Annotated in this window: 45 protein-coding genes; 27 read left to right on the top strand and 18 right to left on the bottom strand. The window is 58.0% G+C overall.

Annotation, left to right across the window (positions count from 1 at the left end):
* The 4 genes from VLM75_05495 to VLM75_05480 all read left to right on the top strand — a co-directional run.
* A partial coding sequence (locus tag VLM75_05495; GenBank protein ID HSV96375.1) for an L-fucose isomerase occupies positions 1-1,617 on the top strand: 1,617 nt, incomplete at its 5' end.
* A gap of 107 nt (positions 1,618-1,724) precedes the next feature.
* Entirely contained in the window at positions 1,725-2,579 is an 855-nt protein-coding gene (locus tag VLM75_05490) for an SDR family oxidoreductase (GenBank protein HSV96374.1), read from the top strand.
* Between the two features lie 20 nt (positions 2,580-2,599).
* Complete coding sequence (locus VLM75_05485) at positions 2,600-3,655, top strand: mannonate dehydratase (protein ID HSV96373.1); 1,056 nt, start codon at positions 2,600-2,602, stop codon at positions 3,653-3,655.
* Positions 3,656-3,700: 45 nt separating this feature from the next.
* Positions 3,701-4,702, top strand: coding sequence for a LacI family DNA-binding transcriptional regulator (locus VLM75_05480; GenBank protein HSV96372.1), 1,002 nt, complete (start codon positions 3,701-3,703; stop codon positions 4,700-4,702).
* Between the two features lies 1 nt (position 4,703).
* Here VLM75_05480 and VLM75_05475 read toward each other — a convergent pair whose 3' ends face one another.
* Positions 4,704-5,123: a hypothetical protein gene (locus VLM75_05475; protein ID HSV96371.1), complete on the bottom strand. Its 420-nt coding sequence runs from the start codon at positions 5,121-5,123 to the stop codon at positions 4,704-4,706.
* A 218-nt stretch (positions 5,124-5,341) separates the two neighbouring features.
* Here VLM75_05475 and VLM75_05470 point away from each other — a divergent pair, with 218 nt between their 5' ends.
* Complete coding sequence (locus VLM75_05470; protein HSV96370.1) at positions 5,342-7,177, top strand: histone-lysine N-methyltransferase; 1,836 nt, start codon at positions 5,342-5,344, stop codon at positions 7,175-7,177.
* Between the two features lie 143 nt (positions 7,178-7,320).
* Here the strand turns inward: VLM75_05470 and VLM75_05465 are convergent, their stop codons facing one another.
* The 4 genes from VLM75_05465 to VLM75_05450 all read right to left on the bottom strand — a co-directional run bounded on the left by VLM75_05465 (position 7,321) and on the right by VLM75_05450 (position 11,491).
* Positions 7,321-8,094: an alpha/beta fold hydrolase gene (locus VLM75_05465; GenBank protein HSV96369.1), complete on the bottom strand. Its 774-nt coding sequence runs from the start codon at positions 8,092-8,094 to the stop codon at positions 7,321-7,323.
* 79 nt (positions 8,095-8,173) lie between these two features.
* The gene (locus VLM75_05460) at positions 8,174-8,635 is read right to left on the bottom strand and encodes a hypothetical protein (protein HSV96368.1); all 462 of its coding nucleotides are present in this window, start codon (positions 8,633-8,635) and stop codon (positions 8,174-8,176) included.
* Between the two features lie 69 nt (positions 8,636-8,704).
* Complete coding sequence (locus VLM75_05455; GenBank protein HSV96367.1) at positions 8,705-10,957, bottom strand: alpha-hydroxy-acid oxidizing protein; 2,253 nt, start codon at positions 10,955-10,957, stop codon at positions 8,705-8,707.
* A gap of 372 nt (positions 10,958-11,329) precedes the next feature.
* A complete protein-coding gene (locus VLM75_05450) occupies positions 11,330-11,491 on the bottom strand; it encodes a hypothetical protein (protein ID HSV96366.1) in 162 nt (53 codons plus the stop codon).
* Positions 11,492-11,601: 110 nt separating this feature from the next.
* On the opposite strand from VLM75_05450, the gene VLM75_05445 reads away from it, so the two are divergent.
* Together VLM75_05445 and VLM75_05440 are read left to right on the top strand one after the other, a co-directional pair.
* Positions 11,602-12,549 (top strand): aspartate carbamoyltransferase catalytic subunit, encoded by a 948-nt coding sequence (locus tag VLM75_05445; protein HSV96365.1) that lies wholly within the window; start codon positions 11,602-11,604, stop codon positions 12,547-12,549.
* A gap of 2 nt (positions 12,550-12,551) precedes the next feature.
* The gene (locus VLM75_05440; protein HSV96364.1) at positions 12,552-13,832 is read left to right on the top strand and encodes a dihydroorotase; all 1,281 of its coding nucleotides are present in this window, start codon (positions 12,552-12,554) and stop codon (positions 13,830-13,832) included.
* 72 nt (positions 13,833-13,904) lie between these two features.
* Here the strand turns inward: VLM75_05440 and VLM75_05435 are convergent, their stop codons facing one another.
* Positions 13,905-16,427: a GAF domain-containing protein gene (locus VLM75_05435; GenBank protein HSV96363.1), complete on the bottom strand. Its 2,523-nt coding sequence runs from the start codon at positions 16,425-16,427 to the stop codon at positions 13,905-13,907.
* 392 nt (positions 16,428-16,819) lie between these two features.
* Here VLM75_05435 and VLM75_05430 point away from each other — a divergent pair, with 392 nt between their 5' ends.
* Positions 16,820-19,888 carry a PAS domain S-box protein gene (locus VLM75_05430; protein HSV96362.1) on the top strand — a complete coding sequence of 1,023 codons (3,069 nt, stop codon included), beginning with the start codon at positions 16,820-16,822 and terminating at the stop codon, positions 19,886-19,888.
* A gap of 4 nt (positions 19,889-19,892) precedes the next feature.
* Here the strand turns inward: VLM75_05430 and VLM75_05425 are convergent, their stop codons facing one another.
* Both VLM75_05425 and VLM75_05420 read right to left on the bottom strand, forming a co-directional pair.
* Positions 19,893-20,642: a response regulator gene (locus tag VLM75_05425; GenBank protein ID HSV96361.1), complete on the bottom strand. Its 750-nt coding sequence runs from the start codon at positions 20,640-20,642 to the stop codon at positions 19,893-19,895.
* Positions 20,643-20,738: 96 nt separating this feature from the next.
* Positions 20,739-21,917 carry a class I SAM-dependent rRNA methyltransferase gene (locus VLM75_05420; protein HSV96360.1) on the bottom strand — a complete coding sequence of 393 codons (1,179 nt, stop codon included), beginning with the start codon at positions 21,915-21,917 and terminating at the stop codon, positions 20,739-20,741.
* Positions 21,918-22,372: 455 nt separating this feature from the next.
* On the opposite strand from VLM75_05420, the gene VLM75_05415 reads away from it, so the two are divergent.
* Genes VLM75_05415 through VLM75_05395 form a run of 5 tightly spaced genes read left to right on the top strand, consistent with a single transcriptional unit; the run spans position 22,373 to position 25,716 of the window.
* Positions 22,373-22,744, top strand: coding sequence for a hypothetical protein (locus VLM75_05415; GenBank protein HSV96359.1), 372 nt, complete (start codon positions 22,373-22,375; stop codon positions 22,742-22,744).
* A gap of 29 nt (positions 22,745-22,773) precedes the next feature.
* Positions 22,774-23,694, top strand: coding sequence for an alpha/beta fold hydrolase (locus tag VLM75_05410; GenBank protein ID HSV96358.1), 921 nt, complete (start codon positions 22,774-22,776; stop codon positions 23,692-23,694).
* Positions 23,695-23,727: 33 nt separating this feature from the next.
* The gene (xseA, locus tag VLM75_05405) at positions 23,728-25,038 is read left to right on the top strand and encodes an exodeoxyribonuclease VII large subunit (protein HSV96357.1); all 1,311 of its coding nucleotides are present in this window, start codon (positions 23,728-23,730) and stop codon (positions 25,036-25,038) included.
* Positions 25,004-25,300, top strand: a complete 297-nt coding sequence (xseB, locus tag VLM75_05400) for an exodeoxyribonuclease VII small subunit (protein ID HSV96356.1) — start codon at positions 25,004-25,006, stop codon at positions 25,298-25,300. Before xseA ends, xseB begins: the two co-directional genes overlap by 35 nt.
* Before the next feature lie 35 nt (positions 25,301-25,335).
* Positions 25,336-25,716, top strand: a complete 381-nt coding sequence (locus tag VLM75_05395; GenBank protein HSV96355.1) for a hypothetical protein — start codon at positions 25,336-25,338, stop codon at positions 25,714-25,716.
* Here the strand turns inward: VLM75_05395 and lspA are convergent.
* From lspA to VLM75_05345, 10 genes are all read right to left on the bottom strand, one after another.
* Entirely contained in the window at positions 25,713-26,204 is a 492-nt protein-coding gene (lspA, locus tag VLM75_05390; GenBank protein HSV96354.1) for a signal peptidase II, read from the bottom strand. The genes VLM75_05395 and lspA overlap by 4 nt on opposite strands.
* Positions 26,205-26,233: 29 nt before the next feature.
* Positions 26,234-28,996: an isoleucine--tRNA ligase gene (ileS, locus tag VLM75_05385; protein ID HSV96353.1), complete on the bottom strand. Its 2,763-nt coding sequence runs from the start codon at positions 28,994-28,996 to the stop codon at positions 26,234-26,236.
* A 251-nt stretch (positions 28,997-29,247) separates the two neighbouring features.
* On the bottom strand, positions 29,248-29,400 hold the full coding sequence (locus VLM75_05380; GenBank protein ID HSV96352.1) for a thioredoxin domain-containing protein: 153 nt from the start codon (positions 29,398-29,400) through the stop codon (positions 29,248-29,250).
* On the bottom strand, positions 29,387-29,563 hold the full coding sequence (locus VLM75_05375) for a thioredoxin domain-containing protein (protein HSV96351.1): 177 nt from the start codon (positions 29,561-29,563) through the stop codon (positions 29,387-29,389). Before VLM75_05375 ends, VLM75_05380 begins: the two co-directional genes overlap by 14 nt.
* A gap of 152 nt (positions 29,564-29,715) precedes the next feature.
* On the bottom strand, positions 29,716-30,183 hold the full coding sequence (locus VLM75_05370) for an arsenate reductase ArsC (GenBank protein HSV96350.1): 468 nt from the start codon (positions 30,181-30,183) through the stop codon (positions 29,716-29,718).
* A gap of 54 nt (positions 30,184-30,237) precedes the next feature.
* A complete protein-coding gene (arsB, locus tag VLM75_05365) occupies positions 30,238-31,287 on the bottom strand; it encodes an ACR3 family arsenite efflux transporter (GenBank protein ID HSV96349.1) in 1,050 nt (349 codons plus the stop codon).
* Positions 31,284-31,406, bottom strand: a complete 123-nt coding sequence (locus VLM75_05360) for a thioredoxin family protein (protein HSV96348.1) — start codon at positions 31,404-31,406, stop codon at positions 31,284-31,286. Before VLM75_05360 ends, arsB begins: the two co-directional genes overlap by 4 nt.
* Positions 31,403-32,683, bottom strand: coding sequence for a vitamin K epoxide reductase family protein (locus VLM75_05355; protein HSV96347.1), 1,281 nt, complete (start codon positions 32,681-32,683; stop codon positions 31,403-31,405). Before VLM75_05355 ends, VLM75_05360 begins: the two co-directional genes overlap by 4 nt.
* 402 nt (positions 32,684-33,085) lie before the next feature.
* Positions 33,086-33,457: a metalloregulator ArsR/SmtB family transcription factor gene (locus VLM75_05350; GenBank protein ID HSV96346.1), complete on the bottom strand. Its 372-nt coding sequence runs from the start codon at positions 33,455-33,457 to the stop codon at positions 33,086-33,088.
* Positions 33,458-33,695: 238 nt separating this feature from the next.
* Complete coding sequence (locus VLM75_05345) at positions 33,696-34,706, bottom strand: ATP-grasp domain-containing protein (protein HSV96345.1); 1,011 nt, start codon at positions 34,704-34,706, stop codon at positions 33,696-33,698.
* A 234-nt stretch (positions 34,707-34,940) separates the two neighbouring features.
* Here VLM75_05345 and VLM75_05340 point away from each other — a divergent pair, with 234 nt between their 5' ends.
* From VLM75_05340 to VLM75_05275, 14 genes are all read left to right on the top strand, one after another.
* Positions 34,941-37,283: a glucosamine-6-phosphate deaminase gene (locus tag VLM75_05340; protein HSV96344.1), complete on the top strand. Its 2,343-nt coding sequence runs from the start codon at positions 34,941-34,943 to the stop codon at positions 37,281-37,283.
* Between the two features lie 6 nt (positions 37,284-37,289).
* On the top strand, positions 37,290-38,633 hold the full coding sequence (locus VLM75_05335) for a Gfo/Idh/MocA family oxidoreductase (GenBank protein ID HSV96343.1): 1,344 nt from the start codon (positions 37,290-37,292) through the stop codon (positions 38,631-38,633).
* A gap of 363 nt (positions 38,634-38,996) precedes the next feature.
* Positions 38,997-40,589, top strand: coding sequence for a class I adenylate-forming enzyme family protein (locus VLM75_05330; GenBank protein HSV96342.1), 1,593 nt, complete (start codon positions 38,997-38,999; stop codon positions 40,587-40,589).
* A 66-nt stretch (positions 40,590-40,655) separates the two neighbouring features.
* Positions 40,656-41,531, top strand: a complete 876-nt coding sequence (locus VLM75_05325) for a MaoC family dehydratase N-terminal domain-containing protein (GenBank protein ID HSV96341.1) — start codon at positions 40,656-40,658, stop codon at positions 41,529-41,531.
* A gap of 72 nt (positions 41,532-41,603) precedes the next feature.
* Positions 41,604-42,239 carry a TetR/AcrR family transcriptional regulator gene (locus tag VLM75_05320; GenBank protein ID HSV96340.1) on the top strand — a complete coding sequence of 212 codons (636 nt, stop codon included), beginning with the start codon at positions 41,604-41,606 and terminating at the stop codon, positions 42,237-42,239.
* Between the two features lie 23 nt (positions 42,240-42,262).
* The gene (locus tag VLM75_05315) at positions 42,263-42,496 is read left to right on the top strand and encodes a hypothetical protein (protein ID HSV96339.1); all 234 of its coding nucleotides are present in this window, start codon (positions 42,263-42,265) and stop codon (positions 42,494-42,496) included.
* A gap of 160 nt (positions 42,497-42,656) precedes the next feature.
* The gene (gene hisI / locus VLM75_05310) at positions 42,657-43,040 is read left to right on the top strand and encodes a phosphoribosyl-AMP cyclohydrolase (GenBank protein HSV96338.1); all 384 of its coding nucleotides are present in this window, start codon (positions 42,657-42,659) and stop codon (positions 43,038-43,040) included.
* Positions 43,037-43,936 (top strand): ATP phosphoribosyltransferase, encoded by a 900-nt coding sequence (hisG, locus tag VLM75_05305; protein HSV96337.1) that lies wholly within the window; start codon positions 43,037-43,039, stop codon positions 43,934-43,936. Before hisI ends, hisG begins: the two co-directional genes overlap by 4 nt.
* A 79-nt stretch (positions 43,937-44,015) precedes the next feature.
* A complete protein-coding gene (locus VLM75_05300; GenBank protein ID HSV96336.1) occupies positions 44,016-44,759 on the top strand; it encodes a hypothetical protein in 744 nt (247 codons plus the stop codon).
* Positions 44,760-44,805: 46 nt separating this feature from the next.
* Positions 44,806-46,434, top strand: a complete 1,629-nt coding sequence (locus tag VLM75_05295; protein ID HSV96335.1) for an HD domain-containing phosphohydrolase — start codon at positions 44,806-44,808, stop codon at positions 46,432-46,434.
* 33 nt (positions 46,435-46,467) lie between these two features.
* Positions 46,468-47,349: a rhomboid family intramembrane serine protease gene (locus VLM75_05290; GenBank protein ID HSV96334.1), complete on the top strand. Its 882-nt coding sequence runs from the start codon at positions 46,468-46,470 to the stop codon at positions 47,347-47,349.
* A 116-nt stretch (positions 47,350-47,465) separates the two neighbouring features.
* Entirely contained in the window at positions 47,466-48,815 is a 1,350-nt protein-coding gene (locus VLM75_05285) for a phenylacetate--CoA ligase (GenBank protein HSV96333.1), read from the top strand.
* Between the two features lie 13 nt (positions 48,816-48,828).
* Complete coding sequence (locus tag VLM75_05280; GenBank protein ID HSV96332.1) at positions 48,829-49,257, top strand: ACT domain-containing protein; 429 nt, start codon at positions 48,829-48,831, stop codon at positions 49,255-49,257.
* 172 nt (positions 49,258-49,429) lie between these two features.
* Positions 49,430-49,798, top strand: a complete 369-nt coding sequence (locus VLM75_05275; protein HSV96331.1) for a hypothetical protein — start codon at positions 49,430-49,432, stop codon at positions 49,796-49,798.
* Positions 49,799-49,918: the final 120 nt, after the last annotated feature.

Below are 49,918 nucleotides of genomic sequence, written 5' to 3'. Positions count from 1 at the left end.
TGCGTGGTGCCCGATTTCACGACGGGCGGCGCGGCGGAGGCCGCGCGCTGTTTTGAGCTGTTCCGTAAGGAGGGCGTCGGCGCGGTGATCGATGTAACACGCTGCTGGTGCTACGCGGCCGAGATCATCGATCTGGACCCGTGGATGCCGCGCGCGATATGGGGATTCAACGGGACGAAAAAGCCCGGTGCGGTGTATCTTGCCGGCGCCTCCGCCGCCGGGGTCCAGGCGGGCCTGCCAGTGTTCAAGATTTACGGCCGCGACATGCAGGACGAGACCGATTTCTCGATTCCCGGGGACGTGCGCGAGCAGATCCTTCGCTTCGCGCGCGCGGCGATCGCCGTCGCCACCATGCGGGGGACCTCCTACCTCTCGATGGGCGGGGTCTCGATGGGGATCGCCGGTTCGATGGTGGACCATGATTTTTTCCGAGCGTTTCTCGGCATGCGTACCGAATATGTCGACATGTCGGAGTTCGTGCGTCGCCTCGAGCGCGGCATCTACGACGCAGAGGAGTTCGAAAGGGCCATGGAGTGGGTGCGCGCCAACTGCGCGGAGACGGCCGATCCGAATCCTGCAGGCATTCGTCGTACCAGGCGCCAGTTGAACGGCGACTGGGAGGTATCGGTAAAAATTGCCCTGGTGGCGCGGGACCTGATGGTCGGCAATCCGAGGCTTGCCGAGATGGGCCACGTCGAGGAATCCGAGGGCCACAACGCGCTCGCGGCGGGTTTCCAGGGCCAGCGGCAGTGGACGGACCATTTCCCCACCGGGGATTTCATGGAGGCGGTACTCAACTCGTCGTTCGACTGGAACGGTATTCGCGCCCCGTACATACTCGCGACCGAAAACGACGCGCTGAACGCCGCCGGTATGCTCTTCGGAAACCTGCTTACCGGAACGGCGCAGATATTCGCCGACGTGCGGACCTACTGGAGTCCCGGGGCGATAAAACATGTGAGCGGGATGAGTCCATTAGGTCCGCTCGCGGATGGTTTCATCTATCTTACGAATTCCGGCGCCGCGGCGCTGGACGGGGCGGGCGCTCAGATGAAGGACGGAGCGCCGGCGATCAAGCCATTCTGGGAAATTTCACCCAAAGAGACCGGGCTCTGTCTGCGGGCGACCGAATGGGGACCGGCCAAGCTCGTCACCTTCAGGGGAGGGGGATTTTCGTCGGCCTATCGTACGCCGGGCGGCATGCCGATGACCATGACGCGGCTGAACCTCGTCAAGGGGCTCGGTCCCGTGTTGCAGATTGCCGAGGGCTTCACGATCGACCTGCCGCCGGACGTGCGTGCGGAAATCGTCGGGAGGACCGACCCCACCTGGCCGAGGACCTTCTTCGTCCCGCGACTGACCGGGAAGGGCGTTTTCGGGAGCGTCTACGCGGTGATGCGCGCCTGGGGGGCGAACCATTGCGCGCTGTGCTACGGGCACACGGGGGCCGATATGATAAGCCTGGCATCGATACTGCGCATCCCGGTGGCCATGCACAACGTGAACGATGAGGCGCTCTTTCGGCCGTCCGCGTGGGACATGTTCGGCACCGCCGATCCTGAGGGCGCGGATTTCCGGGCCTGCGCCGCGCTCGGGCCGCTGTATGGAAGGTATTGACGGGACGCGCGAAAGTGGAAATATATCGATTGGAATGAAAGTCGCCGACGGCCCGGGTGGGAAGGCCTTCGGCCTTTCATCTGGAATGACAACAGGGAGTAATTCAAATGGACATACCCTTTCGTGTCGATCTTTCCGGTAAAGTGGCCGTTATTACCGGCGGGGCTGGAGTGCTGTGCGGCGTGTTCGCCGAGGCCCTTGCTGGGTGCGGCGCGCGCGTGGCGATTCTCGATTTGAACGAGGATGCGGCCGTCGATCGCGCGCGGCGGATCGGCGATGGGGGAGGCAGGGCGATCGGGGTGACGGCCGATGTGCTCGAGGCCGGCAGCCTGCGCGCGGCGGCGGAAAGGGTACGTATGGAATTCGGCCGTTGCGATATTCTGATAAACGGGGCGGGGGGTAATCATCCGAAGGGTACGACCGCGCACGACTGGCTCTCCCCTGGGGAGCCGCTTTCCGGAAGCGATTCCGCGAACACGTTCTTCGATCTGGACCGCAAAAGCGTCGAGTTCGTCTTCGGGCTTAATTTCATCGGCACGCTCCTGGCAACGCAGGAATTCGCCCGCGATATGGTCGATCGCGGCGGCACGGTGATAAACGTCTCGTCGATGAACGCGCTGCGGCCGCTCACCAGGATTCCGGCGTACAGCGCGGCGAAGGCTGCGGTGAGCAATTTCACGCAGTGGCTGGCCGTGTATCTGGCGAAGGTGAATGTTCGGGTGAACGCGATGGCCCCCGGCTTTTTTCTGACCGAGCAGAATCGAGCTCTCCTCGTACAGCCCGACGGCACGCCCACCCCCCGGGCCGGAAAGATACTGGCCCACACGCCCATGGGCCGCTTCGGGATGCCGGAGGAACTGGTCGGTACGCTCCTGTGGCTGGTCGACGAGCGGGCGTCGGGCTTCGTCACCGGGACGGTGATTCCCGTTGATGGCGGCTTCTCCGCGTATTCGGGCGTATAGGAGAACAAGGAGGACGGACCATGAAAATGACCTTCAGATGGTACGGCACCGAAGACCCAATCCCCCTGCGATATATCAGGCAGATCCCGGTCGTGAAGGGGATTGTATCGGCCCTGTATAACGTGCCGGTCGGAGACGAATGGCCGCTTGAAAAAATCGCGGCGCTGAAAAAATCGGTCGAGGCGGAGGGACTGGAACTCACGGTTATCGAAAGTATCCCGGTCCACGAAGACATAAAGCTGGGGCTGCCGACGCGGGACGGTTTTATCGAAAACTACTGTCGAAGCATCCGGAACATGGGCTCGCTCGGCATTCCCATCCTGTGCTATAACTTCATGCCGGTATTCGACTGGATGCGCTCAGACCTGTCGCTTAGGCTTGCCGACGGCTCGACGGCGCTCGCGTACGATCACGACGCGATTGCGGCGATCGATCTGAACCGGGGGGTGCTCGACCTTCCCGGATGGGCGACGAGCTACAACGTCGAAGCGCTCCGGTCGCTGCTCGACGCCTATACGAACATCGGTCCCGGGGACCTGTGGAGCAATCTGGAGTATTTTCTGAAACGCGTGGTGCCCGTGGCCGAAGAGAGCGACGTGCGCATGGGAATCCATCCCGATGATCCGCCGTGGTCGATCTTCGGGCTCCCGCGCATCATCACCGACGAGGCGGCGCTCGAGCGCCTGACGGGCCTGGTGGACAGTCCCTCGAACGGCATCACCTTCTGCACCGGTTCGCTCGGCCCCAATATACAGATGAACCTGACCAGCGCGATGGAACGTTTCGTTCGGATGCGCCGTGTGCCGTTTGTGCACGCGCGGAACATCCGGCGCACCGGGGAAAAAAAATTTCACGAGACGGCGCACTGCACCGATGCGGGCGATCTGGACATGTACCGGGTGATCCGCCTGCTGGCGGAGGCTGGATTTGACGGGGCGATCCGCCCGGACCACGGCAGGATGATCTGGGGTGAGAAGGGGCGCCCCGGTTACGGGTTGTACGACAGGGCACTGGGCGCGATGTACCTGGCCGGCCTCTGGGAGGCTTCGGTGAAGTCGCTTGATCGATCACATTGAGTGAGGATTATTGTCGGATGATTCTGTAGGAAGGCGTGGATTGGTATGGCGGTAAAGATTGACCGTGCGCGTCGTCTGGAGGATATCGCGAAGCGCTGCGGCGTTTCGATAAGCTCCGTTTCGCGTGTGCTCAATAACGAGCCCGGCGTGTCGGCGGAGACGCGGAAGCGCATTCTCGCGGTCGCCGGGCAGCACGATTTTCGGCCGCGCTCGCGGAAGCGTCATCTCACCCGTTCGATGCTCGACCTGCTCGTCGTCATCCCCGAGGAGGAGGAGCTTTCGGTCAACCCCTTTCTGAACATCTCCGAGCTCGTCGGCGCGATAAATGAGGCCTTCGGTGCCGAAAAAAAACGGGTGGAGGTCGCGCCGATCGGTAACTTTCTCCATTCGCTCGGCGAGGAGGCCGCCTGCGTCGACGGGGTTCTTTTCGCCTACCGCAGTGTCGGGGAAAGCGAACGCAGAAAACTCGCCGAGCTGAAGATCCCATACGTGTTCATAAGCCGCGTAATACCGGGAGAAAACTACGTTTCGTGCAATTATTTTAAAAGTATGCTGAGCCTCACACGGATGATGATTGAAAGCGGGCATCGAAGAATCGGCTACCTTGGAAACGCCGGAAATCCGAATAATACCGATCGCTGCCGCGGTTATTCCACGGTGATACGGGAGGCCGGCGCGCAGGAGCCCATCAGCATTTCGGTGGACTCCATATTCGGTGTGGATGAGAGTGCGGCGCGCGGTTTCGTTGAAAATGGATGCGACGCGGTGCTCTGCTTCAACGATTATACGGCGATCGGGCTGATCAACCGGCTCCAGGAAATGGGTAAAAGCGTGCCCGATGACGTTTCCGTAACGGGGTTTGACGACTCCCCTCTCAGGCGCGTGGCCGTGCCGCTGCTCACGACGGTGCGCCAGCCGACCTCCGAAATGGCCTTCCTCGCGTCAAGGTGGCTGCGCGACAACATCCTCAACAAGAGCAACCGACGCCTCTGTATAGAGGTGGAGGGCGAGATAATTCCGGGCGACAGCGTGCGGGCGAGAAACTGATTCAGAAAACAAAGACGCGCCGAGAGGCGAAAACCATAAACAGTCCGATTGCGATGCGCAGGGCGGCGTCAAAAAGAATCAACCGGCGCGCCGCGGACGTATCCATGTCCGAAGTGGCGGACTGGAAAAGGGCGCGGACCCTGTCGGCGTACAATAAAATAAACGGCCCGGCGAAAACCAGCAACAATCCCAGCGAGAAAATGATGCGACCGGACATAGAGCCGCCGGCGCAGGTTAACGGAAGTCCCGTAACGATCAGCATGGCGCCGTGGAGGAAAAAGAGGCGGTGAGCGATCCAGCGCCGCCAGACGGCGTACACCCGAAGGGGGGCGACTACTTCGACTCCCCCCGTGAGCAGAAGAAAGGCCCCAAAAATCATTATGTAGATATCGAGCATCGCTGTACCTTCCAGATCGTTCACCTATAAGCGCGGAGGAGTGATGGAAATCAAGCTAAAATCCCGCTGGCACAGCAATAAAAAATGATTCGGTTTTTTGTTTGACATATACTTCTATAGAAACGCGAACTAACAGCACTTCGAGCCCGCTTTTCACCGGGGTATTCTCAAGAGTTGCTGAATAACCGGGCAAACCCCGTATTTCACGTGGTTACAACAGATTTTCTGAAAACGAGGGAACCATGGCGATAGAGAGAAAAGAGAGTATCAAATTCGCGAAAGCGATGAAAAACCACGAGCTGGACGACACTCCGTCGCCCAACCTCTACCGGGATATCTTTCCATACGATAAAATATGCCGCATTCCGTTCGGAAACGAGATGATTCCGCTCGTGCCGGCCGGAAGGTTCCGTATATCCGACACCACTTTCCGCGACGGCCAGCAGGCCCGGCCGCCGTATACCGTGGATCAGGTCGGGCACATCTTCGACTTCCTGCGCCGCCTGGCCGGGCCGAACGGCCTCATCACGCATTCCGAGTTTTTCCTCTACACCCGGAAGGACCGCGAGGCGGTGGAGCGCTGCCGCAGCAAGGGGTATAAATATCCGCGCATCACCTCCTGGATCCGGGCGAACAAAGAGGACTTCGAACTGGTCAAAGAGATGAAAATCGAGGAAACGGGCATCCTTGCCTCGGTATCGGATTACCATATCTTCCTGAAACTCAACAAGACCCGCCGCGAGGCTATGGAAGACTACCTGGAGATCGTTTATACGGCGCTCGAGAATAATATCATCCCCCGGCTTCACTTCGAGGATATTACCAGGGCCGACTTTTTCGGGTTCGTCATACCCTTCACGCAGAAGCTGGTACGCATTATGGAGAAGGGGAAGATCCCCGTCAAGATACGCCTGTGCGACACCATGGGCTATGGTGTGACCTACCCCATGGCGGAGCTTCCGCGTTCGGTGCCGCGAATGATCCGCGCGATGATCGACGAGGGCGGCATGCCCGGAGAGCTTTTGGAGTGGCACGGCCACAACGATTTTCACCGCGGATTCACCAACGCGACCTATGCCTGGATGTACGGCTGCGAGACCGTCAACACGACGCTCCTCGGCTTCGGCGAGCGCACCGGTAATACTCCGCTCGAGGCGATGGTGGTCGAATACCTTTCGCTTACGGGCGATGATGAGGGTATAGACCTCACCGCGATCACCGATATGGCTCATTACTTCGAATCGATCGGTTTCAAGATCCCCGACAACTTCCCGTTCGTCGGCGCCGATTTCAACGTGACGCGCGCCGGCATCCACGTGGACGGGCTTATCAAGAACGAGGAGATATACAACATCTTCAATACCGAGAAACTTTTAAAGAGGCCTATCGCCATCGCCATTACCGACAAAAGCGGGACGGCGGGGATATCCCGATGGCTGAACAGCCACCTGGGCCTCGCCGGAGAGGGTTCCATCGATAAAAAACACCCCGGTGTCATCGGCATGCACAAGGAAATTCTGAAGCAGTACGAGGCGGGTCGCGAGACCTCGATGTCGAACGAGGAGCTGGAAAAGCTCGCGCGCAAGCACCTGCCCGTATACTTCATTTCCGATTTCGACCGGATCAAGTTCCGCGAGAAAAAGTACGCCTTTTCGCTGCTCGAGCGGTTCCTGGAAAACCCAAACATCAAGTCCATGCAGCGTGAGAAACAGGAGGTGCTGCTGCGGGATCTCGTCGAGGAGTATCCCTTCGTGTCCTTCGCGTACGTGGTGGATATAAACGGTGACAAGGTGACCAGACATATAGCGCAGATCACCGACAGGTCGAAATACGACAAAAACCTAATAGACAAAAATTACTCGGACCGCGACTGGTTCATCACCGTGTTGAAGACCGGGAAGATCCATGTTTCGGATATTTTCACCTCGAAGATAACCGGGAGTCTCATGATAACGGTTTCTGGCCCCATCGCCGATGCCAACGATAATCTTGTCGGCGTTCTGGGCCTCGATATCAGGTTCGAGGACGTTGCGAAGATCGAGGACCTCGAGGTGAATGAAAGTACAAGGTCGAACTGAAGGGACCGGCGCCGTCAACCCCCACGACCGGGAAGGTTGACGGTGGCCTCGACTGAAATGGTCGCGCATACCGTTACGAACCTGCCATTGATCCGCCGTCTGGTTTTTATATTCAACAGTGTCCGCATGGATTTGCCCGCCAGTCACCGGTCACGACCGGCGTTTTTTTCGTGAGTACTTATCCAGGGAATAATCGCGCTTCTCAGCAGCCGGATGTCTTCTTTGCGCGTAAGGTTATGGTCTCCATCGGGGACGAGGATGACCCTGTTTTCAGCGACGAGCGAATCCTCGAGGAGGTGCGCGTTTTGAACGTCGACGACGGCGTCCCGCGCGCCATGGATGACGAGAACGGGTACGCTAACCGAACGCATCGCCTCTTGCATGTCCAGAGAAAGCGCCTCGTGAAAGAATTCGTTATGGATGGGAATGCCGTCTATTGTGGTCGTGCCTCCTTTAGGTAGATTCTTAAAATCCACGCTTCCGGATAGCGTCGCAAGGAGATTTGAAAGATCGACCGGCGTGGCGATGAGGGTCAGGGAGCGCAGAAATGCGGGCCTTGAGGCGGCGAAGAGCAGCGCGACAACGCCGCCCATGCTCGAACCGGCGAGGTGCAGGGAGGAGACACCCCTTTCGAGGAGAAAGGACGCAGCCGATTCGAGGTCGCAGACCTCCTGATAAATCGAGAAGTCCCGGAAGCTTCCCGGCATTGCGGAGACGAACGAGAAATCGAAGGCCAGAAGGGTGAATCCGGCCGCGGTGATTTCGCCCGACAGGTTAACGATTTTATATGCGTCCTTTGATGAAAAAAGGCCGTGGCAGAAGACGACACCGCCGCGGGAGGGTCCGTCGGGATGATGGATCCTCCCGTCGAGACGGGCGCCCCGGTTATTCTGAAAAGTGACTTCCTCGATTTTCATGCCGATTAACGCCGTATACGAATATAACGCGCCGATTTTATTATTATATTTTTAATGCTCGCGGACTTCAAGCGATCGGCTATGGGGCCCTCGCAAGACGGATTTCGGGTTCGAAATAGCCTTCAGACGAACGCCCGTCTATGACCGTCCTGGAAGGCGAAAGCAAGAGGACCGGCGCGTTTTTGGGGCCGGAGAAGGCGGCGCGGAAGATAAAATAGGTTGATAAAGTTTTGGTGAACCCGGTGCCTGTCGAAGGCCTCCGGGCGTTGCAGTCGTTTTTCATCTCATAGATGTTGATCCTGACCGTTTTATCGTCTTCAAGGGTATAGATGCCCTTGAAGACAACGGCGCTTGTGTTAAGGTGTATGATGCAGACCGACCGGTAATTCTTATGGAACTGGAATGTGTAGCCATAGTTTCCCTTGTACAGGAGGCGCCATGTGCCCAGAAACCGGGCTAACTGTATCTGGTCGGCCGCAACCGGACTCGTAACAGGGATGATCGATGCGACGATAAAAAGCGCCATTAGACGTTTCATCATGGGAATATGATAACGCGTAGGGAGACGCAACGCAATCGTTTTAATCGGTATCGGCGGCCTTCACCGGGCTCATACGGCCGTCGGGCTTCGCTCTGCGAGACGCCGGACTACATCGCCGGAAATATCGGCAATCCGTTCAGAGCCGGTGAGGATCATCGCCTCTTCGAGTTCGCGCCTGAGGGAATTCAGGTAAAAGCTCACGCCCCGCGCGCCCATGCCGACTGCGGCTATCGCCACAGGGCGTCCGATGAGCACAAAGTCCGCGCCCAGCGCCAACGCCTTGAGAATGTCCACTCCGGTGCGGAATCCCCCGTCGATCATGATGCGGATGCGTCCGCGCACCTCGCGTACGATCTCCTCGAGAACGTCCATGGTGCCCGCCATTTCGTCGAGGACGCGGCCCCCGTGGTTGGAGATTACAATGCCGTGGGCGCCCGCCTCGACTGCGAGTACTGCGTCGTGTACCGTCATTATCCCTTTTAAAATGAAGGGTGCGCGGGTGGAGCCGATGAGCTCCTTGATATCTGAGGGGCTTTTGGGCCCGACGGCCTGGTTTTTCATCGTCATGGTCTTAAAAACGATTGCGTCTATGTCCATTCCCACCGCGACCGCGTTGACCTGTTCGGCGGCCTGGATTCTGACCAGGACTTCCCTGTTATCGGCCCTCGGCTTGAAGATGGGGATGCCCGCTCCTCCGGACTCGGCGAGCGCCTGAATGCCTATCTTGTATTTCTCGGGGGTGGCGCCGTCGCCGACGAAGGCGATTGTGCCCGCCTCAATGCACCCCTGAACGACCGCGCGGTTGTATTCAAGCTCGTCCATTGCACCGCCCATATTGGTGACGCTGCCGGTGATCGGAGCGGCCATTACGGGAAAAGCGAGCGGTGTCCCAAAAAAAGATGTGGAGGTGTCGGGATGGGTGACGGCGTGTATGACGCGGGTGTTGATTTTATAGCCCCGGAATGCCTCGCTGTTGCGGCGGAAAGAGGCGCCGGTCCCGGCGCCGCCCATGCCGGGGACGCCCGTAGGGCAGTCCTTGCCGTCGCAGGTCTTGCAGGCATAGCAGGCTTTTCTAAAGCGCTCACGGGCCGCTACGCGGATGACCTCCATGGAGAGCTCGGCCTCCTCGAAGACCTCTATTGATAAAACCTCGAGACAGCGCTTCACCGCCTCCTCGGCTTCGGCGAGCGTGTCGGCGACCGCAATGATGTGTCCCGATTTCTCAACGTTCGAACGCGGCTCGACCACTCGGTCGCCGGGTTTGACGTTGATGAATATTTCGGCAATCCCCGCAATTTTGAGCGCGTCTTCGATGCCGCTTGCGCGGCGCACTATTCCTGGGCGCGTGATGATTGCGCGCTCGATCGACACGCGGTGATGCAGCGGCTCGAGGTTGCCGGGCTCCTGTCCCAGCGCAATCTCGATCGCGGCGCGGATGAGGTCGACGCCGGTGGCGAGAGGATAGGTGTAGGCGGACATGAAGCCGCCGGAGAGGCGGGCGGCAAGCTCGCAGATCATCGGGCCGTGGCGGGTCAGCTTGATGTCGCCCTTTGCGCAGCCGTTGTCGATGCCGATCGCGAGGATTCCCTTTCTCATGACCTGGCAGGCGGCCTGTTGAATGTCTTCAGGAAGCTGTGAGGGCATGGTATGCCCCGTTTCGACGAAGTAGGGAGGCCATTCGATTATCCTGTCCGCGACTCCCGTGATGGTTATTTCCCCGTTGTATACCACCGCGTCGATGGAAAGCTCCGGTCCGTCCATGAACTCCTCGATGATGAGCTCGCCGCTGGGGGAAGCGGCCTTCGCGAATTTAAAGGCCTCGGCTATCTGCGTGAGGTTGTCGATGCGCATTACGCCGCGCGCGCCCATGTTGTCGGTCGGTTTGAGTACGAGCGGGAACGCGAGTATCTTGCAGGCCTTCTTTGCGTCCGAGAGTGACCAGACGGGAAGGAACTTGGGACATGGCACGTTGTGGGCCGTGAAGCGCATGCGCATCTTTAGCTTGTTGGTCGAAGCCTCGGCATCGTCGAACTTGATGCCGGGAAGCCCCAGGGCATTGGCAACCGCCGCCACCGTCATCGAGGCATCCGTGCCGACGGTTAGGACCGCGTGTATGGGAGTGATCTCGTTCTGTGTTTTCGCCACGCGGACCGAACCCTCTATATCGCGGGTCGACATGACGATGGGAATGTCGGCGTATTTCATCCCCAGGGCATTGGGGTTGTAGTCGGTTACGATGACCTGGTGGCCCAATTTTTTTGCGGCCTGAACGGCCGGTGTCTGCAAAAGCCCTCCGCCGATTATCATGATGGTCTTCTTCATCTGGCCCGCCTGTTTACGTGCATGGATTTTCGTATGTTCCGGGTGATGTCACCCTGCGTCTATATTCTCGGAGGGCGGAACTGAATTATTAATCATTTTCTTTATCGGAAAGTGGCATCAGTGAGCTAATAATGACTATTTCCACCGGAGGACTGGCAATCCCCGGAGACTGGCTACACGCCTGAGCCGGCGCGCGGGTGTAACCCGCATGGGAAAACCCACCTTGTGCAGCACCGGGAGGTCGGCCGCCGCATCGGCGTAGCAAAGGCGTTCTCCAGGGATTGAGCGTTTGTGGCGCAATAGAGGATGGCCCGGTTGGGCTTCTCGGCGCCGTGGCGGTATTTACCCGCCCGCCTGCCCGTAAGGACGCCGTTATGCGTTTCGAGCCCGGTGCAGGGGCGAGGAGTATGTTCCGAAGACGAGCTCGCGGTGGCTGAGAAGGCCGTTTTTGCATGAAAAGCGAACCACACACCTTCCACCGCTTCCGGCGAGCAGGGTGTTATCGAGATCGAAAAACGCGATATATGGTTTCATGCGTACCCCGCTGTTGACGGTCCCATGTTTTTGCGAAGATGGGGATACCCTATTTTTTTATTATTTACGTTGACAGCCCGTCACTCCCTCCGATAACCTATTGTTTTAAGATGAACGGGCTCAAACGAAAAGACCTTCTCGATATCCAGTCCCTCACCGCCGAGGAAATATCCCTTATCTGTCAATCCGCGCGCTATTTCAAGGACCTGTTTACGCGATCTGTCAAGACCGTCCCGATACTCAGGGGCAAGACCGTCTGCACGCTTTTTTACGAACCATCCACCAGGACGCGTATAAGCTTCGAACTGGCGGCCAAGCGGCTTTCGGCGGACTTGATCAACGTGTCGGTGGCGACCTCGAGCGTGGTGAAAGGGGAGTCCCTTATCGATACCGTGCATACGATGGAGGCCATGAAGGCAGATTACATAGTTATGAGACATGCGGCGTCGCTGGCGCCGCATTTTTTATCAAAAAATATTGAAGCGTCGGTGATCAACGCCGGGGACGGGTTCCATGCCCACCCCACGCAGGCGCTGCTGGACACCTATTCGATCCTCGAGAAAAAGGGAACGCTCCAGGGGCTTCGAATCGGGATTGTGGGGGACGTCAAGCACTCAAGGGTGGCGCGCTCGGACATAGAGGCGTTCAAGCGCCTTGGCGCCCGGGTGGTGCTCTGCGGACCGCCGACCCTGGTCCCGGACGAATTTAAAATATACGACGTCGATATCTCCTACAATCTCGACGAAATTCTGCCCGAGCTGGACGTCGTCAATGTGCTCCGCATCCAGAGGGAGCGCCAGAAGGGCTCTCTCTTTCCGTCCCTGCGCGAGTACCACCGGCAGTATGCGCTCACCGAGGACCGCCTGGGGCGGTGCAAGGGCGACATTATCGTGATGCATCCCGGCCCGATAAACCGCGGCATCGAGATAGACCACCGGGTGGCGGACAGCCCGAACTCGATCATCAACGAACAGGTCACCAACGGGGTGGCGGTTCGCATGTCGATCTTCTACCTGCTGGCCGGCGGGACTCCACTCGAAGAGATGGAAAAGGTGTAGCGATGGCCATAATAATCAAGAACGGCAGGGTGGTCGATCCGGCGTCCGCGCTCGACGCGATGATGGATGTGCATATAACGGGCGACATCGTCTCGAGGATAGCCCCGGATATTCCGGTCGAACCGGGTTGTGAGCTTATCGATGCGAAGGGCTGTATAGTGCTTCCGGGGCTCATCGACATGCACGTTCACTTCCGCGAGCCGGGCAGCGAGGACAAGGAGACCATCATCGGCGGCTCGATCGTTGCCGCCAAGGGCGGCTTCACCTCGGTGTGCACCATGCCCAACACCACGCCGGTCATCGACAACCAGGCTCTGGTTCGTTTCATAAAGCTCGAGGCGGAGAAGGGGCCGATCAACGTCTTTCCCATCGCCAACATCACGAAGGGGGCGCACGGCGAGGAGATCACCGAGATGGGCGAGCTAGTGAAGGGGGGCGCGGTCGGCTTTTCCGACGACGGAAAGCCCGTACTGAGCTCCATCCTCATGCGACGGGCGCTCGAGTACGCGCGCATGTTCGACGTTCCCATCATCACCCATTCGGAGGATACGCTGCTTTCGGATGACGGAATTATCAACGAGGGGATTACCTCGACCCTGCTGGGTCTGAAGGGCATTCCCCGCGAGGCCGAGGAGGTGATGATCGCTCGCGACGTCCTTCTGGCCAGGCTTACCAGGGGAAGGCTCCACATCGCGCACGTTTCGTCCGGCGGATCCATCGAGATAATCCGCTGGGCGAAATCGCGCGGGGTACAGGTGACCTGCGAAACGGCGCCGCATTATTTCGCTCTCACCGATGCGGCGATTGAGGAGCACCTGTCGATGGCCAAGATGAATCCGCCGCTTCGGACGGAAGACGACCGTGTCGCCATGATAGAGGGCCTGCGAAGCGGGGTCATCGATGTAATCGCGACCGATCACGCGCCGCACCTTTTAAACGAAAAAATGCAGGAGCTCGAGTACGCGCCCTTCGGCATAATCGGCCTGGAGACCGCGGTGCCGCTGGTAATAAGCGTGCTGGTGAGGCAGAACGGCTTTCCTCTTTGCGACGCGTTCAGGCCGCTTACGATTAATCCATCGAACATCCTCGGCCTTGGCCGCGGCGAACTCAAATCGGGCGCGGTCGCGGATATCGCCATAATCGATCCGGAGAAAAAAATACTCGTCAGTGACGGCTTTATCATCTCCCGCTGTAAAAACACGCCGTTTATGGGTATGGAACTGTATGGTTCCGTCGAATATACCATCTGCTCGGGAAAGGTCGTGTACGCCGGAAGTCGCTGATCCGCACGTTGTCCGAGGTCGCATCCGAATATTCACTACCGGTATTGGACGGCTACGGGTCGATGAACCGCCTCAGGGGAAGGGCATTTTGATGGTAAAAACGGTTTCTTTTCCCCGGGAGTAATCCAGTACGCCCCGCAACTGTCCGGTGAGAACGCGGATCAGTTCGATTCCAAGGCCCTTGGAACCGGTTATGTCGAAATTGCCCGGCGGACCGATGCCGTCGTCAGCCACCTCGAGCAGCAGCCTGTTTGCGGTTGGCTCCAGCCTGATCCTCAATCGACCGCTTCGCCCATCGGGGAAAGCGTGCTTGATCGTATTGGTGACCAGCTCGTTCACTATGATTCCGACCGATGCGGCCCGTTTGAAATCGATTCTTACCTCTTCCATGGCGAGGTCAATACCGACAGACCTGCCGCCCCCGACGTGCGTTTCGAGGAGGGAACGGATAATCTGCCTTAGATAGGAGTCGAGCCGGATTTGATCTTCTCCCTGTGACTGGTAGAGCAGCGTGTATAATTTTGAAAGTGTGTTGATGCGGTCGCGTATGTTTTTAAGTGTCGAGCGGGTGTCGTCATTTTTTGAGCGGGTGGCCTCGAGGTTGACGAGCGAGGTGATCATGCCCAGACTGTTTTTTACGCGGTGCTGGAGTTCGCGCAGCAACAGCTCCTTCTCCCGCAGGGAACGCTCCAGCGCCCGCTCGGCGCGGTGTCTCTGGAGCGCGACCGAGGCCTGTTTTACGAAGGCCTCGATGATCGAGGTATCCTCCAGTGTCACCCCGCGTGGCGCGATGAGCAGAATATTTCCGTACAGTGTTTCGTGCCGTGCGAAGCCCATGCCGTAAATAGTGCCGATGTCGAGCAGCCTGTCGATCGCCATGGATACGGGCCAGGGCAGAGCCCCGCCCGAAAGTTCATGAAAACCCCCGGGGCCGACTTCCACCTTCTGCCGCATCAGTTCTTTCTGGTGATTGATCGGCATGGGGGTCCCGAGGCCGATCGGACTTCTCCCGAGGAGCTTTATAATGGCAGCGAGAATGCCGTGCTCGCCGGCTATCGCACGGATAACGGTTGTGTCGTCGGCAGGATTGAATTCGTTGACGAGGATTCTGAACTCGGGCGCGATCTCGTGAAGGCAGTGCGCTATGTAATCGTAAATATCCGCCTCAGTCGGCAGCTCGATAAAGCCCATCGCCGTGCGTGAGAGAAAGGCCATGTCGGAAGAATGCCTGTTTACTTTCTGCTCGGCGATGCGGCGTTCGTCCTCCTTCCGTGTGTATTGCATTCGGGCGAAAAGCAGCGGAGAAATATACCGGGACATCTCCTCGAGGTCTTCGAGGTCGCGCTCGTCGTAACCTCCGGGCCTGTTCGCGAGCGTCAGGTTGCCGATGACTCGGTCTCCATACATGACCGGCGCGCAGAGAGCGTTTTCAAGCGGCACATGGCCCGGGGGCGCCGACAGGTTGCCGTTTTTATAAAAGCTGCGCCCCTCGAGCAGAGCGCGCCCCCAGGGGCCCTTCCATTTTTCATGGAAGGGAGAGCGGTCGTTCCGTTGCATTCCGCATGTGATGCCGGCCCTACCGGTCGTCGCCACATTGACGAGGCGTTCCTCCTCATCGATATAGCCGAAGCATCCATGTTCGCTTTTCAGCATCTCCCGAACGACATCGAGGATCGCTTCATATATTTCATCGCCCGGGACCGTAAGAAAAAGCTGGGCGATCCTGTTTCGAAGATAGAGCTTTTTTTCGGAGGCCAGCAATCGCTCCTCGGCGCGCCTGGTCTCGGTGATGTCCCGGATGAACGCGCCGACACCCCGATCACCGCCGTCAAGGCTGACTGGGAATTTGCGGGACTCGTAGATTCTGCCGTCGACCTCCTCGATGCTGATGACGAGCCCGTTCATCCTGAGGGACTGCTGGTCGGTGCGCAGGCAATTGGCGGCAGCCTGTTCGCTCATGAGATCGAAATCGGTTTTTCCAAGGAGCTCGTCCTCGGACCGTCCGAAAAACTCCCGGTTGGCCCTGTTGAGCATAAGGTAGCGGAAACGGCTGTCCTTGATGAAAACGAGGTCGGCAGTCGAGTCCAGAAGGGCGCCGTACAGTTCGTCGCTAAGGCGCCGAACTTCAGGTTTTTCTGAGAGGTCACCGATGCCGGGCGAGTCCTTGTCGAGTTGAGACCCGATCAGACTCATTCGTTTTATGAGACCGCCCCTGGTCGAGTGAAGACCCAGGGCCGTTTTAACGGATGCGATAAGGACGCCTTTCCCGGACTGTTTTTCCACGAACCCGTAGGCGGCACTCGCGCCCGGTTCGATGAGGTCCGCGTTATTACGGGAACAGAGAAAGACGATCGGAACATCCCGGTTAACGGCCGCGGCTTCGATAGTACGGGACCCGCCGGCGTCATGAAAAAGTTCAATATCCAGCAGAAGAAGGTCGACCGCCCTGTCGGTTCCGAGCATCTCGACGGCTTCTTCCACGGTCTTTGCGGAGAGAACGGCATAACCGGCCGACTTAAGCGCTCCATGTATAGACGGAGTTGTATCATGGTCCGCCGACACAAGCACTATGGTTTTTTTCCCGCGCTTCGACATTTGATTACCGTCAACCGCCACCGCAACGGCCTTTCCCGTTTGTCGGTATTGGCGAGAATACGATCCACCGAAAATAATACGAGCTTCAGTCCGTGAAGACCTCAATGTACGGTAACATTGTTATCGTCGAGAGCGCAATGATTTTATCTGAATATGGAAGAAGGCGGCCGCAAATCGAGAAGCCTCACCCCTAAATATCACTCCGGCGCATCGGGCCGCGGTTTATTTGAAAAACGTGCGATATGATTGCCGGCCTTCGGTGGTTGGATTTGAGACTTTGAAAGGGGCGATGTATGGGCGAATGAAATACAATTGACTTTGTCGGCAAAAACAGCAAGATCGAAAAAGCAGGTTCGGAAGGGCCGGGATGGTTCCCTCATGCGAGGTATGGAGTGAGAGAGACGAAAAAGCGGCTTAAGGGGCTGCTGGAGGCGTCGTTCGATATCAGCTTCCAGGCGATGGTGCACATAGGGAGGGATGGGGAAATCGTCGCCTTGAACGCGGCCGCGCGCGAGCTCGGTCGGACCATCTACAGAAGGGATGTTTACCCGGGCGAAGCGGCCGCCGGTCTCCTCCCGGCCGACGATGCGGATAACTTCATGGCTGGTTTCGTAAAGGCCTTGAAAGGAGACCGGGAACAGGAACGGCTTTTCGCGATCGTAACGGACGTTGAAGGGGGAGAATACTGGCTCGAGTACCTTTTCCGCCCGGTTGAGGCGGACGGGAAGGTCGACAGCGTCCTCATGGCGATCGACGACATCACCAGGCGCAAGATCGCAATCGACGAGGTTGCGCGGAGCGCGCGGCGCTACCAGTCGCTGGTAAAAAACTCATCCGACATCATCATTATACTCAACCGGGAGGGTACGATCCGGTATGTCAGCGATACGGTGGAGCAGGTGCTGGGTTTCCGTCCCAGGGAACTTGTGGATAAAGACGTGACGGATTGGATATTTCCCGGGGACCTGCGCGCGTTTCGTAACGCGCTTGAAATGGTCGCCTCACGCAAGGGGACGCGGTTCTTCACGCAGTTCAGGTTTCGGCACCGGGAAGGCGTATGGGTATTTTTCGAGGCGGTGGGCAACAACATGCTTGAGGACGAGACGATACAGGGGCTCGTGCTCAACTGGCGGGACGTGACGGAGCGAAAACATTACGAGGAGATGCTGGTCAAGATAAGCAGGCAGAATGAGCTTATCCTGGAGGCCGCCGGCGAGGGTGTATACGGGATCAACACGGAAGGGAGGATTACCTTCGTCAATCCGGCGGCGGCGCTCATGATGGGCATGCGCGTGGAAGAGATGATCGGCAGCGACCATCGCGAGGTCGTCCGGCAAAGCGATGAGAACGGGGTGCTCTGTCCGGAAGAGGAGTGCCTTTATTTTAAGGCGATGCACGACGGAAAAGTGCATACCGGAGACGGGGTGCTCTTTCGAAGAGCTGACGGATCGCTTTTCCCCGTGCAGTATATCGCGACGCCGATTCTTGAGCGCGGCCGCATCGTGGGAGCGGTTGCTACTTTTAACGATATCACCGAGCGCAGAAAGGCGCAGGAGGATCTGCGTCGGGCCAAGGAGGAAGCCGACGCCGCCAATCGCGCAAAGAGCGAGTTTCTCGCCAACATGAGCCACGAGATACGGACACCGATAAACAGCCTGCTTGGATTTCTCGAACTGCTTCACGACACCGGGCTGGACGCGACCCAGCGCGAATACGTCGCCATCATACGGGAAAGCGGCCGGAGCCTGCTCGAAATCATCAGCGACATTCTGGATTATTCGAAAATAGAGCGCGGGAAAACGGATATCGAATCGAACGCGTTCCCCGCGCGTTCGGCGTTCGAGTCGCCGGTCGAGTCGTTTTCCGCGCGGGCCGCCGAAAAAAAAATCCGCCTTATTTCTTTCATTGATCCGCTCCTCCCGCCAACGCTTCACGGCGATTCGCTGCGGGTGCGCCAGGTGCTGAACAATCTGATAGCGAACGCCATCAAGTTCACCCCTCCCGAAGGCATGGTTGTGATAAAGATCGAATGCGGGGTGAAAAACGAAAAGGAATGCAGGGTCGGTTTCTCCGTAAGCGATACCGGTATAGGCATAGCTCCCGACAAGCAGGGCGTCATCTTCGAGCCGTTTCGCCAGGAGGATAATTCCATCGCGCGGCGCTACGGCGGTACGGGGCTGGGCCTTGCCATCAGCTCGAATCTTGTCCGACTTATGGGCGGAGAGATAGGCCTTGAAAGCGAAAAGGGCGCGGGAAGCAGGTTTTTCTTCGAGCTTGTTTTCGGGATTGAGGAAGACCTGCCCCCCCCGCCGACGCCGGTCAGCGAGTCGGTGAAAAGGGTCTTCCTTGTCCAGCTTGGACGAGAGTCGACGATTCAGGAGGAGATCATAACCCGGTATCTGCGCGCGATGGGGAGAGATGTTGAAAAACTGCGATGGGGTAACACGATACCGGACGAGGCCAGGGAAAGTATTTTATTCGCTGATGTGAGCCTTCAGCCCGAGGAAACTATTCAGTCAATCCTGAAGACGCTGCCGTCCGGGGGGCTGGTGCTGGTCGCCGAAGAGCGGCAGAGGTTTTACCTGGAGAGGGAATTGCCGACCGGCGGCATTCTCTGCATGCCCTTGACGGCGACCAGGGTATTCGGGGAGCTAAGGCGCATGGCGGGAGCGGCAGTAAAGAATGACAACGCCGAAACGCTTCCCGGTGGGGAGGTTTTGTTCAATGGGAAAGCGCTGGTTGCTGAGGATGCCCCGGTGAACCAGACGCTGATACGAATCATGCTCGAGCGGCTTGGTTTTTCTGTCGCCATTGCCGGTGATGGGATTCAGGCGGTGAATATGTTTCGCGACGGTGAGTTCGATATCGTGTTTATGGACATAGGCATGTCGGAACTGGACGGCATCGAAGCGACGGCCCGTATCCTGGCCCTGGAAAGGGAAGAATCACGCAGGCATACGCCGATTGTGGCGCTTACCGCACACGCGCTGAAAGGGGAACGTGAGCGGCTGCTTGCCGCGGGTATGGACGAGTATCTCTCCAAACCGGTGGACATGGGCTCGCTCGGAAGGGTCGCAGGTTTATTCCTGGACCGTAGTGGTCCCAAGAGCGTGAGGGGCCGTGCGCCGGAGAGACGGTCGCCGGACCTTGGTGAGGCGGCGCGCGACCTTGGGATAGACCGGGAGGAGCTTCAGGGCCTGATCGATGATTTCCTCTCCTCGTCGGATGAGTATCTCGGCCTGCTTGAGGAATCGCTGGAGGCCGGCGCACCGGACAGAATGCGTTTCGCGGCGCACCGCCTGAAGGGGGCCGCGTCGAATTATCGGTTTTCCAGACTTTCGGACCTTTCAGGCGAACTCGAGGGGGCGGCCGAAAGAGGAAACGAGGCCGTCTTCGGGGAACTGGTGTCGGGGATACGCGCAGAGATGAAACGGCTAAGAAGCCTGCTTCCGGCGCGGTGAGAGCTCAACGCCGCTGGTTATTGAGATAGACCTCCAGGTCTCCGAAAGATATATGCAGACGCACCCGCTCCTCAAAATCGACCAGGGATACGAGCGTACCGTAATGCCGCCCCGCCACGATGTTGACCTCCTTGTCCGAGAAGAGGCCCGCGATTACCGAAAGGACCGACGCGTCCTCCGCACTGACGGCACCAAGGGAGCGCAGGTCGAATACGATGTTATCGTTCCGGGCGAGTTTGAGGAATACGGTATTGAATATCTTACGGGCCTCGGCGAGCACCTCCCTGTCGTTGATTCCCGTTTTAAATGAAATCAGCGTGGTCCCGTTGCCGCGGGAGAGATTGAGGTGCTCGGTGCGCTCGGCGGCCTCCTCGAGCTTCTGGATCCGACCGATACGAAGCGCGGCGTCGATTTTCTGGGTGAGCATTGAGTAGGTTTGGGGTTTGATGATATAATCCGCGGCGCCCTGGCGCATGGCGGTAACGACGTCTTCCTTCCGTGATTTTGAGGTGAGCATTATGATCGGGATGCTGCGCGTGATCTCGTCTCTTTTCATCTGTTTCACGACCTCGAATCCGTCCATATGGGGCATTATGATGTCGAGGAGGATGAGGTCCGGGTTTCCGGTGCGCGCCAGTTCGATCCCCTCGCGTCCGGACGCTGCCATCACAACACTGTGACCCATTTTCTTTATCTGGGTTTCGAGGAGCTTGAGCGTATGTTTGTCGTCATCTATCGCAAGGATGAGATGCATAATGACTCCGCCGCCGGCGATCTTCGATAGAATGCGGTTAAAAACGCCGAAGTCAAGAGCTTTTCTCCGGACACACCGACGGTCCGTGCTCCTTTTTCAGTCCACGCAGAGCAGCAGCGATTTGAGATATGCCGTTTCAGGGCAGAAAAGGCTGACGGGATGGTCGGGGGGATGATGACCCGTGTGTAAAATGGACACCTCCCTTCCGGTGTCGGCCGCCGCGCCGAACACGACTTTTTGAAAGAGGTCCATGCCGATAAAGCGCGAGCAGGAACAGGTAAGGATGAGGGCCCCGGGGCTGCATTTTTTAATGGCCTGCAGGTTAAGATCCTTGTAGCCCCGACAGGCCGCGGCGACGGACTCCCTGTTTTTAGCGAACGCCGGCGGATCGATGATTATGAGGTCGCTCGCAATGTCATTCCGTCGCAGATATTCGAATGCGTCGGCGGTAACGACGCGTGCCCTTTCTTCCAGTGCGTTCAGCCCGGCGTTGCGCTCGGCCATGCGGAGAGCCGGTTCGGATACATCCACTGAAACGGCCTCGATCGCACCGCCAGCGAGGGCCGCCACGCTGAAGCCGCCGGTGTAGGAAAACAGATTGAGGACCGAGCGGCCCCGCGAGATCCCCGCGACAAGGGAACGATTCTCGCGCTGATCGATAAAAAAGCCGGTTTTCTGTCCCCGGCGTACGTCGACGATAAAGCGCAGGCCGTTTTCAACAATGACGATTTCCCCAGGGGTGGTCCCGCGTATCTGGCCGGTATTCCCGGGCAGGCCTTCGATGGAACGACCTGCGTGGTCGCTCCGCTCGTAGATGCTATGGGGAGCGAAGACCTCTTGAAGCAGGTCTATGATGGTGTCGCGCATGCGCTCGATACCGAGCGTGAGAATCTGAATAACCAGGTGCCCGTCATAGCTGTCCGCGATCAGGCCCGGGAGAAAATCGCCCTCGGAAAACACCGCGCGAAAGGCGGTAGTTTGTGCGGTGACGCCGGAGCATTTTCTCTTTTCGAACGCGGAGAGCAAGCGCTCCCTTATCAGGCCTCTATCAACGGCGCGTTCACCGAAGGAGAGCATGCGAACGGCTATCTGAGAGCGGCCGTTGAAGTAGCCATATCCGAGATGAGAGCCCGAGCTGTCGCGCACCGACACAATGTCGCCGTCGGTCGTTTCATCGTCCAGGCGGGCGACGGCGCCGGAAAAAACCCAGGGATGGCGCTGAACGACCGGCTTCTCTTTTCCGGGGCGCAGGAAGATTCGTTTATATTCTGTCATGATCCGTAAACATAAAGAAATGTAGCACTGTTCCAGCCATGGTTTACTCCGCAAGCACCCCGTGTGTCTTCTGATATGACGCGGAGAAAAATCATACAATCGAAAAACAAGGACAGCGTAATATTTCATGATTATTATCCTGAAATACGGGGGAATCCATTGTTATGATTCGGACAGACATATATTCTTTAATGGCTCTATTATTTTGCATTAATTGCGGCAGTGCGGCCATCTGGCGGCGATCACCGACCAGCGCTACAGGGAAGTCATCGACGTCATGTATGCGGAGTAATCGACGCGCCGCAAGTCACGGATTTCCCATAATTAAAGGCGGGACGCGTGCCCGCCTTTTCTTTGTCTTGACTTCGTGCCGCCTTCCATGGATCATATTCCGGCGGATTGCGCGCGGAACACCGGGCCTCCGGTTTATCCTGTGACCGCCTTGTCGCCTGACCATGCGAAAAAGTGATGGACATCCCAATCGATTGCGCGGCGCGCTTCAGGGCGTTCCGCAGGCGAAAATATACAAAGGTATCTCCGGTCGAAGACGGGTGATGCTCGCCGCCGCCGTGGCTCTCGCTGTCGCGCTGGTACTCCTGCTTATAAGGACCTGCGGGCCGTGCACCAGGGAGCCCGCGAATGGTGGGCCGGAGATGAACAGGCCGGTCATCCCGGGCGAGGGTGTCGATACGGTGTCAATGCGAACGAAGAAACTGCAGCGCTCCGAGACGATTCCTATTGATGAAGACAGGGATATTCCAACGGGACCTCCGAAGTACGAGGGGCCGGTTGACCTGGGAACTAAGGTCGAAATGATAACAAAATAGACCGGCGGCGTACAGCCGGTGGTTCTCCAATGGGGGTGATGGCGATGAAAGGGTTGAATCGAGCATTGAAAATCGGACTGGTGCTGTTGGTGCTCGTTGTGGCGGTCTTTATCGGTGCCGTGTGGTATTTCAGCTCGGTGCTCATGCATCCGGGTCCGTTCGAATGCACGAAAGAACATTTCGTGTATTGCGGGGACCCGATGGAGCTGGGGATACCTTTCGAGCAAATTGAATTTCAAAGCTCCGATGGTCTCATGATCCGCGGATGGTACATGCCGGCCGGAAAATCGGCCAAAGCGGTCGTGTTCGCGCATGGCCGCGGGGCGAACCGTAACGAGGGTATGCGTTTCGCGCGGCCGCTGCACGACGAGGGCTACGCGGTGCTCACTTTTGACTTCAGGAATTGCGGGGAGAGCGCCAGGTCGTTCAACTCGATGGGATACCACGAAAAGAAGGACATAATCGCCGCGGTGGACTTTCTGGAGAGGGAAAAGGGGATGAAAAGCATCGGCCTGATGGGATGGTCGCAGGGCGCCGCCACGGGCATCATCGCCATGTCGGAAGACAAACGCATCAGGGCCGGGATATTCGAGGGAGGTTTCGCGAACGCCACCGACGTGATCGCCGAGGGCGCGGCGCGCGATTTCGGCCTGCCGCGAATGCCGCTCCTTCCATTTGTCATGTGGCTGTACGGTGTGCGCGGTCGGCTCGACACGGAAGCGATGAATGCGGAGGACGTCATAGGGTCGATCGCGCCGCGGCCGGTTTACATCATCCATGGCGACGCCGACACCATGGTGTACTACAAGCACGGCGAGCGCCTCTTCGCCGCGGCCGGGTATCCGAAACGGATGTGGACGGTAAAGGGCGGCCCCCACGTCGAATGCTGGCAGATGGACAGAAAGCGGGCGGAGGGATCGGTTAAGGACTTTTTTAACAAATACCTTTGATTAAAATTAAGCTCCAGTGGACCGGCATAACCCATGGAAGACCATACCTACAGCGTTTCCGAGATAACCCGGCTTCTTAAAAAGAGCATCGAGGGCAATCCCGAGTTCACGAGCGTGTGGGTGAAAGGGGAGCTCTCGAACGTCACCCATCATTCATCGGGGCACATCTATTTCACCCTGAAGGACGAGTCAGCGGTACTCTCGTCGGCGTTTTTCAAATACGCGAATAAAAGCCTCTCGTTCAGACTGGAGGAGGGGATGAGCGTGCTCGCCATGGGTTCGTTCACGGTGTACGAGAAGCGCGGCAGCTACCAGTTCATCGTCGCGCAGGTGCGCCTTGAGGGAATCGGCGAGCTCCTCAAGCGCATCGAGCAACTCAAGAAAAAGCTTCTGGAAGAAGGGGCGCTCGATCCGGCGCGGAAAAAAATGAAACCGTTTCTTCCCCGGCGCCTCGGCGTTGTCACGTCGCCGACGGGTGCGGCGATAAGGGACATCGTCAAGGTGGCCATGCGGCGCTTCCCCAATATTGAAATCGTGCTCGCCCCCGCGAAGGTCCAGGGTGCGGACGCAGCGGCGTCCATTGTGCGGGGCATCGAAGAGCTCAACCGGCCTGTCCACTCGATCGACGTCATCATCTGCGGCAGGGGCGGAGGCTCGTTCGAGGACCTGCTGCCGTTCAACGAGGAACCGGTTGTTCGGGCGATCCTCGCCTCGCGCGTGCCGGTCATCTCGGCGGTCGGCCACCAGATCGACCACCCTCTCTCGGACGATGCCGCCGATTACGCGGCTCCCACGCCCTCGGCCGCGGCGGAGATCGCCGTGCCGGTGAAGAGCGAGCTCGCGGAGGAGATCGACTATCTGGCCATCAGGGCTCAGACGGCGCTCACCTCCAGGATGGGGTATCTGGCAAGCAGGCTTTCGGGCATCGCCGCCCTCCGCTGTTTTCGCAATCCGCTCGAGATCGTCACCATGCGCGAATTGCCGCTCCTCGACCTGGAGCAGAAGATGGCCTCCGCGCTGAAAGACAGTGTCGCCGCCGGTCGGCAGCGCCTGCTCGCGCTTCCGGACCTCTACCGCCTGTGGAGATCGGAGGCACGGGGGTGGCGCTCCCGCCTCGACGTGGCGTGGGGAGCGGTGGAAAAGCTTTCGCCGCGCGGGGTGCTCAGGCGGGGTTATTCCCTTGCAACAGACGCGCGGGGACGAATCATTAAAAGCGTAACGGCGGTGAACCCCGGCGAGACGATCGGCGTTGCGGTGGCAGACGGCTCGATGGGGTGTGTGGTGAATACAATACAACGCGAGGTGCGCGGTGGAAAAGAAGACGCCGGCAAAGGGAAAGCCTAGCTTTGAAAAGGCGCTCGAAGAGCTTGAGAACATAGCGGAGCGCCTCGAGGATGGAAGCCTCGGACTGGAGGAATCTATAGCGGAGTTCGAGCGGGGCTCGAGGCTCGCCCGGTATTGCCGCGAGAAGCTCGACGAGGCCGGGCGGAGGGTCGAGATACTCCAGAAGGGCGAAGACGGGACGGTCGGTAAAAGGGCCGTGCGGGTAAAGCCGGACACCGGTGAGATTCACGACGATGAAGATATGCAGGGTTCGCTCCTGTAGCGGAAGACCGGCAAGAAATGTGCAACGAGGATTCGATGAAGAACACACTGGCCGTATGCCTTGCGATGTTTTTACTCGTTTCGTGTAAACCGGCGCAAACGATATCCTTCTGCGAGGGGGTGACTCCCGAGGGGGAGGGCTCGGCATGCGGAGGGCGCTTCACCACGGGCGAGGTCACGATGCTCGTGAGTTTGAAACAGCGCTTCGACGTGAACACGCTGGGGGTCAAAATTCACGAACGTTCGCAGACGAAGGACCGACTGGTGGATTCGTTCACGGTCAGCGTCGATCCGGAAAGGCGATCGACGGCGACAAACCTGTCGTTTTTCAACGAGGGGAAGTATCGGGTGACGGTGACCGGAAAGGAATCGGCCGTGCTCGGGGAGGCCGAGCTCGAGGTGGTCGATACTTATTAGCCGGACGATTCCCCGGCCTTTCGCCGTTTCTCCTCAAGGTAATAATAGCCGAGCAGGAGTAAGGCACCGATGACGATTGCGGCGTCGGCAACGTTGAACGCCGGCCATCTGAATACCGCGTCGTCCCCGATATAGATGAAGTCGACGACTCCCGGCTTTCCCAGCAGACGGTCGAGGATGTTCCCCACCGCGCCCGACATCACCAGGGCCATTGAGCCGCAGAAGAGCGGCGTCTTTTGTTTTTCAAGGACGTAGTACACCACGAGCATCGTAAGCACCAGGATGGAGGCGATAAGAAAAAATGTCTGGTACCCCTGTAAAATGCCGAAAAGCCCCCCGCGGTTGTAGAGGAGGGTAAGCTGCACGAAGCTCCCGAAGACGTCGATTCGTTCATGAAGCCCGATATGGGCCACCGCGAGCTCCTTGGTAATGATGTCGAGCGCGAGCGAAAACGCGAACAGTATCCCTGCAATGACATGTTTTTTCATCGATATCCCCGTTTGTGGTTTCGGCACGATCACTTGATGTTTTGCACTATCTCCGTGCATCGCGGGCAGAGTTCCGGATGTGCCGGATCGGTGCCCGGTTTAAGCGAGTAATTCCAGCAGCGCACGCACTTGCGCCCGGCGCTTTTGGCGACCAGAATGGATGAATTGTCGAAATCCTCCATGCCGGCCTTTTTTCCGGCGCTGACAGCCACCTCCGCCACCTGGAAGAACCGCCGCGCCTCGTCGCCCATCACTGTGATCATCTGCCGAGTTTTTTCGTTGGCGACGAAGATTTCGATATCGGCCTCGAGCGAGGTGCCGATTGTTTTCTCTTTCCGCTTCGTCTCGAGCGATTTCAAAACGTCTTTCTTGATGTCGATGAGCGAATCCATCTTCGCCGCCACCACAGGATTACGAAAGGCCTCATCGAGCCGGTAGTATTCCTTCGCATGGACCGAATCGGTCCTGCCGGAAAAACGCCATACCTCCTCGGCGGTAAAGGAAAGCACCGGGGCCGCCAGGCGTGTGAGGGCCTCCCTGATCTCGTGAAGAGAGGTCTGGTTGGACCGCCGACGGACCGAGTCCCTGGCCTCGACGTAGAGTATGTCCTTTGAAATGTCGAAATAGAGGGACGAAAGCTCCACCGCGCAGAAGTTGAGGATCTTTCGGTAGACCAGGTGAAATTCGAACTTTTCGTAATGCTCGATAACCTGTCGGGAAAGCTCGTACAGCTCGTGCAGTATCCATTTGTCGATGTCGAGAAGATTGGCGTACGGGAGCGCCCGCTCCGGTGAGAAGTCAGAGAGGTTCCCGATGATGAACTTGAAGGTGTTACGGATCTTGCGATAGGAGTCGGCGATCTGATTCATCATGTCGAGGCCTATGCGCAGGTCGTTGCGATAGTCCTCGGAGGATACCCACAGGCGAATGATGTCGGCTCCGAACTTTTCGATGAGCTGCGACGGGGGGATGACGTTCCCCATGGACTTGCTCATGGCCTTCCCCTCCTCGTCGAGAAGGAAGCCGTGGGTGAGCACCGTATCGTAGGGCGCGCGCCCGCGCAGAGCGATTGCGGGCCACATTGAGGACTGGAACCACCCGCGGTGCTGGTCGCTCCCCTCCAGGTACAGATCGGACGGCCAGCGATGGTCCTTCCATGAATCAAGCACGGCGTAATGCGAAACGCCGGAATCGAACCACACGTCGAGGATGTCGTATTCCTTCTCGAATTCATCGCTGCCGCAGCCGCACTTCGTCCCCGACGGCACCAGTTCCTTTATGTCGTGCGTGTACCACGAGTCGATGTTCTTTTCGAGAGAAAGCTTCGAGAAATGATGAATGCTCTCAGCGTTCATGAGATTGGCGTGGCACTTTTTACAATGGAACGAGGGGATGGGAACGCCCCAGGAACGCTGGCGGGAGAGACACCAGTCGGGACGGCTTTCGATCATGCCCCGGAAGCGCGATTCGCCCCAGGACGGGATCCAGTTCGTGTCGCCGGTGGCCTTGAGGGCCGTCTTCCTGAGCTCCCGATGGTCCACCATAAAGAACCACTGCTCGGCGGCGCGGAAGATGAGCGGCTGTTTGCATCGCCAGCAGTGCGGGTATGAGTGCTCTATTTCCGAGGTATGAATGAATACGCCTTTTTTCTCAAGAAGCTCGATCACCTTCGGGTTCGCGTCGAACACGTTGATGCCCTGCATCTCGGGGAATTCCGCGGTGAATTTCCCCTCGTCGTCGACCGGGCAGTAGACGTCGAGCCCGCTTTCCATGCCGAGCACGTAGTCATCCATCCCGTGACCGGGGGCGATGTGCACGATTCCCGTACCCTGGTCGAGCGTCACGAACCCGGCAAAGAGCACCTTCGATTCGCGGTCGATGAAGGGATGAAGCACTTTCAGTTTTTTAATCTGGTCCTTCGTTACGGGGACGGCGTCTCCCTTTTCGATGCCGGCAATATGCTCCAGCGATTCGATAAGGCCGTCGGCCACGATGTAATACTCGTCACCCGAGCGGCAGGCCGAGTAGGGGAAGTCGGGATGAAAACAGACGCCGAGGTTCGCCGGAAGCGTCCAGGGCGTGGTGGTCCAGATCAAGACGGAGAGGTTGTCTCTGTCGATTCCGGGGATGTCGACCGACGATGGATCGACCGGGAATTTCACGAAGATGGAAGGGGAGGAGTGGTCGTGATATTCGACCTCGGCCTCGGCGAGTGCCGTAACGCAGGTGGGACACCAGTAGATTGGCTTCTTGCCCCGCGTGATGAACCCTCCTTCAAAGAGGTCGCCGAATATTTCGAGTATCTTCGCTTCGTATTCCGCCGACATGGTAAGGTACGGGTGCTCATAGTCGCCGAACACGCCGAGCCGCTTGAATTCTTCCATCTGGATTTTAACGTATTTGGCCGCATACTCGCGGCATCTCTTGCGGATATCGTGCTTGGGCATTATGGCGGCCTTCTCGCCGAGCTCTCGCGTCACCTGCAGCTCGATTGGAAGCCCGTGGCAGTCCCAGCCGGGCACGTAGGGGGACTTGAAACCCATCATGGTCTTGTGTTTTACGATAATGTCTTTGAGTATCTTGTTGAGCGCGTGGCCCAGGTGAATGTTGCCGTTGGCGTATGGAGGGCCGTCGTGCAGTATATACAGGGGCTTACCCTCGCGCGCGGCGAGCAATGTGGAGTAAATGTTTTCCTTCGACCACTGTGCGAGCATTTCGGGCTCGCGCCTGGGCAGGTTCGCCCTCATCGGGAAATCGGTGGTCGGAAGATTGACGGTTTTTGAATAATCCATGGCGTCCTCGCAGCTTATGTGAATCCGGGTCTGTAGTGTATCATACGTCCTGGGGGGTACAGTCCCGAGGCGGTCCAGTGTATCATCAAGCGTAACGCGCTTTTCGTGTCGATCAAAGGATAACTCACGCGATTTATGAAAAGTTTGTCAATAGTATTTTTACAGAGAGGGGGCGTGCCCGGCAGGGCGTAAAAAAAGGCATGATCAGCAATCCGGCCGTATAAGCGTCATGTTCCATGGCGGCAAAGGCCTTACTGCAGTTTGCGCGTCAACAGCTCCGCCGGCTGAACACCCGCCATCCTGTCGACCTCTTTTCCGTCCCTGAAGAGGATGAGAGCGGGAATCGAGTTGATCCCGAACTGTTGGGCGGTGGCCAAGTTCTCGTCGGTATTAAGCTTTACAATCCGGGAGCCTCCGTTTGGCTCTTTGGCGATTCCTTCGAGTATCGGGGGTCTGCATGCGGCAGAGGCCGCAGTGCGGGGCCCAGAAATCGACGAGCACCGTACCGTTGGCGCCGAGCGCTTCGGTGGTAAAATTTCCGTCGGCAACTTCTATCGATGTGGACATATCAGTTCCTCTCAATTGATCTCTATCGAAATGAAAAAATGAATACTCCGGTTTCTCCTTGGGTGGACCGTCATATCGCTTATGGTTTTACTAAAGCGGCAAATGATAAAATCGCGAATTCACCCGTAATCATCGGTATTCATGCACTTGTTTCAGTCTTTGATTAAAAGTCCGCCGGCGCCTTCCCCTTCGAGCGATTCGGGGAGGGTCGCGATGAAGTCGCGGATATCGTCGCGCACCCGGCGGTAATGGGCGAGCGCCTCCTCCTCGCTCGGGGCATCCAGCGCGAGCTGGGGCGGGTCTTCGAATCCCCGGTGGACGATTTTCGCCTTTCCCGGGAAGAACGGACAGTTTTCCCGCGCGTGGCCGCAGACGGTCACGACGTAATCGAAGGGGATGTGCATGACGCTGTCGACATTCTTAGAGGCGTAAGCCGAGATATCGACGCCCGTCTCGGCCATCACCGCGACCGCCCGCGGATCCAGCCCCTTGGACGCGGTCCCCGCCGACCAGGCTTCGACGCGGTCGGCCTTCAGCTTTTTCGCCCAGCCTTCGGCCATCTGGCTGCGGCATGAGTTTCCGGTGCAGAGGAAGAGTATTTTCAGTTTGTCGGATTTCATGTTTTCATTTTCTCACGATTTATTATGCCTGGTAATCATCCCCCCGAATTTTCATTACACGCCATCGAAGAAACGCCGCTTGAAGAACAGCGCCACGTTCACCAGAGATATGAGCACCGGCACCTCGACCAGCGGCCCGATGACGGCGGCGAATGCGACGCCGGAGTGGATACCGAAAACGGCGACCGCCACCGCGATTGCGAGCTCGAAGTTGTTGCTGGCCGCGGTGAAGGAGAGCGTTGCGGCGATCGGGTACGTGGCGCCTATCTTTTTGCTCATGAAAAAACTGACCATGAACATCACCACGAAGTAAATGAGTAGCGGAATCGTGATGCGCACCACGTCCATCGGGATCTTGACGATATACTCGCCCTTCAGGCTGAACATTACCACGATCGTGAAGAGAAGCGCGATGAGCGTGACGGGGCTTATCTTCGGTATGAATTTACGCTCGTACCAGTCCCTGGACTTTATCTTCAAAAAAGTGAAGCGCGTGATGATTCCCGCGATGAACGGAATGCCGAGATAGATGAATACGCTCTCGGCGATCTGGCCGATGGTGATGTCCACGATACTTCCCTGCAGGCCGAAGTACGGCGGCAGTACGGTGATAAAGAACCATGCGTACACGCTGAAAAAGAGCACCTGGAATATGCTGTTAAAGGCGACAAGCCCCGCCGCGTACTCGGTGTCCCCCCGCGCCAGGTCGTTCCAGACGATTACCATGGCGATACAGCGGGCCAGGCCGATTATAATAAGACCAACCATGTACTCGGGATAACCGGACAGGAAGGCTATCGCGAGAAAGAACATGAGGAACGGACCGATGAGCCAGTTCTGTACGAGCGAGAGAAGGAGCACCCGATAGTTTTTAAATACGTCCCCCAGTTCCTCGTATTTGACCTTGGCGAGGGGAGGATACATCATGAGGATTAGCCCGACAGCGATCGGGATATTTGTGGTCCCGACCTGAAAGCGGTTCCAGAATCCGGCGGTTTCAGGGATGAAATACCCCAGGCCGATCCCGGCGGCCATTGCCGCGAAGATCCAGAGCGTCAGATAGCGGTCCAGGAAAGAGAGTTTGTTAAGGAGCATGTCTTTCATGCCTTCCTCGGCACCTTGGTGATCTTCGCGTCGATGCCAAGCTTCGACGCCGCCTTGCGGGTAAATTCCTCGAGCTTGATGCACCTGAGACAGCCGGTGCTGAGTATTTCAAGCCTCATTGCGACCTCCCTTGCGATCGAGTCGTAATATATTCAATAAGAGCGCGCAGCGTCCGTGCATCGAGATCGGCGGTATCGAGCATACGATTATTGACAAAAAGGGTCGGGGTGCCGTCCACCATCAGTCGCTCTCCCTGTGCACGGTCGTCCCTTACGCGATCAAATGCTTCCGTGGAGCCCATGCACGATTCGAAAGCGCTCATGTCGAGCCCCTCGCGCATGGCATGGCGACGAAGGGATATGATATCGTGTTCGACGCCGGCCTCACTGTCGAGGTAGAGTGCGGCTGATAGCTCATCGTATTTTCCCTGCCGGGCGGAACAGAGGGCGGCGCGGGCGGCCAGGCATGAGCTGACTTCCTTCCGGTGGTCCATCGCATCGCGGCACTGCTCTCCGAGAGGAAAGTTCTTGTAGTACACCACGAGTTCCCCCGGCCTTTCTTCCATTATCCTTTTGAGGCTTTTATTCATGCGGGCACAGCTCGAACAGTTGAAATCGCTGAAGACGACGATACGTACCGGCGAGCCGGGGGCGCCGTCGAAGAGCGCGCCCTCGAGGTCGATTCGGGATTCGAGTACGGCCTCGTACCGCGCGATGAGGCGGGATACCCTCTCATCACCGCCGAAGCGCGACATGGATTCGGCGAGGCTCTCCCGTGCCAGAATACCGATCCCGGTGCCCATGACCACGAGCGTTAGAACAACCAGACCGTGAGGGATGAAGCGGGTCCTGACGAAGGATGAGAGCGATCGGAGAGCGCCGGCAAGACTCTCCCGCGGCTTCCCCCGCCGGAAATGCCGCAGTGCGAAGAGCGAGACAGCGAGGATGAACACCGTGGCCGCGTAGCTTGCGGTGCAGAGGGGACACAGGGCGTTGATGAAAAACACCGAAACAAAGAGAAGAAGCAGGTCGGCGAAGAGTGCCAGGATGGAGAGGGCCGCGACAAGCCGCAGGGGGTCCGCGCGGTCTGGCGTATTTGGCCGCATAATGGAAGCGTAGAGAAATGCGGCATATCCATAGTACACAAACCCGAAAAGCGCGGTGGGTATGTCACCCAAAAGCGGAATCCCCCGAATGGCCGCAAGCGAACTTTTCGCGACGGTGCGGCAGGCGTTTACGCCGCTTCCCGTCCTGCAGATGGCGTCGGTGAGGCCTATGGATACGTCGAAGTATTCCAGAATTAACACGGCGCTGATGAGCGCCCCGGCGAGCGATGCGAGCAGCCCGACCACGGCCAGAATCGTGAATTTTATTTTCGTTCTCTCGACGTTAATCATGGCGTCTCCCGGCCGGTCCTCCCTTCAATTATGGTAAATGTAAATCGGAATTGTACCGTTTTGCCCTGTCAGCGGCCATTCGACTTTGATCGTACGGTAGTGGCCTTTATTATAAGCCCGACCGCCGGCCTGTCCAGGAAATTTTAGCGCACGATCACCGAACGCATGTATTCCTTCTGTTTTTCCCTGACGGAATTATGCCGATATCGGGTTTCACCTCGATCTTTCCCTCGCTGTCGGCCCCGGGTCTTTCACGATCGATTACTGGCGCACGAAAACACCGATTCCGCAGGCGATAAAGAACGCGGGCGCCAGGCAGAGGAGCAAATGCTCCCGCGCGTACCATTCAACATTCATTTACAGCTCTCCTTATCAGGTTGGATTCGTACAATGGCCCTGTAGTTATTCAGGAAGAAGGGGGCGTTTTTCCCGCTGTTTGCAGCATCTGAGTATTTCCGTCTGCTGTGCCGCGTTGAATTCCATGACCTTCTCGACACAGCCGAGGAAGCCCAGAATACAGGGCGTTTTAAGAAAGTAATAGATGTTCGTGCCCGCTTTTCGGTCCCCGACCAGTCCGGCATTTTTAAGAACCGACAGGTGTTTCGAGACCGTGGACATGTCGGCACCTATCATCTCGGTGAGCTCATTGACGCATCTTTCGTTTTTTTCAAGCTCCTCGACGATGAAAAGACGCGTTGGATGGGCCATCGCCTTGATTATCTTAGTCCTGGCTTCATACAGAGCCAAACGCTCCTCGGAGCGTGTTCCGTCCATTTTTTTCATGCTTGGCAATATAGCCAAATAGCCAATAATCAGCAAGATTTTTTACGTTTTTTAAGATTAAGAGAACCTCTATAATCAGTTTTTTGAAGTTCCACCGTGGGTGCAACTGCTGGTGATATCAGGACTTACGATTATTTTAATAATGAATGTCCTGATTTTTCGAGGTACCCATTAATTATTCGGCTAAAGGCACGGAAGGTAGATGACTCGATGGCCCGACAATCTTAACTCAACCGAGGACCGGATGGCGGCTGGCGGCGAGCCGGACGAGATGGCTTCCGAGCTCCCCGTACGACAGGCCGATATGCTCCGCGGCGCAGGCCATGCTGGCGTCGGAGCTGATGTCGGGGTTCGGATTGATGTCGAGTATGTAGAATATGCCGTCCCGGAGACGAATGTCCAAACGCGCATAATCGCGGCAATTGAAGGCACGGAAGCATTCGGTACAGGTCTGTTCGAGTTCGCCATATTCCCCGTCGGAGAGGGAGGCGGGAATATAGCTTGTTATGGCTTCATAGTGTTTCGATCCGGGAATAAACTTGGCGTCATACGTGCACAACCGGTCGTGGATGTCCGGGCACCGGGAGAAATCCATTTCAACCGGCGGGAGCATGAGCAGTGAGCCGTTTCCAACGAGAGAAACATGGAACTCGCGCCCATCGATGAAGTCCTCTACGAGGGCGGGCTGGTTGAAGGTGCGGATGATATTCCCGATTTGCCGTTCCAGCTCCTTACGGTTGAGTACGACCGATTCGGAGCTGATGCCCAGGCTGCAATGTTCGTTGGCCGGTTTGACGATTGCGGGAAAACAGTTCCAGCCCGGAGCCGACGGTGTATTATAAACGCCCCAGAGAGGAGTGGGAAGACCGCGCGCATCGAGGGTCTGCTTTACGTATTGCTTGTCCTCGCAGTTGCCGATTATCTCCGGAGGGGAGCCGGTGTAGACCATGTTGCGCTTTTCGAGGGCGTGCGCTACGATGGCTTCGCTGTGCGGTACGCCGGGGATATCTTCGCACAGGTTCATGACGATCCAGTCGTTGGGTTTGTAACCGGCAAGGTTACGATGAAGGGTGTTGCCGTTGATCTCGAGAAGAGAGACGGGATGGCCCAGCTCCTCGAGCGAAGAGCTCATCCGCTGTATTTCCGCCGTCTGGCCGTCCTTGTGGTGTTTTTCCCAACCGGTATCAAGGTTGTAGATCATGAGAACCGGCAGCTCCGCGGCATCCCTTTGTGAAGGCATCGTCCTCCCGACGCTTTTGCATAAACCCCGTCGTATTCATGACGGTGAGAGCGTCATTTTCTATGAGACATAATATTTCCTTGTATCGCGATACCTTTCCCATGTCAAGGCTAATTGGATGTTAAACCATTATTTAATCATATTTTTTTTATTGTGCGCCGGGGAGTGCGCGAGGGATAAATATTTCTTGCACATTCGCGTTCCATGTTTTATCGTCGGGGCCGGAGGCAGCGCGTGAACGCACCGGAATCGAGAGTGGAGTCGCTCGCGCTTCAGAGCGGCGGCATTGAGCTTTTGTACCCGCCGCGCGAGAAGACGGGGGTAGTCGTGGTCGAGAGTTTTCCGGCGCTGGGGAGGCTCGCGGCGCTGCGCTTTCTTGAGTGGGTCCAGCGCAATCCTGGCGGCGTGATAGCTCTTCCGACGGGGAAAACACCCGAGTATTTCATCAAGTGGACGAAGCGTTTTCTCGCGGGCTGGAACGAGGCTGCGACGACGCGCGAGCTCGAGGCCGGCGGCGTCGATCCATCCATCGTCCCGGACATGAGAAGCCTTCATCTTGTTCAGATCGACGAGTTCTATCCGATAGAGCCGGGCCATCACAACAGCTTCTACCACTATGTAAACAATTACTATATCGACGGTTTCGGTCTCGATCCCGGAAAGGCGCTGTTAATCGATTGCTCGCGCATCGGCCTTCCCGCCGGGCTCGCTCTCGAGAAGGTCTGGCCGGAGTCTACGGTGGACCTGTCGCTTCGCCTGAGGCACGCGAAGGGCCCCGTTGAGCATTTACAGAAAGACGTACTACTGCGGATCGACCAGTGGTGCCATGACTACGAGGAGCGCATTCGCGACATGGGGGGTATCGGTTTTTTTATGGGAGGGATCGGTCCGGACGGCCACATCGCCTTCAATATGAGCGGCTCGGACCATCATTCGACCACCCGCCTCACCGAGACCAATTACGAGACCCAGGCGGCCTCCGCGACCGACCTGGGCGGTATCGAGGTGGCGAAGAAGCGACTTGTCATCACCATAGGGCTTGCGACCATCACCGCCAACCGCGGCTGCGTCGCCGTTATCATGGCTGCGGGCGAGGCCCGGGCCGGCGTGGTGCGCGACGCGGTCGAGGCCGGGACCGGGCTTCTCCATCCAGCCACGGCGCTTCGCGTTCTGCCCGCGGCGCGGCTGTACGTCACCGCAGGGGCGGCCGTGCGTCTGGAAGAGCGAAGTTTCAGGCTTTTCGCCGCGAATGAGTCGCCCGCTCCCGCCGACGTGGAGCGGGCGGTGATCGACCTCTCCCTGCGGCTCGGAAAGCCGATCGTCGACCTAAACGGTTCCGATTTCGACGGCGATCGTTTCTGCGCGCTTCTGCCGTCGAAAACCGGCACGGAACCCCGGGACATCGCGGTCTCCGTTGCCGACCGCCTGCGAAAAAAGATCGACGACGGCGCACGAAGCGTCTCGGGCAGGCGCTTTCTCCATACCGCTCCACACCACGACGACATCATCCTGGGCTATCTTCCCTATGCCGTGCGCCATATCCGCGACGCCTCGAACCACCACACCTTTGCGTATATGACCTCGGGCTTCACCGCCGTCACCAACCGGCACGCGCTCGCGCAGGTGCGCATCCTCTGCCGTTTTCTGTTGGAGGGGCGCTTCGATACGCTTATACGCGAGGGCTATTTCAGTCCCGGCAATGTCTACGGCCGTCGCCGCGATGTGTGGCAGTACCTGGACGGCGTGGCGGAAGAGCAGCGGGAGACGCGCGACGAGGGGGTGGCGCGGAGGATGCTTCGAAACCTCATGGAGATATTCGAGGACGGGGACATCGAGAACCTGCGCCACCGGATTAACGAACTGGTGAACTACTTCGAGACGCAGTACCCGGGCAAGAAGGACCTGCCCTACATACAGAAGTTCAAGGGCATGATCAGGGAGTGGGAATCGGACTGCAAGTGGGGCTATTTCGGCTTCGACAGCGGGTCGATCCGTCACCTGCGACTCGGCTTTTACCAGGGCGAGCTCTTTTCCGAGGAGCCGCTCGAGGAACGGGACGCGCTTCCGGTGCTCCGGGTTTTACAGGAGGTACGGCCGGACGTGGTGACCGTGGCCTTCGATCCGGAGGCGAGCGGCCCCGATACGCACTACAAGGTGCTGCAGGCGGTCGCCGCGGCGCTCCGGCTTTACGAAAAGGAGAGCGGCCGGAGCAATATCGAGGTAATCGGTTATAGAAATGTCTGGTATCGCTTTCACCCGTCGGAGGCCGACGTCTTCGTTCCGGTCTCGCTCAACATGTTTGCCGTACTAAAGAGCGCCTTCGAGAACGCCTTCGTCTCCCAGGCTGATGCGTCGTTTCCCAGTCACGAGCACGAGGGCACCTTTGCGCAGCTCGCCCAGCGCATCCAGGTGGAGCAGTACCGCGTGCTCAAGACCTGCCTGGGAAGGAGTTGCTTCCACGAGCATCCGAGCCCCCTGCTTCGCGCCACGCGGGGCTTCGTCTTTATAAAGCGCATGTCGCTTCCCGAGTTCTATGCCTCGGCGCGCGCGATCCGGCGATCGGCCGAGGCGAAGTAGCCCGGGATGAAACCGGCAACGGCCATCCTCATAGGATCGGGCGACCGTGGCGTGATCTACGCGGCGTACGCGCTTCGCCATCCGGACAGGTTGCGCATTGTGGCGCTTGCCGAACCGGTTACGGAACGCAGGCGCCGCGCGGCCCGGCTTCACGGAATACCGGATTCGAACGTGTTTGTGTCGTGGGAGGAACTTCTGGACCGGCCGCTCATGGCCGACGGCGCGATCATAGCGACCCAGGACGCCATGCATACCGCACCCGCGGTAGGCGCCCTCGCCCGCGGCTATCACGTGCTCCTCGAAAAACCCATGGCGCTTACGGAGGAAGAGTGCCTGGCCATTGTCGGCGCGGCGGAGGCGTCGGGACGCGGTCTCTGCGTATGCCACGTGCTGCGCTACACGGCCCTCTTTCGCGCTGTGAAGGACATCCTCGACTCGGGGACGATCGGGCGCGTCCATACAATGTATCACGCCGAGAACGTGGCATATTACCACATGGCCCATTCATACGTGCGCGGCAACTGGCGCCGCAACGACGAATCCTCCCCCATGATCCTGGCAAAGTGCTCGCACGATCTCGATCTGCTGTACTGGTTCGCCGGCAGCCCGCCGCGATCGATCGCTTCGGCCGGCGGACTGGATCATTTCACCGCCGCAAGCGCCCCCCCGGGTGCGCCCGGGCGCTGCACGGACGGTTGTCCGGCGGCACCGGCCTGCCCCTACGAGGCGGTCGCGACCTACCTGTACGGCGTACCGCTCAAAAAAGCGCTCGCGATGATGAATGCGGGTGCGCTCTCGCTGGCGGCCAAGATTCTGCTCGGCGCGCCGGGGCTTTCGCGTTTCATCCCCGGCCTGCGCGCCTATGCGCGGTGGAGGGAGTGGCCGACATCGACCATAACCGACGACCTCTCGGGGACGGGCGTGATGCGGGCGCTCCGCGAGGGACCGTACGGGCGCTGCGTGTACCGGTGCGACAACGACCAGGTGGACCACCAGGAAACGGTGATCGGATTCGAAAACGGAGCCACCGCGGTTTTACGAATGCACGGATTCTCGGCGATTGAGGGGCGCACGCTCCGTATCGACGGAAGCGCGGGCACTCTGCGCGCGCGCTTCGGTGCGGGCGGAGATCTCGAGGTCGCCCTTCACGGTTATTCTCGTGTGAAGCGCTACCCGGTCAGAACGGACCTTCTGGGGCATTCCGAGGGCGACGAAGGGATTATGGATAATTATGTATCGGTCCTCGCCGGCGGAAGCAGCCTCACCTCGGCGCGCGAATCGCTCCAGAGCCATCTCATGGCCTTCGCCGCGGACCGGGCGAGGGTGGAAGGGCGGGTGGTACGATTGTAAAGCCCCGTATTTATCCACGAACGAATCATCTGCTAATCGTATATTCCAGCAATCAGGCTTGTTCCTCGCCGGTATTTTGCGGACCGGTCCCCGCGGTGTTTCGTAACATTGTTACAATTATTGAGAATTTTCGTAACATTGTTTTCTTGTTGACATGTCGTCGATATTGTCATATATGGTTTTCGTGCCGTGAATAAATCCGGTTTGCTCCGTTATCGCGTTCCCCCGTTCGCTCGGGGAGTGGAATGGATGTACTGGTTGAAGACCGGGATGTTCATGGTGTAACAGCCGGAATGGCGCCTTCCACGAGCTCCCCCATAGCCGGTCCGGCGCGATACACATTCAACAGACAAGGAGGATCGCATGAACTGGAAGAAGCTGAATCTGACCTGGCATTACGTCGAAAAATGGGCCGCCGAAACGCCGGGCGCCGAGGCACTGGTTTTCGAGGAGACGCGGCTTTCCTGGAGCGATTTCAAGAAAAACATGGACCTCGCCGCGAAGGCATTCATCGAGGCGGGTGTGAAAAAGGGCGACCGCGTGGCCCTGCTCGCCATGGCGCGCACGGAATTTCTGGTAACCTATATGGCCGCCAGCAAAATCGGGGCCATGTGGCTGGGGCTCAATCCCAAGTTCACGCTGGACGAGCTGCGCTACCAGGTGAACGATTCGAAACCGACCGTACTGGTGGCGGTGCGCGATTTCATGGGGAACGATCTCTCGGAAACAATCCGCGCTCTTGCGAATGAATGCCCATCAATCAAAAAACTGCTGGTAATCGGAGAACCCGTGGAGGGATCGGAATCTTATGCCGGGTACGTCGAAAAGCCCCGGAAAGACCTTGACGCGGAGCTCGAGAAACGCTCCGCCGCCGTCGAAGAGCACGACAGCGCCCTGCTCATGTACACTTCCGGATCGACAGGGAAGCCCAAGGGCGTGGTGCACACGCATTACAGCATCATCGAGAACATCAAGGTTGAAATCAAAAAATTCTATTTCCGCCAGGGCGGAAGGGCCCTTCTGCATTTTCCCATCAACCATGTCGCCGCCGACGTCGAGATCGGTTTCGCCGCCATCATGGTCGGCGGTTGCATCGTCTGCATGGACCGATTCGATCCGGTGGCGTCTCTTGCGATGCTGGAAAAGGAAAAGCTTAACGTCCTCGGCCAGGTGCCGGTGATGTTCCTGCTTCAGATGATGCAGCCAGGATTCAAGGACGTGGACTGGTCCAATATCGAGCTCTTCGCGTGGGCTGGATCGGCGGCGCCGAAGGCGATGATCGAGGCGCTCTCGGCGATATGTAAAAAAACGGGCGCGAGCCTCATTACCGGTTACGGAAGCACCGAGGTCTGCGGTTTCGTGACCTACACGGAGAAGGGCGACAACGACGATGTTCTTCTGTCCACGGCCGGCAAGATTGCGCCGCCGTTTGAACTGAAGATTGTAGACAACGAGCGCAGGGAGCTTCCCGACGGCGAGATCGGCGAGATCGCGGTGCGCGGGGCCTTTATGTTCAAGGAGTACTTCAACAACCCGGCGGCGACCGCAGAGGTGCTGGATAAAGAAGGCTGGTATTACACGAGCGACCTCGCGTTCAAGGACAAGCAGGGGTACATCCATATAACCGGAAGGAAATCGGAGATGTTCAAGACCGGCGGGGAAAACGTCTACCCGCGCGAGGTGGAAGAGGTGATCGAGTCGCAGGACGCGGTCCTCTTTGCGGCGGTGATGGGTGTTCCCGACGAGCTTTACCAGGAAGTGGGTTGGGCCTTCGTGATGCCGACGCCGGGCAAGAATGTCACCGAGGAGGAGCTGTTGGTTTACTGCAAGCCAAAGCTGGCGAATTACAAGCTGCCCAAGAAGTACTTCATCCGTCCGCTATTGCCGCTTCTGGCCAACGGCAAGGTGAACAAGCTGGCGCTTCGGGACGAGATCAACGAGATGCTGAAAAAATAAGCGGTATGCGCTTCATGGCGCCCCGCGCCCGAGCGCACGGCGCCATGAAGACATGAGGAAGGATACATGAAGCTCGATTCGTCGTTTGTGGGGACCCCGCTGAAGGAATACAGGGCCACCGTGGACTGGCGCGCCACGATGAATTACGCGGCGGCGATCGACGATGAAAACCCGCTGTATTTCGACGATGAGGGCGGCAAGGCCGTCATTGCGCCGCCCATGTTCGCCGTGGCCCTTACGTGGCCGATTTCGGAGCGGATATGGGAATTCATCGAGGACGAATCTTTTCCCACGGACATCATCAAAACGCAGGTGCACTATACCGAGCACCTCGCCTTTCACCGCCCGGTGCGTCCGGGTGACGAGCTGACCATTAAGGGACGGGTCGCGGCCATCCTGCCGCACCGCGCCGGCACGGTCACCGTGATCCGTTTCGACGCGCTGGACCGCGACGGTCAGCCGGTTTTTACCGAGCACATAGGGGCGATGATGCGCGGCGTGGAGTGCGTGGGTGAGGGCCGCGGGGGGAAGGATATTCCGCTTGTGCCGTCGCCCGGGGACGATGCGCCGGCGCGCTGGGAGCGCGTGATACGAATAGACCGCATGCGCCCATTCGTCTATGACGGCTGCACGAACATCCGTTTCCCCATCCATACCTCGGTGGCCTTCGCGCGGATGGTGGGCCTGCCGGATATAATCCTTCAGGGCACGGCGACGCTCGCCTACGCGGCGCGCGAGCTGGCCGACCGGGAGGCGGGCGGCGATTCCCGAACAATAAAGGAGCTCTCATGCCGGTTCACCGGCATGGTGGTCCCGCCGGGGGATATCCGTGTACGGCTGACGGCCAGGCGCGATCGCGGTGGCGGCGTCGACCTCTTCTTCGAGGTGCATGGCGACGGCGGTCGCGTGCTCTCGAACGGCTATGCGCGTGTCGCCGGTTGAAACATGCGAAAAAGTTCGCACGGGCCGAAAAGAAGGTTGAGTCTTTCGGCGGGGATGCGGATAATTCGCCTCATGAAAAAACCGGTAAAAAAAAAGGCGTCGTCGCACCGGCCCGCGGCGGTCGAAGCTGTATTCCCCGAGAAGCTCAAACAGCGGCTCTACCCGGTAGTGCTCGGGCTTTTCGCCGACAATGACTTCCACCAGGTGAACATCCGTGAAATCTATAAAAAATCCGGCATCAGCCCCAGCACCATTTATCGCTATTTTCCATCCAAGGAAGACCTTCTATTTACCATCCTCGACGAAAAGATCGGCGAGATCGGCGTGCTGGTGCGCGAACACATAAAGGGAATAGAGAGCATGCGGGAGATTTTAAGAAAAATCTTCTGGGTGACCATGGATTACTATGACCGTAATCCCGGGGTGGCCGTCACCGCGTTCATTACCGTGCCCATGCGCGCCTGGATGAAGGAGCGCTCGTACAGGCGCGAGGACGCGTCGGCGATATTGGCCGAGGTGGTGAAACGGGCGCGGGAGCGGGGGGAAATCGACCCGTCGATACGCACCTCGCAGATCCTCGACCAGTACTATATGCACTGCTACCGGCAGATCCACCTGTGGTATTTCAACGGCATGATGACGAAGCTGGTCGATCGTATTCCGGTTTTTTTTGATGTGCTGTGGAAAACGCTCAGCCCGCCGGCGTGAAATTAAACCGTTTGCCGCATGAGGTGTTCCATGAAGAAAAGAAAAAGGGATTCCATGTCCCGCTGATGGCGCGGGGGGACATCGACGGCCTCATCGGTCTTTTCATCGACAATCCCGTCAACCTGCTCCTGATTAACGGCCTCTGCATGTCGCCGCGAATGAGCGCCGGACTCGTCTTCGGGCGCATCCTCCCCGGCACGGCGCTTTCTGTGATTGTGACTCATTTCCACACGCCAGGAAAAACCAGCGGCGTGTAGAAAACGCCGTTTTCGCATTCGGCGGGTGCGCAAAGATAATTTATCTTGAGGAGAAACGTCTCCCACGATAAAATATTCTTGTCAGCGCGTCTGCTTCCGCTATTCATGGCGTGTTCCGGCCGAGGGAGGCCGGAGAGTTTATTTTCCAGGGATGAGCGTAATGATTGAACTGAATTTTGAGAAGAGCGGTGGGCTCATTCCCGCCATCGCGCAGGACTATAAAACCGGCGAGGTCCTCATGATGGCCTTTATCAATCGGGAGTCGTGGGAACTCACGCTTTCGACAGGCATCGTTCATTACTGGAGCCGTTCGCGGAACAAGCTGTGGAAGAAGGGCGAGTCCTCCGGCAACGTGCAGGAGGTGAAGGAGGTCCGTGTGGACTGCGACAACGACTGCGTGCTTTTTAAAATCGACCAGATCGGGGAGGCCGCGTGTCATACCGGATTCAGGAGTTGTTTTTACCGGGTTGTAAGGTGTGATTCCCTGATCGAGGACTGCGTGAAGGTTTTCGACCCAGATAAAGTGTACGGAGACAGGAAATGAGCGATAATATACTGAAGCTCGGCATACCCAAGGGCAGCCTTGAGAACGCGACCATAGAGCTGTTCCAGAAGGCCGGCTGGAGGATATCGGTCTCGTCGCGAAATTATTTTCCCTCAATCGATGACACGGAAATCCACTGCGCCCTCATCCGCGCGCAGGAGATGGCGCGCTACGTCGAGAGCGGCGTGCTGGATGTGGGTCTGACCGGTCTGGACTGGATACTGGAGAACAGGGCCGATGTCGAGGTGATCTCGGACTTCATCTACTCCAAGGTGAGCACGCGAAAAGCTAAATGGGTGCTCGCGGTCCCGGAAAATTCGTCCATTAAAACGATCGAGGACTGCGCCGGGAAGACGATTTCGACCGAGCTCGTGGAGTTCACGAAGGGTTATTTCGCGGAGCGTAAGGTCCCGGTCAAGGTCGAGTTTTCGTGGGGCGCCACCGAGGCCAAGGTGGTGGAGGGGCTTGTGGACGCGATCGTCGAGGTGACGGAGACGGGAAGCACCATTCGGGCGCACGGACTAAAGATCATCCACACGCTCCTCGAGACGAACACCAAGCTCATCGCGAACAGGAAGGTCATGACCGATCCGTGGAAGAGGGACAAGGTAAACCATATCGCCATGCTCCTGCGCGGCGCGCTTAACGCGGAGAACCTGGTGGGGATCAAGATGAACGTCCCCAAGGGCAACATTGACTCGGTCGTGAGGCTCATTCCAAGCATTACCGCGCCGACGGTCGCCGAACTCTACAAGGTCGAGTGGCTTTCCGTGGAGTCGGTCATCGGCGAGGACGTGGTGCGGGAGCTCATACCGCGCCTGATCGAGGCGGGGGCGGACGGTATCATCGAGTATCCGCTCAACAAGGTGGTCGGTAAAAAAGACATCGTTCTTTGATGGTCCGGAACGATCGGTCCCGGGTCTTGAAATTTGTTTGCTCTCCGTCGGTGGACGCGTACACTGCACCAGGGCGGATATGAACAGGGAACGGATACGGTTTTTCCGGGAAACCGCGCGTCAGATCGCCCTCTCGACAGAGCGGCCGGTCTTCTACGTGGAGCGGGCCGCCGAGATGGCGTATGCCGAGCGGCTGGCGGACTCTTCGGAGCGGGTGGCGTTCGCGCGGTCGGCCATAAGGGAGAACGGCGGTGCGATGGGGCACGGTTTCGACCACGCGCACCGGGTCGCTATCGAGGCGGGTGCTATCGTTCGATGCGAAATGCGGCCCGGGCCGGAATGCGACAGGCTCGCGGAGAACGCCCTCATCGCCGGGTACCTCCATGATATCAGGCGGGGAGAGAAACGCCATGCGGAGGCGGGCGCGATTCATGCCGGGATACGCCTGCGAGGTCGCCTGGATCCCGACGATTGTGAGATAATCGTTTTTGCCATCCGCAATCACGAGGCTTTCAGGGAAAAAGAAACGGCGGCCGACGCCGGCGCGGAGCTCGTTTCCGGGGCCCTCTACGACGCCGACAAATTCCGATGGGGTCCGGACAACTTCACCGATACCGTCTGGGACATGGCCGAGGCCATGCGCATCGATCCGCTACTGGTTTTCGAGCACTATGATCAGGGCGTTCTGGGCATCAGAAAAATCCGTGGCACTTTTCGTACGGTTACAGGAAAGCGCTACGGGCCTGACTTCATCGACAGGGGCCTTTTGCTTGGAGAACGGCTGATCTCGCGCCTCAGGGAAAATATGGATATTTTCCCATGATAATGGTACAATACTGATGCCGCCTTCGGGCGGCGGGAAATCGATAATGGAAGACGTTCCAGCGACATCGACAGACCAGCGGCACGCGGGCAACCGTCAGGGGAGCATCCTTATCGTCGACGACGAGCACCTGGTTCGCAAGGTGCTCTCGCGCTACCTCGTCAAGATGGGGTATACGATCGACACGGCCGAGGACGGCAAGGTGGCGATCGCCAAGCTCGAGTCCGAGCCCTGCGATCTGGTGCTCACCGACCTAAAGATGCCGAACCTTGACGGCAGGGAGCTTCTGACGATGATGTCCGAGAAGTTTCCGGACATCCCGAAAATCGTGCTGACGGGCTTCGGCACCAACGACGACATCATCCTCGCGCTCAAGACCGGCGCCTACGATTTCCTCACCAAGCCGATAATGGATTTCGCGATGCTCTACCACGCGATCGAACGGGCGCTCGACCGCAAGCGGCTCAACGACGAAAAAAACCGCTATGTAGAGCAGCTGCGGCAGATAAACGACATCATCACCATGCTCAACCGGGGGAAAAAGACCGAGGAAATCTTCATGATGCTGGACGCATCGCTGCGGAAGATCATCCCCTTTGACCGTCTCTCGCTCCTGATGATCGACGAGGAGACGCGCGAGGTGGTCGCCAAGCTGGTTGAATCGGACAGCGGGGCGAGACCATCGGGCACGATAAGCTTTCCCCTGAGCGATTCATCCCTTGAAGACGTTGCAAGGCGGAAAGAAGTATTGCTCATCAGCGACCTCGGTGAATACCTCCGCCTGCATCCGGAATCGAGGCGCACCAAACTCCTCCTGGAGGAAGGTGTCCGCTCGTCGATGATTGTACCGATCATAATCAACAACGTCACCAGGGGATTCCTCGTGTTCAATTCGGAACGCGCGAACGCCTTCAACAGCGAGCACATCTTCTTCATCAGATCCATATCGGGGCAGATTTCGTTCAGCATCCAGCGGGGCGAGCTCCTCGACCAGCTCGAGCTTCACACGAAAAACCTCGAGCACCTGGTGAAGGTGCGCACCCACGAAATATTGAAAACCCAGAAGACGACTATTTTCGCGCTCAGCAGGCTCGCCGAGGTGCGCGACCCGGAGACCGGCGAGCACCTGGAGCGCATACGAAACTTCAGCGTACTCATCGCGCAGATTTTGAAATACTCCGGCAATGAGCTTGAAATCACCAACCAGTATCTGCGCGACCTGTACGATTCGTCCATTCTCCACGATATAGGCAAGGTCGGCATCCCGGACGACATTCTTCTGAAGCCAGGGCCGCTCTTGCTCGTGGAATACGAGATAATCAAAACCCATGCCACAATCGGCTATACGGCGCTGAAAGAGGCCTCGCGCGACCTGGGGAAGAACTCCTTTCTCAACATGGCCATGGAGGTGACCCTTTACCACCACGAGCGCTATGACGGCGGCGGGTATCCCACCGGGCGGAAGGGGCCGGAGATACCGCTGTCGGCGCGGATCGTCACGATTTCCGATATCTATGACGCACTCACCTCGAAGCGCCCCTACAAGGAGGCTTTCTCCCACGACAAGAGCGTCAGGATCATGAAAGAGGAATCTTCGCGATTCGACCCGCTGCTTTTTAAAATATTTCTTGATAATGAGGGTGAGTTCAGCCGTATTAGAAAGGAATTCAGCTGATAATGCGGCGGGTTTCCTGAAATGCGGCAGACAATGAACGTTCGTATCGGCGGGCCGATAACCCCGGTGGTTAAAAGCCTCCTGATTATCAACGCCGGGGTGTTTCTCTTCCAGCAGTTCGCGGGCATGCTCGCGCCGGGCATGCTCGAGCACCTTTTCGGTCTCAACCACCAGGGACTTGTGCACGATTTCCGGTTCTGGCAGACCGCGACCTACATGTTCCTGCATGGAGGCTGGCTCCATATCCTTTTCAACCTCCTTGGGCTCTGGATGTTCGCCGGCGACATCGAAACGCTGTGGGGGAGCAGGCTCTTTCTGCGCTATTATCTCTTCTGTGGTATCTGCGCGGGATTGTTTATCGCGGCCATGAACTACTTCGTAGTCGTCAAATACGGGGTCAACCCGTTTGCGCCCTATGCCCCCACGACGATCGGGGCATCGGGGGCGATCTATGGCATCCTGCTCGCCTACGGGCTCACTTGGCCCAACCGGGAAGTGTTGCTCTATTTTCTCATCCCGGTAAAGATGAAGTACCTGGTGCTCTTTTTCGGCGTCGTCGAGTTCTTCGGGACCCTCTCCAGCGCGAAGGGAATGGGGGGCAACATAAGCCATATCGGACACCTGGGCGGACTGGTATCGGGACTGGTCTTCATCCTGATTCGGTCGAGGACAGTATCAGGACGGCGCGTAACCGGCTCCTCCGGGGCTACCCTGTGGGCGACTTTAATGAAAAAGCGCCGCCTCCGGAAGAAGCAGAAGGAGATCAACGAGCGCATCGAGGCCAAGCTGATCATCGGTACCCTGCTCGAGAAGATCGCGCGCGGCGGAATGGGCTCGCTCTCCAAGGGCGAGCGGCGGAGGCTCGACTGGGCGCGGCGTCATTATTATCCGGATGATCGTGAAACCATGCACTGAGCATTTTCTTTTTTCTGTTCAATCACATCATTCCATCCCAATTTTTCATTGACAGGCCGGGAAGGACGGGCCACCTTTCGGGGTGACCGGCGCGAACGACCGCAGGAGGGACCTGCGTGTCGCTGTTTATCGCGCCGGTGAAGATATCTAATGCCACACGGGAACGAACAATGTACTGGAACCAGGAAATCGAAACCATCGACCGCACTGGACTGCTGAAAATACAACTGGAGCGTCTGAAAAAAGCGCTCGAGGCGGGTGCGGCGACCCCGTTTTATAAAAAGGCTTTCGCGGAGCACGGCATAGACCCGGCGAAGATCACCACGCTCGACCATCTGAAAGACATCCCTTTCACCACCAAGAACGATTTGCGCGTAAGCTACCCCGACGGCATGATCGCCGTTCCCAAACGCTCGATCGTGCGCATGCACGCCTCGTCCGGCACCACGGGGAAACCCACGGTCATCTTCTACACCATGAAAGATGTCGATGAATGGGCGAACCAGGTTGCCCGCGGAATGGTCGCCACCGGCACAACCCCCGACGATGTCTTTCAGAACATGATGGGCTACGGCCTCTTTACCGGGGGGCTCGGCCTTCACTACGGCGCCGAAAAGCTGGGGTGCTTGGTGATACCGATGTCGACCGGGAACACCCTTAAACAGATCCAGTTCATCCAGGACTTCGGGAGCACGGTGATACACATCACGCCGAGCTACGCGCTGCACCTGGTGGAGGAAATACGCGCCCACGGCGTCAATCCCCCGGACCTCGGCGTAAAGAAGGCATACCTCGGCGCCGAGCCCTATTCGGAGGGGACGCGAGACAAGATACAGGAGCAGTTCGGTGTAAACGCCTACAACAGCTACGGCATGTCGGAGATGAACGGCCCCGGCGTGGCGTTCGAGTGCGTGCATAAAAACGGCATGCACCTGTGGGAGGATTATTACTTCGCCGAGATCATCGATCCGGATACCGGCGAAAACCTGCCCGACGGCGATGAAGGCGAGCTGGTGCTCACGCATCTAAACCGCGAGGCGATGCCCGTCTTCCGCTACCGCACGCGCGACCTCACCAGGTTCATTCCGGAGCCCTGCCCGTGCGGCAGGACGCACCGCCGCATCGGACGGATAAAGGGGAGGACCGACGACATGATGATCGTCAGCGGCGTGAACGTGTTCCCGTCGCAGATTGAAACCGTTCTCATGAACATTCCCGAGGTGGGGAACAATTATCAGATCGTGCTCGAGCGGGAGAACAACCTGGACAGGATGCACATCAGGGTCGAGCTCTACTCGAAGATGTTCCATGGCGACATAAGGCAGCTCGAGCGGCTGAAAAAGAAGATGGGCGAGGCCCTGCGCGCCATCATCACCATCAATCCGAAGATCGAACTTCTGGAGCCGGGCTCGCTGCCGCCGAGCCAGGGTAAGGCCAAACGGGTATTCGACAACAGGTCTCTCTAAAGGAGGAATCCATATGCCGCACCAGGTATCGGTTTTTGCGGAGAACAGGCCGGGTAAGATCGAGCGGATCACCGGCGTTCTGTTAAAGAAGGTCATTGACATTCGGGCGATCACCATCTCCGACTCGGGGGACTACGGTATCGTGAAGCTCCTTGTAGACCGGCCCCAGGAGGCTGTGGACGCGCTCAAGGAGGACGGGATCGCCGCGACACTCCGCGATATCGTGGCGATACGGGTGAAGGACAAGCCGGGCGGCCTCTACGAGGTTGCGTCGATTCTCACTAAAAACGATGTAAACGTGGAAGACGCATATGGCTTCATCATCGAGCGCAAAAAGGACGCCATCTTCGTCTTCCAGGTGCAGGATGTGAGAAGGACCGAAAAGCTGCTCTCGGAGGCGGGATTCACCATCCTTTCAGACAGCGAGCTCTACCTGCTGTAAGCCGCGAAAAAGGCTTTTCTTTTCACCATGCCTTCGATATATTTCCAGTGATTCGTTTGTATTCGACCGAGGAGGTAACCGGCGTGGCGGCTTTTCCCGACCCCCGGGAATAGTCCGGGGATGATGAATGTCACCGATCATGCATATCCGCGCCATCCATGGAGGATGAATATTGAAGAAAACGCTTGTCGTCCTTACCGTACTGGCCATGTTTTCGGGCTGCGGTCCGCGAAAAGCGAACGGCCCGGGAAGCATTCTCATTAAAAATTATTTTATTGACGATACAAGCTATGTGATCGTCTGCAAGGGCTATCCGCGCGAGGGGCTTGAGGGAGTCCAGGCCATGGAGACCGCCAAGGAGGCGGCGCTGATAAACGCGCAGATGATCGCCAGGGACATATTTACCGATTCGGTGGACGTGGTGCGGCAGGGAACGGCCGACCGGTACGATACCGGTGACGGCTACGCCGTGGTGACCTATATTATCAAGGGGCCCGATCTTAAGCGGAGCCTCAGGCCGGAACGGCCGCCGGTGGAGTGAAGCTGCAAAAACATAATGAGAGTAATAGAGACTGGTAATGAAATCATTTAGATCAATGGCTTTGCCGCTCTGCATGACGCTGCTTGTGACGGTGTCGTGCAGAGAGGAGCTTTTCGAGCT

Source organism: Spirochaetota bacterium (assembly GCA_035477215.1).
In the GTDB taxonomy this organism is placed as follows: Bacteria; Spirochaetota; UBA4802; order UBA4802; family UBA5368; genus MVZN01.
Note: the sequence above shows the minus strand (reverse complement) of the source record. Positions and strands in the feature narration are given on the sequence as shown.

What these genes read in the sequence shown, in the direction of transcription:
- VLM75_05490 (HSV96374.1), top strand. Translation starts at nt 1,725, where the DNA reads ATGGACATACCCTTTCGTGTCGATCTTTCCGGTAAAGTGGCCGTTATT.
- VLM75_05485 (HSV96373.1), top strand. Translation starts at nt 2,600, where the DNA reads ATGAAAATGACCTTCAGATGGTACGGCACCGAAGACCCAATCCCCCTG.
- VLM75_05480 (HSV96372.1), top strand. Translation starts at nt 3,701, where the DNA reads ATGGCGGTAAAGATTGACCGTGCGCGTCGTCTGGAGGATATCGCGAAG.
- VLM75_05470 (HSV96370.1), top strand. Translation starts at nt 5,342, where the DNA reads ATGGCGATAGAGAGAAAAGAGAGTATCAAATTCGCGAAAGCGATGAAA.
- VLM75_05465 (HSV96369.1), bottom strand. Translation starts at nt 8,094, where the DNA reads ATGAAAATCGAGGAAGTCACTTTTCAGAATAACCGGGGCGCCCGTCTC.
- VLM75_05460 (HSV96368.1), bottom strand. Translation starts at nt 8,635, where the DNA reads ATGATGAAACGTCTAATGGCGCTTTTTATCGTCGCATCGATCATCCCT.
- VLM75_05455 (HSV96367.1), bottom strand. Translation starts at nt 10,957, where the DNA reads ATGAAGAAGACCATCATGATAATCGGCGGAGGGCTTTTGCAGACACCG.
- VLM75_05450 (HSV96366.1), bottom strand. Translation starts at nt 11,491, where the DNA reads ATGAAACCATATATCGCGTTTTTCGATCTCGATAACACCCTGCTCGCC.
- VLM75_05445 (HSV96365.1), top strand. Translation starts at nt 11,602, where the DNA reads ATGAACGGGCTCAAACGAAAAGACCTTCTCGATATCCAGTCCCTCACC.
- VLM75_05440 (HSV96364.1), top strand. Translation starts at nt 12,552, where the DNA reads ATGGCCATAATAATCAAGAACGGCAGGGTGGTCGATCCGGCGTCCGCG.
- VLM75_05435 (HSV96363.1), bottom strand. Translation starts at nt 16,427, where the DNA reads ATGTCGAAGCGCGGGAAAAAAACCATAGTGCTTGTGTCGGCGGACCAT.
- VLM75_05425 (HSV96361.1), bottom strand. Translation starts at nt 20,642, where the DNA reads ATGCATCTCATCCTTGCGATAGATGACGACAAACATACGCTCAAGCTC.
- VLM75_05420 (HSV96360.1), bottom strand. Translation starts at nt 21,917, where the DNA reads ATGACAGAATATAAACGAATCTTCCTGCGCCCCGGAAAAGAGAAGCCG.
- VLM75_05415 (HSV96359.1), top strand. Translation starts at nt 22,373, where the DNA reads ATGCGAAAAAGTGATGGACATCCCAATCGATTGCGCGGCGCGCTTCAG.
- VLM75_05410 (HSV96358.1), top strand. Translation starts at nt 22,774, where the DNA reads ATGGGGGTGATGGCGATGAAAGGGTTGAATCGAGCATTGAAAATCGGA.
- xseA (HSV96357.1), top strand. Translation starts at nt 23,728, where the DNA reads ATGGAAGACCATACCTACAGCGTTTCCGAGATAACCCGGCTTCTTAAA.
- VLM75_05395 (HSV96355.1), top strand. Translation starts at nt 25,336, where the DNA reads ATGAAGAACACACTGGCCGTATGCCTTGCGATGTTTTTACTCGTTTCG.
- lspA (HSV96354.1), bottom strand. Translation starts at nt 26,204, where the DNA reads ATGAAAAAACATGTCATTGCAGGGATACTGTTCGCGTTTTCGCTCGCG.
- ileS (HSV96353.1), bottom strand. Translation starts at nt 28,996, where the DNA reads ATGGATTATTCAAAAACCGTCAATCTTCCGACCACCGATTTCCCGATG.
- VLM75_05375 (HSV96351.1), bottom strand. Translation starts at nt 29,563, where the DNA reads ATGTCCACATCGATAGAAGTTGCCGACGGAAATTTTACCACCGAAGCG.
- VLM75_05370 (HSV96350.1), bottom strand. Translation starts at nt 30,183, where the DNA reads ATGAAATCCGACAAACTGAAAATACTCTTCCTCTGCACCGGAAACTCA.
- arsB (HSV96349.1), bottom strand. Translation starts at nt 31,287, where the DNA reads ATGAAAGACATGCTCCTTAACAAACTCTCTTTCCTGGACCGCTATCTG.
- VLM75_05360 (HSV96348.1), bottom strand. Translation starts at nt 31,406, where the DNA reads ATGAGGCTTGAAATACTCAGCACCGGCTGTCTCAGGTGCATCAAGCTC.
- VLM75_05355 (HSV96347.1), bottom strand. Translation starts at nt 32,683, where the DNA reads ATGATTAACGTCGAGAGAACGAAAATAAAATTCACGATTCTGGCCGTG.
- VLM75_05350 (HSV96346.1), bottom strand. Translation starts at nt 33,457, where the DNA reads ATGGACGGAACACGCTCCGAGGAGCGTTTGGCTCTGTATGAAGCCAGG.
- VLM75_05345 (HSV96345.1), bottom strand. Translation starts at nt 34,706, where the DNA reads ATGCCTTCACAAAGGGATGCCGCGGAGCTGCCGGTTCTCATGATCTAC.
- VLM75_05335 (HSV96343.1), top strand. Translation starts at nt 37,290, where the DNA reads ATGAAACCGGCAACGGCCATCCTCATAGGATCGGGCGACCGTGGCGTG.
- VLM75_05330 (HSV96342.1), top strand. Translation starts at nt 38,997, where the DNA reads ATGAACTGGAAGAAGCTGAATCTGACCTGGCATTACGTCGAAAAATGG.
- VLM75_05325 (HSV96341.1), top strand. Translation starts at nt 40,656, where the DNA reads ATGAAGCTCGATTCGTCGTTTGTGGGGACCCCGCTGAAGGAATACAGG.
- VLM75_05320 (HSV96340.1), top strand. Translation starts at nt 41,604, where the DNA reads ATGAAAAAACCGGTAAAAAAAAAGGCGTCGTCGCACCGGCCCGCGGCG.
- hisI (HSV96338.1), top strand. Translation starts at nt 42,657, where the DNA reads ATGATTGAACTGAATTTTGAGAAGAGCGGTGGGCTCATTCCCGCCATC.
- hisG (HSV96337.1), top strand. Translation starts at nt 43,037, where the DNA reads ATGAGCGATAATATACTGAAGCTCGGCATACCCAAGGGCAGCCTTGAG.
- VLM75_05300 (HSV96336.1), top strand. Translation starts at nt 44,016, where the DNA reads ATGAACAGGGAACGGATACGGTTTTTCCGGGAAACCGCGCGTCAGATC.
- VLM75_05295 (HSV96335.1), top strand. Translation starts at nt 44,806, where the DNA reads ATGGAAGACGTTCCAGCGACATCGACAGACCAGCGGCACGCGGGCAAC.
- VLM75_05290 (HSV96334.1), top strand. Translation starts at nt 46,468, where the DNA reads ATGAACGTTCGTATCGGCGGGCCGATAACCCCGGTGGTTAAAAGCCTC.
- VLM75_05280 (HSV96332.1), top strand. Translation starts at nt 48,829, where the DNA reads ATGCCGCACCAGGTATCGGTTTTTGCGGAGAACAGGCCGGGTAAGATC.